Raw genomic sequence first — 54,940 nt, forward strand, 5'->3', positions numbered from 1 at the left:
CGTGGGGGCGCCCTTCCAGGGGCAGGCGGAGTCGGCGACGTACACGACGGACGGCGCGGCGATGATGTTCGGCTCCGAGGGGCTGAACAGCGGTGTCGTCCGGGTGGACCGGCCCGAGGCCGAACGCCCCTCGGAGAAGGCCCCCGGCGCGTCGCCGACGAAGGATTCGGGCGGCGCGACCGGCGGCACCCCCGAGGAGCGGGGGAACTTCACCCTCGGCGTGATCGTCCTGGGCACCGCGACCGCCCTGGTCATCGGCGGGAAGCGCCTCCTGCGCCGCCGCTGACGTCGTTGTCGCTGTTGTCGCCGTTGTCGCCGTTCGAGCGGCTGACCAGCGTCTCCAGGCCGTCGAGGAGGCGGTCGAGTCCGAACGTGAAGTGGTCGAACTCGCGGGCGAAGGTGTCGTCGGCGAGCGCCGCCATGTGCGGGTAGTCGCCCGAGGCCATCGCCCGCTCCAGGAAGGGCTGTTGCCCCGTCCAGAACTCCTCGTCGCTGACGCCCGTCTCCTTCGCCGCCTCGGCGGCCTGGATCTCCATCCGCGCGATGCCCGTGACATAGCTCTGCACGGTGATGATCACCCCGATCGTCTCGGGGTCGCTCAGCCCCATCCCGTGCGGTCCCTTCAGGCCCGAGAGGCAGAGTTCGAGACCGCGCACCGCGCTCGGGCCGAGGACCGAGCGGGCCTGGTTGACGCGGAGCAGCCAGGGGTGGGCCTGGTAGAGCTCGCGGTAGGAGCGTGCGAGCTGCGTGACCGTGTCGCGCCAGTGGGTGGGGACCTGCGGGTCGTCCTCGAATGACTCGCCCTGCACGCGGTCGAGCATCAGGTCGAGCAGCTCGGTCTTGCCGGGGACGTACCGGTAGAGCGACATCGTCCCGACGCCGAGCTCCGTCGCCACGCGTCGCATGGAGACGGCGTCGAGCCCCTCCGCGTCGGCGACGCCGACGGCGGCCGTGACGATCCGGTCGAGGGTGAGGCCCGGCTTGGGGCCGCGGCTGGGGCGTTCGCCCGTGCCCCAGAGGAGATCCAGGCTGCTGCTCGTCGTCGCGTCCTTCATGGGCTCACCTTAAAACTGAGTACACCGTACTCTGAATCGGGTACGGTGTACTCAGTTTCGCTGAGCGGAGGTTTCCATGTACGAACACGCGGTCCTCGTCGAGGGCCTGCGCAAGCGCTACGGCAAGGGCGCGAGCGGGAAGGGCGCGAGCGGGAAGGGCGCCAGCGGGAAGGGCGGAAGCGGGAAGGGCGCGAGCGGGAAGGGCGGAAGCGGCAGAGGCGGGAGCAGTGGCAGCCGCGGGAGTGGCAGCACCTTCGCCCTCGACGGCTTCGACCTCGCCGTCCGCCCCGGTACGGTCCACGGCCTCCTCGGGCCCAACGGAGCGGGGAAGACCACCGCCGTACGTGTCCTCGCCACGCTCCTGAAGGCGGACGGCGGCCGTGCCGAGGTCGCCGGGATCGACGTCGCCCGCGACCCGCGCGCCGTCCGTACCCGCATCGGTCTCGCCGGGCAGTACGCCGCCGTGGACGAGGGCATCAGCGGCCGGCAGAACCTGGAGCTGTTCGGCCGCCTCTTCCACCTGGGCGCCCGCCGGGCCCGGGCCCGCGCCGTCGAACTCCTCGACCGCTTCCAGCTCACCGAGGCCGCCGACCGGGACGCGAGCACCTACAGCGGCGGGATGCGCCGCCGCCTCGACCTGGCGGCCTCGATGATCCTCGCGCCCGACGTGCTCTTCCTGGACGAGCCGACCACGGGCCTCGACCCGCGCGGCCGGGGCGAGGTCTGGGACGCCGTCCGTGCCCTGGTCGCGGGCGGTACGACCGTGCTGCTCACCACCCAGTACCTGGACGAGGCCGACCGGCTCGCCTCCCGGATCACCGTCATGGACCGGGGCCGCGCGATCGCCGACGACACCCCCGACGGGCTGAAGGACCGGGTCGGCGGCGACCGGATCGAGGTCGTCGTCGCCGGGCCCGCCGACCTCGCCGCCGCCCGCGCGATCGTCGCCAGGGTCGCCGCCGGCACCCCGGCGGTGGACGAGGCCGAGCGCCGCGTCCACGCCCCGGTCACCGACCGGGTCGCGGCCCTGACCGAGGTCGCCAGGAGCCTCCAGGACGAACGGATCGCGGCCGATGACATCGGCCTGCGCCGCCCCAGCCTGGATGACGTGTTCCTGTCCCTGACGGGCCGCAGCACGGACCGCACCGACATCACCTCCGCGGCCGGCACCACCGACACCGCCCGCACCCCTCAAGGAGCTGCCGCATGACCGCCGTCGACATCTCCCTCGCGCCGCACCACGGGCGCGCGTACTGGGCCGTCGTCGACTCCTGGAGCGTCGTCCGCCGCACGCTGCTCCACTTCCGCCGCCACCCCGTCACCCTCGTCTGGATGCTCGGCTTCCCGATCGTCTCCGTCCTCCTCTACGGATTCGTCTTCGGCAACGCGATGCGGGTCCCGGGCCAGGGCGACTACCGGGAGTTCCTGATGCCCGGCATGTTCGCCACGACGATGGCCTTCGGCTTCATGAGCACCGCCACCGCCGTCGTCACCGACAGCGGCAAGGGCGTGGTGGACCGCTTCCGCTCCATGCCGATGGCGCCCTCGGCCGTCACCACCGGCCGGGCCGTCGCCGACCTCCTGGTCGCCACCGCCGAACTCACCATCCTCGCCGCGACCGCCCTCGCCATCGGCTGGACCTCCGACGGCGGCCTCGGACCGACCCTGGGCGGCTTCGGGCTGCTGCTGTTCCTGCGCTTCAGCCTGATCTGGGTGGGCGTGTGGTGCGGGCTCGTCCTCCCCAACACCGAGGCGGCGGGCGCGCTGTACGCCGTGATCTTCCCGCTCACCATGGTCTCCAGCGTCTACGTCGCCCCGACCCTGATGCCCTCGTGGCTGGCGCCGGTCGCCGCCTGGAACCCGATCTCCTCGACCGTCACCGCGACCCGCGAACTCTTCGGGAACCCGGGCGCGGGCGGCGCGAGCTGGGTGGAGCAGAACGCGGTCCTGATGGCGTTCGTCTGGCCGCTGGTCATCACGGCGGTCTTCCTGCCGCTGGCGGTCCGCAGGTTCCAGCGGCTCAGCAGGTGAGCCTCGCGTCCTGGGCCGAGACTGGAAGGAGGACCGGAAACGACGAGGCGTGGAGGGATCATGACGGGTTTCACCCGCGAGGGCACCCCCGTCGCCATGGAAGGCGGCGGCCTGGACTTCCGGATGCAGGAGGCAGGAGGGGACATGACCGTCGCCTTCATCCACCTCCCCAAGGGCACCGACATGGCGCCCGCGCTCAAGGGCCTGGAGGGCGATCTGTGCCAGTGCCCGCACTGGGGATACCTGCTCAAGGGCCGGATCAGGATGCGGACCGCGTCGGGTGAGGAGATCTACGAGGCCGGGCAGGCCTACTACTGGTCACCCGGGCACGCTCCCGAGGCCCTGGAGGACGTCGACGTCGTGGAGTTCTCGCCGACGGCCGAGTTCAACGCGGTGATCGACCACGTGAAGGCCCAGGCGGGGTGAGCGCGGAACGGGTGAGCGCGGAACGTTGAACGCGGAACGTACGAGGGCCCACCATCGACGAACGCGGAACGCACGAGGGCCCGGCATCGACCATGCCCGATGCCGGGCCCTCGTACGTAAGGCGAAAAGGCGTTACAGCTTCTCGATCACGTAGTCGACGCAGGCCGTCAGGGCCCGCACGTCCGCCGGGTCGATCGCCGGGAACATCGCGATCCGCAGCTGGTTGCGGCCCAGCTTGCGGTACGGCTCGGTGTCCACGATGCCGTTGGCGCGCAGCACCTTGGCGACCGCCGCCGCGTCGATCTCGTCCGCGAAGTCGATCGTGCCGATGACCTGCGAGCGCTTCGCCGCGTCCGTCACGAACGGCGTCGCGTACTTGGACTCCTCGGCCCAGGTGTACAGCGCCTGCGAGGACTCCTTCGTCCGCGCCACGGCCCAGTCCAGACCGCCCTGGCCGTTGATCCACTTCAGCTGCTCGTTGAGCAGGAAGAGGGTGGAGAGCGCCGGGGTGTTGTACGTCTGGTTCTTCAGCGAGTTGTCGATCGCCGTCGGGAGCGAGAAGAACTCCGGGATGTGCCGGCCGGACGCGTGGATGCGGGCCGCGCGCTCCAGGGCCGCCGGGGAGAAGGCGGCCAGCCACAGGCCACCTTCGGCGGCGAAGGACTTCTGCGGGGCGAAGTAGTAGACGTCGGACTCGGCGATGTCGACCGGCAGGCCGCCCGCGCCGGAGGTCGCGTCGACCAGGACGAGCGCGCCCTCGTCGGCGCCCGCGACCCGCTTGACCGGGGCCGCGACACCCGTGGAGGTCTCGTTGTGCGTGTACGCGTACACGTCGACGCCCGCCTCGGCCACCGGCTCCGGGTGGGTGCCCGGGTCGGAGGAGATCACGGTCGGCTCGGCCAGCCACGGGGCCAGCTTCGCGGCCTTCGCGAACTTGGAGGAGAACTCGCCGAACGTCAGGTGCTGCGACTTCGACTCGATGAGCCCGTGGGTCGCGATGTCCCAGAAGGCGGTGGAGCCGCCGTTGCCCAGGATCACCTCGTAGCCCTCGGGCAGCGAGAAGAGGTCGCGCACGCCGGCCCGTACCTCGCCGACCAGGTTCTTGACCGGAGCCTGGCGGTGGGACGTGCCGAGCAGGGAGGTGCCGGTGGCGGCCAGGGCGTCCAGCGCCTCCGTACGCACCTTGGAGGGGCCCGCGCCGAAACGGCCGTCGGCGGGCTTGATGTCAGCGGGAATCTGGATCTCAGCCACGGGCGGAGCGTATCGGGTCGGACAGCACACGGCTGACGATGTCCGCCGGATGAGACGCCTGGTGAGACATCCTGACCTTGTGCGAAAACACCACGAGCGGTCCGAGCTTGAGGCGGCGCTGCGCGCGGCCGTGGCGGGAGACGTCGACTTCGGCGCCACGGCGAGGGCCCTGACGACGATGGACGCGTCCAACTACCGCCGGGTGCCGACGGGTGTGGTCGCACCCAGGGACGCGGCCGACGTGGCGGCGGCGCTCGCCGTCTGCCGGGCGCGGGGGGTTCCGGTCGTGGCGCGGGGCGGCGGCACGTCGATCGCGGGGCAGGCGACCGGGACGGGCGTCGTGCTCGACTTCACCCGCCACATGCGCGCGGTCGTCTCCCTCGACCACGAGGCGCGGACGGCGGTCGTGCAGCCGGGGCTCGTCCTGGACCGGCTGCGGGACGCGGTGCGCCCGTACGGGCTGACCTTCGGCCCCGATCCGTCCACGCACAGCCGCTGCACCCTCGGCGGCATGATCGGCAACAACGCGTGCGGCGCGCACTCGGTGGCGTGGGGCACGACGGCCGACAACGTGCTCGGTATGGACGTCCGGACGTACGGGGGCGAAGGGCTCCGTCTCGGGCGGGAGTGGCAGGGCGCGCCCGCGGGGCTGCGGGAGCTGGTGGACCGGAACCTGGCGCTGCTGCGGACCGGGTACCCGGAGGGGCTGCCGCGCCGGATCTCCGGCTACGCCCTGGACGCGCTGCTGCCGGAGCGCGGCGGGGACGTGGCCCGGCTGCTCTGCGGGAGCGAGGGGACGCTGGGGGTGGTGACGGAGGCGACCGTACGCCTCGTGCCGCTGCCCGCGGCGCCGGTGCTGGTGGTGCTCGGGTACGCGGACGAGAGCGCGGCGGCCGACGCGGTGGCGGGGCTGCTGCCGCGGGGGCCGCTGACGGTGGAGGGGATGGCGGCGGACCTCGTGCGGGGCGCGGACGCTTCGGGGCTGCCGCGCGGGGGCGCGTGGCTGTTCGTGGAGGTGGACGGGGAGGGCGCGGCGCGGGAGCTGGTGGGTGCGGCGGACGCGCTGGACGCGTCGGTCGTGGAGGATCCGGCCGGGCAACGGGCGCTGTGGCGGATCAGGGAGGACGCGGCGGGGACGGCGACGCGGATGCCGGACGGGGTGGAGGCCTGGCCCGGGTGGGAGGACTGCGCGGTGCCGCCGGCGCGGCTGGGTTCGTACCTGCGCGGGTTCCGCGCGCTGTTGACGGAGTACGGCCTGCGGGGGACTCCGTACGGCCACTTCGGCGACGGCTGCGTGCACGTCCGTATCGACTTCGACCTCTACTCGGCGGCGGGGGTGGGGCGTTTCCGGGAGTTCTCGGAGGCGGTGGCGGAGCTGGTGGTGGCGCACGGGGGCTCGCTGTCGGGGGAGCACGGGGACGGGCAGGCGCGGGCGGAGCTGCTGCCGAGGATGTACGGCTCCGAGCTTGTGGGTCTTTTCGGCGAGGTGAAGGACCTGTGGGACCCGGAGGGGGGCCTGAACCCGGGGATGCTGGTGCGGCCGAGGCCGCTGGACGAGGGCTTGCGGTTCACGAACCTGCCGGTGGAGGCGCGGGAGGTCGCCCGCTGTGTCGGGGTGGCGAAGTGCCGGGTGGAGGGGCCGACGTCGGGGCCCGGGGTGATGTGTCCTTCGTACCGGGCGACGGGGGAGGAGCAGCACTCGACGCGGGGGCGGGCGCGGCTGCTGCACGAGATGGCGCTCGGTGAGGTGATCACGGACGGCTGGCGCTCGGAGGAGGTACGGGAGGCGCTCGACCTGTGCCTTTCGTGCAAGGGGTGCCGGAGCGACTGTCCGGTGGGCGTGGACATGGCCACGTACAAGGCGCACTTCCTTGACCGGCACTACGCGGGGCGGCGGCGGCCGTGGTCGCACGTGACGATGGGGCGCCTGCCGGAGTGGCTGCGGCTGTTCGGCCCGGCGCTGAACCTGGCGAGGGTCTTCCCTTCCCGTTTCGCGGGGGTCGCTCCGGAGCGGGAGCTGCCGATGGTGGCGTCGCGGACGTTCGTGTCGTGGTTCGGGACGCGGCTCGAGACGGCGTCGGACGTGTGGCTGTGGCCGGACACGTTCACGAACCACCTGGCGCCGCAGGTGGGCCGGTCGGCGGTGCGGGTCCTTGAGGCGGCGGGGGTACGGGTGGGGCTGCCGCCGGGGCGGGTGTGCTGCGGGCTCACGTATGTGTCGACGGGGCAGTTGGACCGGGCGCGGAAGGTGATGCGCGGGACGCTGGACGTGCTGGAGTCGGCGCCGGAGCATCCGGTGGTGGTCCTGGAGCCCTCGTGCGCGGCGACGTTGCGGACGGACCTGCCGGAGCTGCTGCCGGACGATCCGAGGGCGGCGCGCGTGGCGGCCTCGGTCCGGACGTTCGCGCAGGCCCTGGAGGAGTTCGCCCCGGCGTGGGAGCCGCCGCGCCTGGACCACCCGGTGGCCGGCCAGACCCACTGCCACCAGCACGCGGTCCTCGGTGACGAGGCCGAACGCCGCCTGCGCGAACGCGCGGGCCTGACGGGCGACCTGAGCGGCGGCTGCTGCGGCCTCGCGGGCAACTTCGGCTTCGAACCGGGCCACTACGAGGTCTCGGTGGCCTGCGCGGAGGACCAGCTTCTGCCGTCCCTCCGGGCGGCCGACGACACGGCGGTCCTCCTGGCGGACGGCTTCTCCTGCCGCACCCAGATCAGCCACCTCGCGGGGCGGGATGCCCGGCATGTGGCGGAGGTCCTGGCGGAGGCGCTGGCGGAGGGGCAGGGGGAGGAGGTTGTCGGCTAGGTACTGGAGGAACTGAACGTACTGAACGTACTGAAGGTACGGCGGTAGGTGCGGGGCGGGACGCCACGGCGGCGGACGAACTGCTCGCGCAGGACGGCGGCGCTGCCGTAGCCGACGAGACGGGCGATCTCCTCGACCGGGAGGTCGGTCGTCTCCAGGAGCTCCTCCGCCCGGCCGAGCCGCAGGCCGAGGACCCAGGCGTGCGGAGTGGTCCCGGTGGCGGCGGCGAAACGGCGGGCGAAGGAGCGGCGGCTCATCAGGGCGCGGCGGGCCAACTCGGCGACGGGCAGCGGCTCGTGGAGGTGCTCGCGGGCCCAGGCGAGGACGCCGGCGAGGCGTTCGTCCTCGCCGTCCTCGGGGACGGGGGCGGTGACGTACTGGGCTTGGCCGCCGTCGCGGTGCGGCGGCAGGACGAGGTCGCGGGCGAGCGTGTTCGCGGCGGCGGCCCCGTACTCGCGGCGCAGCAGGTGCATGCAGAGGTCGAAGCCGGCGGCGGCGCCGGCACCCGTGAGGATCCGGCCCTCGTCGACGTAGAGGGCGTCCGCTTCGACGGTGACGGACGGGTGGCGGCGGGCGAGGAGCTCGGCGAACCGCCAGTGGGTGGTGGCCCGCAGCCCGTCGAGCAGCCCGGCCGCGGCGAGCGCGAACGTACCGACGCAGTGCGCCCCGACGAGCGCGCCGCGCGCGTGGGCGGCGCGGAGCGCGTCGAGGACGGGGGCGGGCGGCGGGGTGCGGAAGTCCGCCCAGGGGAGGGCGAGTACGAGATCGGCGGTGGCGAGCCGGTCGAGCCCGTGGGCGACGGTCAGCGGGACGCCGAGGTCGGTGGGGACCTGCCCGGGGCGGTCGGCGCAGAGCGCGAAGTCGAAGCGGGGGAGCCCGGCGGGGGGAGCGCCGAAGACCTCGGAGACGACACCGACGGCGAGCATGCCGACGCGGGGCGGGGTGTAGGCGGCGACGCTCAGGAACGGCGGCATGCGGGGAGTGTGGCACGTGGGCGGGGCGTGACGGTCGGCGGTGTGGCACAAAACCCGCGATAGGTGGCAGTACGGCCACTCGTCGGGATCATGTCCCCCGGCGAAGCTGAGGGCATGACAGACCAGCCGCGCGGCACCACCGCCACCTTCACCGTCCTGACCACCGGTTACACCCTCTCCACGGGCCCGGGGGTCGCGGCCACCGTCTCGTACGTCTCCGACGGCGACCGGCACGTGATCGTCGACCCGGGGATGGTGGCGAGCCGCGACCGTATCCTCGGCCCGCTCGCCGAACTGGGCCTGGGCCCGGACGACATCACCGATGTCGTGCTCAGCCACCACCACCCGGACAACACCATGAACGTGGGCCTGTTCGGCCGGGCGCGCGTCCACGACCACAAGGCGGAGTACCTCGACGACCAGTGGACCGACCGGGACGCGGAGGGGTATGAACTCACCCCGTCCCTGCGGCTGATCCGCACCCCGGGTCACAGCCCGGAGGACATCACGCTCCTCGCGGGCACGGCGGACGGCGTCGTCGCCTTCGTCGGCGACCTGTGGTGGCGCCCGGACGGCCCGATCGAGGACCCGGTGGCCCCGGACCGCGCCACCCACGTCACCTCCCGCCTCCGCGTCCTGGCAGCCTCGGACGTCATCGTCCCGGGCCACGGCAGGCCGTTCCCGGCGGGGGAGGAGGCGGTCGTCTAGGCCGCCCCCCGCCGGGGCGTCGTCCCCTGCCGAGCGACGGTCACGCCTCCGGCGTGAACAGCTCCTCGACGTGGGCGGCGGTGACGGCGCGGTCCAGCCACTGGTCGAGCGTCTCGGAGTCGGTGCACTCCAGGACGCGCCCGGCGGTGGCCTCGGGGACCTCGACGCCACGGGCGGCAAGCACCCGCAGCACGGACTCGGCTGAGTGACGGTGTCAGTCCGTGGTGGCGATTTCTCTTGCCAGGGTCACCAGGAGGGCCGTTGCCGGGTGGGGGGACGTGTCGCGCCAGGCCAGGAGGACCGGGACCTGGGGGGCGTCGGGGAGGGGGCGGTAGGTGACGCCCGGGTGGGGGTGCATGGCTGCCGTGGAGGCCGAGGAGACGCCGACGCCCCGGCCCGCCGCGATCGCCGTGAGCCAGTCGTCGGTGTTGCCGACCGTCAGGGTCGTGGCCGGGCGGAGGGGTGCGGGCCAGAGGGACGGGGTCGTCGTGCCCGAGACCGTGTTGAGGACGATCGTCTCGCTCGCGAGGTCCGCCAGGGTCAGGGACGTACGGGACGCCAGCGCGCTGTCCGTCGCCACGGCGGCCACCCGGTCCTCCGTGGCCAGTTCCGCCGTCGCCAGGCCCGGTGCGTCCACAGGTCCCCGCAGCAGCGCCGCGTCCACCTCGCCCCGGACCAGGCCCGCCGTGCGGTCGTCGATGCGGAGGAGTTCGAGCGGGGTCTCGGGGTGCTCGCGCTGCCAGCGCCGTAGCAGCGGGGTGGTGTACGGGCCGAACGCCGACCACGCGTGCCCCAGCCGCAGCGGCCTGTGCCGCAACCGCGCCGGGTCGAGCGCCGCGTCGAACGCCGCGACGGCCGCCACCGCCCGGTCGTGGAAGGCACGGCCCTCGGCCGTGAGCGCGAGGTGGTGCGTGGAGCGGTCCACGAGCCGGACGCCGAGGTGTTTCTCCAGCGCGGCGAGCGTGCGGGACATCGCGGGCTGGGTGAGGTGGAGCCGGGCCGCCGCGCGCGTCACGTTCCCCTCCTCCGCGATGGCGAGAAAGCAGCGAAGGTGGCGGAGCTCGATGCCCGAGCGACTTCCTGGACTCATGCGTCCGGAGCATAACCGCAGCCCAATCGGCATTTCACGCGCCGCGCGCGGGCGTTTAGCGTGGGTGTGGGAGTTGGCTCCTAGCCCTCTTGACGGGTCTATTATTCTGGACTCGTAAGTTCAGCGTGATGAACCATCCTGCAGGGGAGTGAGCCGGTGGACAGCCCGGTCAAGGACACCGCCGCCGCCGTCGGCGCACCGGCCAGCGCGTCGGCCGCCACCGGCCCGGGCGCCACCGGCCCGGCCGCCACCGCGTCGGCCGCCGCCGGCCCGGGCGCCACCGGCCCGGCCGCCACGGCGCGCGCCACCCGTCTCGGGCCCGTCGCGCTCGTCGTCGCCGGTGGTCTCTCCGTGCAGTTCGGCTCCGCCGTCGCCGTCCTGCTCATGCCCCGCGCCGGCGCCCTCGGCGTCGTCACCCTGCGGCTCGTCCTCGCCGCCGCCGTCCTGCTGATCGTCTGCCGCCCCAAGGTCCGGGGCTACCACCGCGCCGACTGGGGCACCGTCGTCGCCTTCGGCACCGCCATGGCCGGGATGAACATCTTCATCTACCAGGCCGTCGAGCGGATCCCCCTCGGCGCCGCCGTGACCCTTGAGGTCCTCGGCCCGCTGCTCCTCTCCGTCATCGCCTCCCGCCGACTCTCGAACCTCATCTGGGCCGGGCTCGCCCTCGGCGGCGTCCTCCTGCTCAGCGGCATGCTCACCGGCGGCGGCTTCGACCGGCTCGACCCGGTCGGCGCCGGCTTCGCCCTCGCGGCGGGCGCGATGTGGGCGACCTACATCGTCTTCAGCGCCCGGACCGGCCGCCGCTTCCCGCAGGCGGACGGGCTCGCGCTCGCGATGGCCTTCGGCGCCGTCCTGAGCCTGCCCTTCGGCATCGTCGAGGCGGGCGACAAGCTGATCGTCCCCTCGACGATCGCCCTCGGCCTCGCCGTCGCCCTGATGTCCTCGGTGCTGCCCTACACCCTCGAACTCCTCGCCCTGCGCCGCCTCCCCGCGCCCACCTTCGCCATCCTGATGAGCCTCGAACCGGCCATCGCCGCGGCCGCCGGCTTCCTCGTCCTGAGCCAGGGCCTCTCCCTCCTCGACGCCCTCGCCATCGCCCTCGTCATCGCGGCGAGCATGGGCGCCGTCCGCACCCAGGCGAAGCGCGCCCGCGTCGCCGTCCCGGAGGTATAGCCAAAAGGTGGGCCGGACCGGGGCCTCAGCGTCGTGCGTGGCGGACCTTCAGGCGGCCGTACCCCATGGCCCCGAAGATCCGGATCCTCGGCCCGTCCCCGGGGCCGGAGCTCTTGCGGGGCTTGTAGTCCGAGGGCTTCCAGCCCGCGTGCAGATCCTCGATGTCGACGATCGCGTCACGCGGCACCGTGATCTTGGCCTTGCCCGTGCCGAGTTGCAGCTCGATGTCGACCACCGGGTGCTCGAAGACGGCCCGGGACAGGTCGAGGGACACCTTCCCGAACGCGGACTCGACCTTCAGCGTCCGCGGCACCCCCCACGGTCCGCGCCGCTTGATCCGCCCGGCGGCCGCGGAGATCGTGGACGCGGTGGCCGCCTTCTCGGCGGGGAGCGAGGCCAGGACCGGTACGAGCTCGCGTCGCGTCCTGGCGGCGAGCACCTGGTCGAGGCCTTCGTCCATCTCCTCGTGCGAGATGTGCCCTTCGGTGTACGCCTCCTGCAGGCGCTGTACGGCCGAGTCGCGAGCGTCTTCGCCGATCCGCGACGACAGGTCTTCCGGCGGAGAGGTCACCCGCCTCACCCTAGGGCCATGGCGACATCAGCCCGCCAAAGTCCTTGGCCAGTAAGGCGATTCGGTCTGGACCGGCCGCCCTGGGAGGGATTTTTCGGTCGGTACAAGCAAGCATGCTTGATTGTTTCTTCCGCCGCTGCCATGCTCCTCGGCACACGCCCGTGTCCCGAGGGGAGCGCACCGTGTCCGACCCCGCCGTCGTCCTCGACGATCTACGCGGTGAGAGCGAGGAAGTCGACCGGCTCGTCCGTGACTTGAGCGACGAGAGATGGGCCGCGCCCACCCCCGCCGCCGGCTGGACCATCGCCCACCAGGTCGCCCACCTCACCTGGACCGACCGCGCCGCCCTCCTCGCCGTCACCGACGCCGAGGGCTTCGGAGCGGAGGCCGAGAAGGCCCTCGCCGCGCCCGAGTCGTTCGTCGACGACGGAGCGGCCGAAGGCGCCGCGCTGTCGCCCGCCGAACTCCTCGGGCGCTGGCGCGTCGGCCGCGAGCGGCTGTGGACGGCCCTGAGCGCCGCCCCGCCGGGCGCCCGGTTCCCCTGGTACGGGCCGCCCATGAGCGCCACCTCGATGGCGACCGCCCGCCTGATGGAGACCTGGGCGCACGGTCAGGACATCGCCGACGCCCTCGGGGTCGTCCGCCCGCCCACCGCCCGGCTGCGGCACGTCGCCTGGATCGGCCTCCGCGCCCGCGACTACGCCTATCTCGTGCGCGGGATCACCCCGCCCGCCGAGCCCTTCCGGGTCGAACTGACCGGCCCCGACGGCGACGTGTGGGCGTACGGGCCCGAGGACACCGCCCAGCGGATCACCGGCCCCGCCCTCGACTTCTGCCTCCTCGTCACCCAGCGCGTCCACCGCGACGACACCGCGCTCCGAGCTGAGGGCGCCGACGCCGCGCACTGGCTCACGATCGCCCAGGCCTTCGCGGGACCCGCCGGCACCGGCCGCGATCCGCAGGGGTCCTAGTGGACGTCCTGCGCATCGGCAACGCCTCCGGCTTCTACGGCGACCGCTTCGACGCCGTCCGCGAGATGCTCACCGGCGGCGACCCGGCCACTCCCGACCCGGCCACTCCCGACCCGGCCGCCTCCGCCTCCGCCTCCGCCTCCGGCTCCGGCTCCGAGTCCGGCTCCCCCAACCCCCGCCCCCTCGACGTCCTCACCGGCGACTACCTCGCCGAGCTCACCATGCTCATCCTCGGCCGGGACCTCCTGAAGGACCCGAAGGGCGGCTACGCCAAAACGTTCCTGCGGCAGATGGAGGAGGGCCTCGGCCTCGCCCACGAGCGTGGTGTCCGCATCGTCACCAACGCGGGCGGCCTCAACCCCGCCGGGCTCGCCGAAGCACTCGACCGACTCGCCGACCGGCTCGGCCTGCCCATCCGTGTCGCGTACGTCGAGGGCGACCGTCTCCCGCCCCGCGACGGAGTCCTGACCGCCAACGCCTACCTCGGCGGCGCCGGCATCGCCGCCTGCCTGACCGCCGGCGCCGACGTCGTCGTCACCGGCCGTGTCACCGACGCCGCCCTCGTCACAGGGCCGGCGCAGTGGCGGTTCGGCTGGGGCCCTGAGGAGTACGACCGGCTGGCCGGTGCGGTCGTCGCGGGCCACGTCCTGGAGTGCGGCACCCAGGCCACCGGCGGCAACTACGCCTTCTTCGCCCGCCACGACCGGCGCTCGCTCCGCCGCCCCGGCTTCCCGCTCGCCGAGCTCCACGCCGACGGCACCGCCGTCATCACCAAGCACCCCGGCACCGGCGGCCTCGTCGACGTCGGCACCGTCACCGCCCAGCTCCTGTACGAGACGGGCGGCGCCCGGTACGCGGGACCCGACGTGACCGCCCGGCTCGACACCGTACGGCTCACCCAGGAGGGCCCCGACCGGGTCAGGATCGACGGCGTACGGGGGGAGGCCCCGCCGCCCACCCTCAAGGCCGGGCTCACCCGGATCGGCGGTCACCGCAACGAGGTCGTCTTCGTCCTCACCGGCCTCGACGTCGAGGCCAAGGCCCAGCTCGTGCGGGACCAGGTCGAGGACGCCTTCGACCGCTCCAAGTCCCGCCCCGCCGACGTCCGTTGGGAGTTGGCCCGGACGGACCGGAGCGATGCCGACACCGAGGAGACCGCGAGCGCGCTCCTCCGGCTCGTCGTCCGCGACCCCGCCCCCGAACCCGTCGGCCGTGCACTCAGCGGCGCCGCGATCGAACTCGCCCTCGCGAGCTACCCCGGCTTCCACGTCACCGCCCCGCCCGGCAAGGGCGCGCCCTACGGCGTCTTCGAGGCCGTGTACGTCCCCGCCGCCGAGGTCCCGCACATCGCCGTCCTGCCCGACGGGGACCGGGTCCACCTCCCCGTACCCGTACACACGCGGGAACTGGAGCCGGTCGCCGAGCCGCCGCTGCCCGAGCCGCTCCCGGACGGGCCGCTCCCGGACGGGCCGCTCCCGGACGGGCCGCCACCGGAGGCGCCGTCCGTCCGCACCCGGACCCGCCGCGTGCCCCTCGGCCACGTCGCCGGGGCCCGCTCCGGCGACAAGGGCGGCGACGCGAACATCGGCGTCTGGGTGCGGACGGACAGGGCCTGGCGCTGGCTCGTGCACACCCTCACCGTGGACACGTTCAAGGAACTCCTGCCGGAGACCGCCGATCTGGCCGTCGTACGGCACGTCCTGCCGAACCTGCGCGCGGTGAACTTCGTCGTCACCGGGATCCTCGGCGAAGGCGTCGCCTCCCAGGCCCGCTTCGACCCCCAGGCCAAGGCCCTCGGCGAGTGGCTCCGCGCCCGCGAACTCGACGTCCCGGTGGACATTCTGGAGGAACTGCTGTGACCGTCCTCGCCTCCGCGCTCGACACGGGCGGCCCCGACCACGCGGCCCACCGCGCCGCCATGCTGGAGAAGCTCGCCGCCCTCGACGCCGAGCACGCCAAGGCGCTCGCGGGCGGCGGCGAGAAGTACGTCCAACGGCACAAGAAGCGCGGGAAGTTGCTCGCGCGCGAGCGGATCGAGCTGCTCGTCGACCCCGACTCGCCCTTCCTGGAGCTCTCCCCGCTCGCCGCCTGGGGCAGCGACTATCCGGTCGGCGCGTCCATCGTCACCGGCATCGGCGTGGTCGAGGGCGTCGAGTGCCTGATCACCGCCAACGACCCGACCGTGCGGGGCGGCGCCTCCAACCCGTGGACCCTGAAGAAGGCCCTGCGGGCGAACGAGATCGCGTACGCCAACCGGCTCCCGGTCATCTCCCTCGTCGAGTCGGGCGGCGCCGATCTGCCCTCGCAGAAGGAGATCTTCATCCCCGGCGGCGCGCTCTTCCGCGACCTCACCCGGCTCTCCGCCGCCGGCATTCCCACCGTCGCGGTCGTCTTCGGCAACTCGACGGCAGGCGGGGCGTACGTCCCCGGGATGTCCGACCACACCGTGATGATCAAGGAGCGGTCGAAGGTCTTCCTCGGCGGTCCGCCGCTGGTCAAGATGGCGACGGGGGAGGAGAGCGACGACGAGTCGCTCGGCGGGGCCGAGATGCACGCCCGTACGTCCGGCCTCGCCGACCACTACGCCGTGGACGAGGTCGACGCGCTGCGCCAGGCCCGCCGGATCGTCGCCCGCCTCAACCACCGCAAGGCGCACCCCGATCCGGCCCTCGCCGAACCCCCGAAGTACGACGAGGACGAGCTGCTGGGGATCGTGCCGGGGGACCTGAAGACCCCCTTCGACCCGCGCGAGGTGATCGCCCGGATCGTCGACGGCTCGGACTTCGACGAGTTCAAGCCGCTGTACGGGCCGAGCCTGGTGACGGGCTGGGCCGAGCTGCACGGCTACCCGGTCGGGATCCTGGCCAACGCCCAGGGCGTGCTGTTCAGTGCGGAGTCCCAGAAGGCGGCGCAGTTCATCCAGTTGGCGAACCAGCGCGACATCCCGCTGCTCTTCCTGCACAACACCACCGGCTACATGGTCGGCAAGGAGTACGAACAGGGCGGGATCATCAAGCACGGCGCGATGATGATCAACGCGGTGTCGAACAGCCGGGTGCCGCATCTGAGCGTGCTGATGGGAGCGTCGTACGGCGCCGGGCACTACGGCATGTGCGGCCGGGCCTACGACCCGCGCTTCCTCTTCGCCTGGCCGAGCGCCAAATCGGCCGTCATGGGCCCGCAGCAGCTCGCGGGCGTGCTCTCCATCGTGGCGCGGGCGAGCGCCGCCGCGAAGGGGCAGCCGTACGACGACGAGGCGGACGCGGGGCTGCGCGCGATGGTCGAGGCGCAGATCGAGTCGGAGTCGCTGCCGATGTTCCTTTCGGGACGGCTGTACGACGACGGCGTCATCGACCCCCGCGACACCCGCACGGTCCTCGGGCTGTGCCTGTCCGCGATCCACACGGCACCGGTCGAGGGCGCGCGCGGCGGCTTCGGCGTCTTCCGAATGTGAGGCGTGATCCCATGATCTCCACTGTCCTCGTCGCCAACCGGGGCGAGATCGCCTGCCGGGTCTTCCGGACCTGCCGTGAGCTGGGCATCGAGACGGTCGCGGTGTACTCGGACGCGGACGCCGGCGCCCTCCACGTACGGGAGGCGGACGCTGCCGTACGACTGCCGGGGGCGGCGCCTTCGGAGACGTACCTGCGCGGCGATCTGGTGGTGAAGGCGGCGCTCGCGGCGGGCGCGGACGCGGTGCACCCGGGGTACGGCTTCCTGTCGGAGAACGCGGAGTTCGCGCGGGCGGTGCTCGACGCGGGCCTCGTGTGGATCGGGCCGCCGCCGGAGGCGATCGAGGCGATGGCCTCGAAGACGCGGGCGAAGGAACTCCTCGGGATCGCCCCGCTGGCGGCCGCCGACGTCACGGAGGCGGACCTGCCGGTCCTGGTGAAGGCGGCGGCGGGCGGCGGCGGGCGCGGGATGCGCATCGTCCGCGAACTGGCGTCCCTGGAGCCTGAGATGGCGGCCGCCTCGGCGGAGGCGGCGAGTGCGTTCGGGGACGGCGAGGTGTTCGTCGAGCCGTACGTGGAGAACGGCCGCCATGTGGAGGTTCAGGTCCTGGCGGACGTGCACGGCACGGTCTGGGCGCTCGGCACCCGCGACTGCTCGCTCCAGCGCCGCCACCAGAAGGTGATCGAGGAGTGCCCGGCGCCGGGGCTGGCGCCGTCGCTGCTCGCGGAGCTGTACGACCGTTCGGTGGCGGCCGCGAAGGCGGTCGGCTACGTCGGCGCGGGCACGGTCGAGTTCCTGGTCGCGGACGTCCCCCGAACTCTCGGCTCCGCTCGAGCAGGGGGGACCCCCAAGGCGCACTTCCTGGAGATGAACACGCGGCTTCAGGTGGAGCATCCGGTGACGGAGGAGGTGCACGGGGTGGACCTCGTGGGCCTCCAGATCGCGGTCGCGGAGGGCGGGTCCCTGCCCTCGGAGCCCCCCGCCGCCCAGGGCCACGCGATCGAGGCGCGCCTCTACGCGGAGGACCCGGCCGCGGGCTGGACGCCGCAGGCGGGCACGCTGCACGCCCTCGACTTCCCTCCGGGGCTCCGCGTCGACACCGGCTACGCCTCCGGCGACGTCATCGGCGTCCACTACGACGCCATGCTCGCCAAGGTCGTCGTCCACGCGCCCACCCGCGCCGAGGCCGTCCGCAAGCTCGCGCACACGCTGGCGGCGGCCCGGATCCACGGGACCGTCACCAACCGGGACCTGCTCGTCGCCTCGCTCCGGCATCCCGAGTTCCAGGACCCCGCGCGGCTCGACACCGGGTTCTACGAGCGGAACCTCGACGCGCTCACCCAGGCCCCGCCCGGCGAGGCGTACGCCGCCGTCGCCGCCGCGCTCGCGGACGCGGCCGCCCGCCAGGGCCGGTTCGGCGGCTGGCGGAACCTCGTCTCGCAGGACCAGGTCACGGCGTACGGCGACCACGAGGTCCGGTACCGGCCCACCCGGGACGGCTCGTACACCGTCGCCGCCCCCGAAGGGGTCCGTGTCGTCTCCGCCGACCCCGATCGCGTACGCCTCGAAGTCGACGGTGTCGTACGGGGCTTCGAGGTCGCCCGGCACGGCGACGTCGTCCACGTCGGCCCCCACCGGCTCACCGCGCGCCCCCGTTTCCCCGACCCCACCGAGCAGCGTGAGCCCGGCTCGCTGCTCGCGCCCATGCCCGGCACCGTCGTCCGGGTCGCGGACGGCCTCGCCGTCGGCGGCCGGGTCGCCGCCGGGCAGCCGCTCCTCTGGCTGGAGGCCATGAAGATGGAGCACCGCGTCGTCGCCCCCGCCTCCGGCACGCTCACCGCGCTCCACGCCGCCCCCGGCCGCCAGGTCGAGGTCGGCGCCCTGCTCGCCGTCGTACAGACCGAAGCCCAGGAGGACCCCGCATGAGTTCCGTCGTCGAATCCGCCGAGCACACCGCCCTCCGTTCCGCCGTCTCCGCCCTCGGCCACCGTCACGGCGGTACCGGCGCCGAAGCCCACGACGCCCTCTGGGCCGAGGCCGGCAAGCTCGGCTACCTCGGCGTGAACCTCCCCGAGAGCCACGGCGGCGGGGGCGGCGGCATGGCGGAACTCTCCATCGTCCTGGAGGAGTTGGGCGCGGCCGGGGCGCCGCTCCTGATGATGGTCGTCTCGCCCGCCATCTGCGGCACCGTCATCGCCCGCTTCGGCACCGAAGGCCAGAAGCGGGCCTGGCTGCCCGGTCTCGCCGACGGCTCCCGCACGATGGCCTTCGGCATCACCGAGCCCGACGCCGGTTCCAACTCCCACCGCATCACCACCACGGCCACGAAGACCGAGGAGGGCTGGGTCCTCAACGGCCGCAAGGTCTTCGTCTCGGGCGTCGACATCGCCGACGCGACCCTCGTCGTGGGCCGGACCTCCGACGCCCGCACCGGCAACCTCAAGCCGTGTCTCTTCGTCGTCCCCCGCGACACCCCGGGCTTCGGCCGTCGCCGGATCGACATGGAACTCGACGCGTACGAGAAGCAGTTCGAGCTGACCCTCGACGACGTCCACCTGCCGGCCGACGCCCTGGTCGGCGACGAGGACGCGGGGCTGCTCCAGCTCTTCGCCGGGCTCAACCCGGAGCGGATCATGACCGCCGCCTTCGCGATCGGCATGGGCCGGTACGCCCTCGCCAAGGCCGTCGCCTACGCCAAGGAGCGCCAGGTCTGGAAGTCCCCGATCGGCGCCCACCAGGCCATCGCCCACCCCCTCGCCCAGGCCCACATCGAACTGGAGCTGGCCCGGCTGATGATGCAGAAGGCCGCCCACCTCTACGACGCCGGCGACGACATCGGCGCGGGCGAGGCCGCCAACATGGCCAAGTACGCGGCCGGCGAGGCCTGCGTGAAGGCCGTCGACCAGTCCGTGCACACCCTCGGCGGCAACGGCCTCACCCGCGAGTTCGGCCTCGCCCGGCTCATCACCGCCTCCCGCGTGGCCCGTATCGCACCCGTCAGCCGGGAAATGATCCTCAACTACGTGTCCCACCAGTCCCTGGGTCTCCCCAAGTCGTACTGATCCGGTCCATCCTGTCGCCACCGTTCTGTCGTCACCGTCCGACACCCAAGGGGCACGCATGGTGTTTCACAGCGAGTACGCGGATGTTCCGGCCGTCTCCCTCCCCATCCACGAAGCCGTCCTCGGCCGGGCCGCCGAGTTCGGCGACACCCCGGCCCTGATCGACGGGGCGGGCGGTGGGACGAGCCTCACGTACGCCCAGGTCGACGCGTTCCACCGGCGCGTCGCCGCCGGGCTCGCCGAGGCCGGGGTACGCAAGGGGGACGTCCTCGCCCTGCACAGCCCCAACACCGTCCTGTACCCCGTCGCCTTCTACGCGGCCACCCGCGCCGGCGCGTCCGTCACCACCGTGCATCCGCTGTCCACGCCGGAGGAGTTCGCCAAGCAGCTCCGGGACTCCTCCGCGCGCTGGATCGTCACCGTCTCCCCGCTCCTCGCACCGGCCCGCCGGGCGGCCGAACTCGCGGGCGGCATCGAGGAGATATTCGTCTGCGACCAGGCGCCGGAGGCGGAGGCGGAGGGGATCCGCTCCCTGCAGTCGATGCTCGCCACGACCGCCCCCGAGCCGTCCCTGGAGTTCGACCCCGACGAGGACGTCGCCGCCCTCCCGTACTCCTCCGGCACCACAGGGGTCCCCAAGGGCGTGATGCTCACCCACACGTCGATAGCGACCAACCTGGCGCAGCTGTACCCGCTGATGCCGATGCGCCAGGGTGACCGAATCCTCGCGGTCCTGCCGTTCTTCCACATCTACGGGCTCACGGCCCTGATGAACGCGCCGCTGCGGCACGGTGCCACCGTCGTCGTCCTGCCGCGCTTCGATCTCGACACCTTCCTCGCCGCCATCCAGACCCACCGCATCAACGGCCTGTACGTCGCCCCGCCCATCGTCCTCGCGCTCGCCAAGCACCCGGCGGTCGCCGAGTACGACCTGTCGTCCCTGGAGTACATCGTCAGCGCCGCCGCCCCGCTGGACGCCTCCCTCGCCGAGGCGTGTTCGGCGCGGCTCAAGCTGCCGCCGGTCCGGCAGGCGTACGGGATGACGGAGCTGTCCCCGGGCACGCACGTCGTCCCCCTCGCCGCGCAGAACCCTCCGCCCGGCGCCGTCGGGCAGCTGCTGCCCTCCACCGAGATGCGGATCCTGTCCCTGGACGACCCGTCGAAGGACGCCGAGCCGGGCGCGGAGGGCGAGGTCGCCATCCGGGGGCCGCAGGTCATGAAGGGATACCTCGGCCGCCCCGACGCCACCGCCGCGATGATCGACGCCGACGGCTGGGTGCACACCGGCGACATCGGCCGCGTCGACGAGAACGGCTGGCTCTTCGTCGTCGACCGGGTCAAGGAACTCATCAAGTACAAGGGCTTCCAGGTCGCCCCCGCCGAACTCGAAGCCCTGCTCCTCACCCACGCGTCCATCGCCGACGCGGCGGTCATCGGCGTGACCGACGAGGAGGGAAACGAGATCCCCAAGGCGTACGTCGTCCGCCAGGCGGCCGCGGCCGATCTCACCGCCGACGAGGTGATGACGTACGTGGCGGGGAAGGTCTCCCCGTACAAGAAGATCAGGCGGGTGGAGTTCATCGACGGGGTGCCGCGCGCCGCGTCGGGGAAGATCCTCCGCCGTGAGCTGCGGGATCGGCAATGACATCGACCATGAAGGTGGACTCGTGAAGTTGGACCGAGGCATCGCCACGCTGACGCTCGACTCCCCGGAGAACCGCAACGCCCTCTCGGCGGCCCTGGTCGCCGAGTTGGCGGCGGCGCTCACGGAGTGCGGGCAGGACCCGGCGGTACGGGCGGTGGTCCTCACGCACACCGGCTCGACGTTCAGCGCGGGCGCCGACCTGAAGGCGCCGCCGAGCCCGTACGCCTTCGTGGACCTGCTCCGGCAGATCGTGGAGCTGCCGAAGCCGGTGGTGGGCGTCGTGGACGGCCACGTACGGGCGGGCGGGCTCGGGCTGCTCGGGGCCTGCGACATCGTGGTCGCGTCGGAGGCCTCCGACTTCGCGCTGACCGAGGCGCGGATCGGGGTCGCGCCCGCCGTCGTCTCGCTGACGCTGCTGCCGAAGCTGGAGCCGCGGGCGGCGGCGCGCTACTACGTGACGGGGGAGCGCTTCGGCACGGCGGAGGCGCTCGCGATGGGCCTCGTCACCGCCACGGGGGACGCCCTGGAGCCGATCCTCGACGGGCTGCGCAAGGGCTCCCCGCAGGGGCTGGCCGAGTCGAAGCGGCTGGTCACGGCTAGAGTCCTGGAAACCTTCGAGCGTCACGCGGAGGACCTGGTGCAGAGGTCGGCCTCGCTCTTCGCCTCCGCCGAGGCGCGCGAAGGGATGACGGCCTTCCTCGAACGACGGGACCCCGAATGGCGGTTGTGACCGGCCCCAGGCAGGGGCCTCAGCAGGACAGGAGCCGCGCCACCCGGCAGCGGCTCCTGGAAGCGGCGGTGTCCTGCCTGGCCGAACACGGCTGGGCGGGCTCCACCGTCGCGGCGGTCGCCGAGCGGGCGGGCGTCTCGCGGGGCGCGGCGCAGCACCACTTCCCGACCCGCGAGGACCTGTTCACCGCGGCCGTCGAGTACGTCGCCGAGGAACGCTCGCAGGCCCTGCGCACCCTCCCGGCCCGAGACCGCCGCGAGGCCGTCGCCGCCCTGGTCGACCTGTTCACCGGGCCGCTCTTCCGCGCCGCCCTCCACCTCTGGGTGGCGGCCTCCCACGAGCCCCAACTACACGCCCGTGTCACGGAGTTGGAGGCCCGCGTCGGCCGCGAGTCCCACCGGATGGCGGTGATCCTGCTGGCGGCGGACGAGTCCGTGCCCGGGGTACGGGAGACGGTCCAGGGCCTCCTGGACATGGCGCGGGGCCTCGGCCTCGCGACCCTCCTGACGGACGACCGCGCGCGCCGCGAGCGGGTGGTGGCGCAGTGGTCGGCCCTCCTGGACGAGGCGCTGGGCTCCGGCGAGGCGCTCGGCTCTCAGGGCGTCGGTACGGAGAGCGCCGCGAGGTAGCCGGTGAGCGCGGCCGCGGTGCCGGCGAGCGGGAAGCGGGCGCCGAGCTGCCCGTCGGGGCGCACGAGGAACCCGGTCGGTCCTTCGGGGCGGTAGATCCGGGCGAACTCCCCGGCCGCGTCCCGGTACGCGGGCACCTCTCCTCCCACCTCTCCTCGTACGTCCCCGGCCTCGCGCGCGAGCACGGCGACGGTCGACGGGCGGTCCCCGCCGACCGCCGTGGCGACCACCGCGCCCGCCTCCGCGGCCCTCACGAGATCGGCGGGCTTGTCCGCGTACAGCAGCAGCACGTGCCCGGTGCGGCCGCGCAGGACGTCGAGCAGGCGCAGCGGGTAGGCGGCGATGGGCGCCGTCAGCCCGGCGCAGTCCGGGGCCCGGTCGCCGGGCTGGGGCGCGTCGTCCGGCCCGTAGGGGTGGCCCCCGAGCGGCCCGTCCCGGTAGGCGACCAGGAGTTGGGCCTCGCGCAGGATCAGGGTCGCGGGGTCCTCGGGGTCGGCCTCCACGCCCTGGGTCGCGTGCCGGACGGTCCGGCCCACGACCTCCTCGCCGACCGGGCGGCGTTCGGCGTCGTAGCCGGCGAGCAGCGCGGGCCCGGCCTCCCCGCGCACGACGAGCGCCAGCTTCCAGGCCAGGTTGCAGGCGTCCTGGATGCCGGTGTTCATGCCCTGGGCGCCGGTGGGCGGGTGGATGTGGGCGGCGTCGCCCGCGACGAAGACCCGGCCGTCGCCGTAGCGGTCGACGATCCGGTGGCTGATGCGGAACACGGAGGACCAGCGCAGGTGGGTCAGGCGGGTGGGAACGGGGGCCAGCCGGTCGACGACCGCCTGGATGTGCGACAGCTCCGGCGCCCGGTCGCCTTCGAGCCCGTGCGCCACGCCGTCGCCCTGAGGGGGCCCCTGGGAGGAGAGCTCCGGCGGGACCGTCATCGACATGCGGTAGCGGCCCGTCCCCGGCAGCGGGATGCAAGACCAGCAGGTCGTCGGTCGAGCCGTCGTCGGCGCGGTGCATGGACCGCAGGCCGTACCCGTACGGCAGGTCCCAGTCGGCCTCGACGTCACCGAGCATGTACTCCTCGGGGAAGGCCCCGCCCTCGAAACCGAGGCCGAGGCCCTTGCGGACGGTGCTGTGCGCGCCGTCGCAGCCGATCAGATAGCCGACGCGCAGCTCTTCTCCGGTGCCGGAGTCGGCGCCGGAGTCTGTGCCGGAGTCCGTGCCGGTGGCGGTACGCAGCCGGGCCGTCACCCCGTCCGCGTCCTGGGCGAACGACACCAGCTCGGTGCCGCGCTCGATGGTCGTGCCCAGGCCGGCGACGTACTCCTCCAGGAGGCGTTCCGTCTCGTACTGCGGCAGCGCGGCGAAGCCGTACGGCACCTCCGGCGGCAGTTCGAGGTCGATCCGCGCCACCTCCCGGCCGTTGACGTGGATCAGCTGGCCGAGCATGGGGACCGAGGCCTCCAGGACGGTGCGGGCCAGACCCATGCGGTCCCAGATCTCCAGGGTGCGCGGCTGGATGCCGACCGCCTTGGCGTACGGGAGACGGGCCGGCAGCCGGTCGACGAGGCGGCACGCCACCCCGCGGCGGCGGAGTTCGGCGGCCGCGCTGAGGCCCACGGGGCCGGCGCCCACGATCAGTACGTCGGTCGAACGGGTGCGTCCCACGGGTGCCTCCTCGTCCACGCGGCCGGCCCCCGGACCGGTCGGCAAACACCATGGTCACCCGGTGGCGTGACCCGCGCCACATACGTCCCGGCCGTCCCGCAGTACGCTGGTCGCATGCTTTCGCTCGTACGCCGCCGCCACGTGGACTTCGTCCGCGTCACGAGCATGGGCTGTCGGCGCTCCGCCTGACCTCGAAGCCCCTCCCCGGCCTTCGGCCGGGGGACCCCCTCCCTTTCAGGCACCCGCGCCCCCCGCCCACCCCTGGCGGCGCGCCCGGGCCCCGTACACCCCGCGGACGCACACCATGACGCACTCGTCGCACACCCGGCCCTACAGCTCCCAGCTCCCGATCGTCGACCTCTCGGCCGCCGACCGCGGTCCCCAGGCCCGGCGCCTCCTCCACGCCCAGCTGCACTCCGCAGCCCACGACGTCGGCTTCTTCCAGCTCGTCGGGCACGGTGTCTCCGAGGCCGAGACCACGGCCCTGACCTCGGCGATGAAGGCCTTCTTCGCCCTCCCGGAGGCCGACCGGCTCGCGCTCGACACGACCAACTCGCCGCACTTCCGCGGGTACACCCGCATCGGCGACGAACGCACCGGCGGCTCCCGCGACTGGCGCGACCAGCTCGACATCGGCGCCGAACGCCCCGCGCACGTCCCCGGCCCCGGCGAGGCCCCGTACTGGTGGCTCCAGGGCCCCAACCAGTGGCCCGCCGCCCTCCCCGAGCTGCGCCTCGCCGCGCTGAACTGGGTCGAGCGACTCAGCGGCGTCGCCGAGCGGCTGTTGCACGAGCTGCTCGCCTCCATCGGCGCGCCCGCCGACTTCTACGACGACGTGTTCGGCGACCGGGCCCACCCGCACCTCAAGCTGGTGCGGTACCCGGGGAGCTCGGGCGACGGCGCCGACCAGGGCGTGGGCGCCCACAAGGACTACGGCTTCCTGACGCTGCTCCTCCAGGACCACGTCGGCGGCCTTCAGGTGGAGCGTGAGGACGGCCTCTTCCACGACGTGCCCCCGCTGCCGGGCGCGTTCGTCGTCAACCTGGGCGAGCTGCTCGAAGTGGCGACGAACGGCTACCTGCTCGCCACCAACCACCGGGTGGTCTCTCCGCCCGGGGCGACGGAACGCTTCTCCGTCCCGTTCTTCTACAACCCGCGGCTCGACGCCCGGATCGCCCCGCTGTCGTTCCCGTACGCCTCGACGGCGCCCGGGGTCACGACCGACCCGGCGAACCCGCTGTTCGCCGAGTACGGCCGTAACGAACTGAAGGGCAAGCTGCGCGCCCACCCGCTGGCGGCGGCCCGCCACCACGCGGACCTGCTGCTCACGGACGCGCGCCCGCTCACCGCCGCCTGATCAGGGCCGCCCGATCGGAGCGGCTCCCCGCCCCGGGACGGGCTCTCAGCCCGCGAACGACGCCAGGTCGGCGTAGCCCGCGATCTCGCGCGGGTCGCGCTGGCCCGGGCCCGTGTAGCGCGCCGAGGGCCGGACGAGGCGGCCGGTGCGCTTCTGCTCCAGGATGTGCGCCGACCAGCCGGCGGTACGGGCGCAGCTGAACATGGACGTGAACATGTGCGCCGGGACCTCGGCGAAGTCCAGGACGATCGCCGCCCAGAACTCGACGTTCGTCGCGAGGACGCGGTCGGGGCGGCGGTTGTGCAGCTCTTCGAGAGCCGCCTTCTCCAGCGCCTCGGCGACCTCGAAGCGCGGCGCGGCCAGCTCCCTCGCCGTACGGCGCAGGACACGGGCGCGCGGGTCCTCGGCGCGGTAGACGCGGTGGCCGAAGCCCATCAGCCGCTCGCCCTGGTCCAGGGCCTTCTTCACGTACGCGGTGGCGTCGCCGGTCCGCTCGATCTCCTCGATCATGCCGAGGACGCGGGACGGGGCGCCGCCGTGCAGCGGCCCGGACATGGCGCCCACGGCGCCGGAGAGCGCGGCGGCCACGTCGGCGCCGGTGGAGGCGATGACGCGGGCGGTGAACGTGGAGGCGTTCATGCCGTGTTCGGCGGCCGAGGTCCAGTACGCGTCGACGGCCTTGACGTGCTTCGGGTCGGGCTCGCCGCGCCAGCGGATCATGAACCGCTCGACGACGGACTGCGCCTTGTCGATCTCGCTCTGCGGCACCATCGGCAGGCCCTGGCCGCGCGCGGACTGGGCGACGTACGACAGCGCCATGACGGCGGCGCGGGCGAGGTCCTCGCGGGCCTGCTCGGCGTCGATGTCCAGGAGCGGTTTGAGGCCCCAGACCGGGGCGAGCATGGCGAGCGCGGACTGCACGTCGACGCGGATGTCACCGGAGTGCACCGGGATCGGGAACGGCTCGGCCGGCGGCAGACCGGGGTCGAACGCACCGTCGACCAGCAGGCCCCAGACGTTTCCGAACGAGACGTGACCGACCAGATCCTCGATGTCGACGCCGCGGTACCGGAGAGCGCCGCCCTCCTTGTCGGGTTCGGCGATCTCCGTCTCGAACGCGACGACTCCCTCGAGCCCGGGTACGAAGTCGGACATCAGGCGGCTCCTCTATCGATGATCAATCATCCAGTGGTGGGCGGGACCTGTCGGTCAGGACCTTCGGGGGACCTTGGGGGACCTTTGGTCGGGAATCAACAGTCATCCAGCGGAAGAGTCTGTACGGTTCCGATGATGCGGGGAAGCGTGACATCCGGCACACTCCGCCGATCCGGCGACGGAGGATTAGCGGCACGCGATGCCGGGCAAACTGCGCCTCTGCGGCAGGATGAACCCTGTGACCGACGCCCTCGATCCCGCCGACATGCGCGAGCAGTACCGCACCACGGAGCTGACTGTGGCCGACCTCGCCCCCGAACCGATCGAACAGTTCACCCGCTGGTTCAAGGCCGTCGCGAACAGCCCGGCGATCCACGAGCCGAACGCCATGGTCGTGTCGACGGCGACGGCCGACGGCCGCCCGTCCTCCCGCACGGTGCTCCTGAAGCACTACGACGAGGCGGGCTTCGTCTTCTACACGAACTACTCCTCCCGCAAGGGCGGCGAGCTCGCGGCCAATCCCTACATCTCGCTGCTGTTCCCGTGGCACCCGCTGGCCCGCCAGGTCATCGTCACCGGCCGGGCGGTCCGCACCGGGCGCGACGAGACCGTCGCGTACTTCCGCACCCGCCCGCACGGCTCCCAGCTGGGCGCCTGGGCCAGCCACCAGTCCTCGGTGATCCCGTCCCGCGAGGAGCTGCTCGCCCGGTACGAGGAGCTGGCGGCGCGCTACCCGGAGGACGAGCAGGTGCCGGTGCCGCCGGAGTGGGGCGGCTTCCGGGTCGTGCCGGACACGGTGGAGTTCTGGCAGGGCCACGAGAACCGGCTGCACGACCGGCTGCGGTACGTGCGCGTCGAGGAGGACGGCGAGGACGCCGAGGGTGGCGGAGAGGGCGCGTGGCGGGTGGAGCGCCTCTCGCCCTGACCGGGGCCTGCACGGGGGCCTGACCGGGCCAGGGGCCCTGACCGGGTCACCCCGAGAGTCGTGACGCCTCGCTCAGCGCCGTCTCGACGGCGTGCGGGATGTCGGTGACCGGGAACTGGGTGTGCCGTACGGTCCGCTCCCGGTCGAGGACCAGGACCGCGCGCTTGAGCCGGAGCGCCTGACCGGCGCGGAAGGTCGGCAGCCGGAGCGCCGCCGCGAGCCGGGCGTCCATGTCGGAGAGCAGCGGGAAGGGGATGTCCTCGGCGGCGGCGAAGGCCCGCTGTTCGTCGGGGCGCTGGGTCGAGACGCCGTGGACGGCGATCCCGGCGGCCGTGAACTGCCCGTACGCGTCCCTGAAGAGCCGGTTCTCCAGCGTGCAGCCGACCGTGCCGGGGATGTCGTTCCACCCCTCGGGCAGCGGGCTCGGCCGCCCGGTCGCGGGGTAGCAGAAGAGCACGGTGGCGGCGGCGTCCGGGTCCACCGGGTCGCGCTCGTCGCCGGTGTGCGCGGGCAGGGTCAGGCGGGGCAGCCGGGTGCCGGGCAGCTCGTGGACGCGGAGGGCCTCGGCGCTGTGCTCGTCGGCGGAGGCGGTGAGGCTCCCGTCGCCGAGCAGCCAGCGGTCGGACCAGTCCTGCATGGCGACCAGGACGGGGAGCAGGGCGCGCCCGGCCGGGCTGAGCCGGTACTCGTACCGCACGGGCCCCTCCTGGTACGGCACGCGGTCGAGCACGCCGCTGTCGACGAGGTGGCCGAGGCGCTCGGTGAGGACCTTGCGGGAGATGCCGAGCTCGGCCTGGAGCTCGTCGAAGCGGTGCCGGCCGCGCGCGGTCTCCCGGACGAGCAGCAGGCTCCACCAGTCGCCGACGACGGCGGCGGCCTGGGCGATCGCGCAGGCGGCGTCGCGCTCGGGCACGGCTCGCACCATGCGCTCCTCCTTCTTCGGACTTCGCCGCATTCGTCCGCGGTCGGTTCGTCGTCCGTTCGTCGGTCCATCTTGCGCCACCGAGTGAGTTCCCGATAGAAACTCATTGTAAGTTCCGAAAAGAGACTCACTGATGGGCGGGCGTACGAGCCGTGATCGGTGGTTCTCGGGGAGGGGAACCCGCATGTCCACAGCCTGGGCGACCGCCTGGCGCACCTGGCAGACGACCCGTCGCGCCTATCCATGGACCTACGCCGTCGGCACGGTCCTGCCCGCCGCGCTCGCCATCGGGCTCGCGTACCTCGGCTACCACGCCATCGGCGGCGGGGCCGTCGCCGAGGACTTCACCGCGAGCAGCGGAACCACCGCCTACCTCGCGTACATCGTCGTCGGCGCGACGGCCTTCCAGTTCACCGTCCGGCTCATCCTCTGGTCCGCGAAGGCGCTGATCACCGAGCAGCGGCAGGGCACCCTCGGCGCCCTCCTGGTCGCCCCCGCGCGCCGCTTCCCGTACCTCGCGGGCTTCACCGCCTTCGCCGTCCTCAGCAGCCTGGTCGAGTTCCTCGCCCTCGGTGTCGTCGTCGCCCTGCTCGGCATCGCCGTCCCCGTGGCCTCCGCCGCCGGCCTGCTGCTCGGGGCCCTCGCGCTCGTCTTCGCCGTCTTCGCGCTCTCGGTCGGGCTCGGCGGGCTGATGATCGCCGCAGGCGAGGCGCACATCTCGCAGAACACCGTCTTCATCGTCCTCGGTCTGGTCGGCGGCTTCACCTTCCCGCGCGCCTATCTGCCGGAGCCGCTCCAGTGGTTCGCCGAACTGCTCCCGACGACCGCGGCCACGGACGTCCTGCACGCGTCGACCACGGGCGGGGGCTCGCTCTCCGAGCTGCTCCCGCGCCTGGCGGTGTGCGGGCTGCTGAGCGCCGCGTACCTGCTCCTCGGCCTGAAATACCTGCCGTGGGCCGAGGCCCGCGCCGTAGAACGGAGTTACTGACATGACGGGCATTCAGGTCCGGTCCCTGCGCAAGGACTTCCCCGTGCGGAACAAGGGGATCTTCGGCGCCAGGGACGTCAAGCGGGCGGTCGACGGGCTCGACCTCGACATACCGCGCGGCCGGATCACCGGCCTCCTCGGCCTCAACGGCGCGGGCAAGACCACCACCATCAAGATCCTCGCCACCCTGCTGCGCCCCACCTCCGGATCGGTCACGATCGACGGCCTCGACTCCGTCGCGGGCGCCCGCGAGGTGCGCCGCCGCATCAACCTCATCGCGGGCGGCGAGCGCATGGTCTACACCCGGATGACCGGCCGGGAGAACCTCTGGTACTTCGGCCAGCTCTACGACGTCCCGAAGCGCGAACTGCGCCCGCGCATCGACGAGTTGCTGAGCATGGTCGGTCTGACGGAGGCGGCGGACACCATGGTCGAGCGGTACTCCCGGGGCATGACCCAGCGCCTCGCCATCGCCCGCGGCCTGATCAACCGACCCGCGTACCTCCTCCTCGACGAGCCCACCCTCGGCCTCGACGCCCCGATCGCCCGCGACCTGCGCCGCGTCGTCGCCCGGCTCGCGGAGGAGGGCACCGGGGTCCTCCTGACCTCCCACTACCTCGCCGAGGTCGAGGAGCTCTGCGGCCACGTGTACGTGATCTCCGCAGGCCGCCACCTCGCCGAGGGCAGCCCGGCGGAACTGAAGGCGGCCACCGGCAGCCACCGCACGATCCGCCTGACGGTGACGAACCCGGGGGAGGCCACGGAGGCGGTGGCGGCCCGCTTCGGCGCGACCTCCGAACTCCTCCCCGGGGGCGGCGCGTTGCTCACGCTCCGCCACCCGGACGACGTGGCGGGCCCGCTTGCGGCGGCGATCGTCGAGGCGGGCGGCTCGATCGGCGGCCTGGAGATCGCGGAGGCGAGCCTGGAGGACGCGATCCTGGCGCTGGCGGAGACGGGCGAGGAGGCCCTCGTATGAACCGCGCACGCAGCCGGACGGCGCCCGACGCACTGCGTCACGCGGCGAGGGTCTTCGCGGCGGAGACCCTGAAGCAGCACCGCCGACTCTTCGGGCAGCCACTTGTGGTCTTCTCGATGCTGGTCTGGCCGGTGCTCCAACTGGCCACGACGTACTACACGTTGCGTCCCGTGGCGACCGCGTCCCCGGCCGCCGCGAACTGGCCCCTGGCCGCCGACCCCGAGCGACTCCTCGCGTTCCTGGCCACCGGGACGCTCGCGTACGCCTTCTTCTTCTCGCTCGTCCAGAGCGCTTGGCACCTCTCCTTCGAGCGCTCCACCGGCACCCTGGAGCTCCTCTTCCTCTCCCCGGCCGGCCGCCTCACCCTCATGATCGCCAACGGCGCGGGCGCCCTCCTCCAGAACGCCTGGCTGCTCACCTGCTTCACCGTCGCCGCGCTCACCGGCTTCGGCACGCTGTCGGTGTCGGCCTGGTGGATGTACGGGATCGTCTTCCTGGCGCTGCTGGTCCCGGCGGTCGCGTGGGGCGCGTTCCTCAACAGCCTGCTGGTCTTCTCACGCGACTCGGCGTTCCTCTACACGATCCTCGACGAGCCGCTCTGGTTCGTCTCGGGCGTCCGCCTCCCGCACTTCGCCCTGCCGGCGGCGGTCCAGGTGGTGGGCGCGGTCTTCCCGCTCACGGGCAGCCTCATCGCGGTCCGCGGCGCCCTCCTGGAACACCGCACCCTGACCGACCTCGCCCCGACGCTCCTCGGCCTGACCGCCCTGAGCGCCGTACTGCTCGCCGCGGCGTCGGTGATCCTCCGCGTGGGCGAGGCCCGCGCCCAGCGCACGGGCAAACTGTCCCTGGCCTAGGGCCTGTCCGGCGGATCAGGGCCGGATCAGGACACGAGTTCCGTGAGCCGTGCCATGGCCTTCTCCAGCTCGCGGCGCGCCCCGAACGGCACGAGGGCGGGGCGGCCGGGCACGCGTACGCCGCCGGTGAGCGCGACCCTCGTCCGGCCCTCGCCCGCCGCCTCCGCGGCCATCCCGACGACCAGGAACCGGCTCTGCAGCCAGCACCAGCCGGGCCGCAGGACCCCGTCGAAGCGCGCGCGCAGTCCGTACCGGCTGCGTGCCAGGGCCTCGACGCGGTCGCCGTCGACACGGAGGACGCGGACGGACCGCATGTCGGGCTGGAACTCCCCGAAGCCCCCTTCGAGGTCCCGCATCACGGCCCACACCTCGTCGAACGGAGCGGGCAGCACCCGCTCGACGACGTACGCCCCCCGGACCCCGGCGCCCATGACGCGCAGCCGTCCCACGGTGCTCTGGGTCATCCGTTCCACGCCCTTCGGAAACTCTGCCGGGCCCGGTGCAGCCGGGACTTCGCGGTGCCGGCCGGAACGCCGAGCACGGCCGCCGCGGACTCCTCGTCGAGCCCTTCGACGTCGCGCAGCACCAGGACGGCCCGGTGCTGCGGGGAGAGCCGGGACAGCACGTCACCGACGTCGGCGGCCAGCTGCGGATCGCCCCGCTCGGGTACGTCGGCCAGCTCGGCCGGCCGGTCGCGGGCCGCCCGCCCGGCGACCCGGACCGCCTCGCGTACGGCGATGGTCCGCACCCATCCGTAGAGCGCCTCGGGCTCCCGCAGGGACCTGAGCCGGGTGAACACGGCGATCAGGGCCTCCTGCGTGGCGTCCGGACCGTCGTCGAGCGCGATCGGGCGGCAGATGCGGGTGATGTACGGGGTGAGGTGATCGAGGAGGTCGTGCAGCGCGAGCGTGTCCCCGCGCCTGGCGGCCCGCACGAGCGCCACGGCGCGCTCCCGCTCCCGCTGCCGTTCGCGTTCCCGCTCCCGCTGTCGCTCAGCGCCGGAGATCACGGAGCACCGCCAGACCGAGCCCCAGGCAGAGGGGCGTGTACACGAGCGCGTTCAGCCAGGGGAACACCGCTCCGGAACCGTCCTTGCCGAAGACCGCCCAGAAGACCCCGACGGTCCCGCGCAGCAGCAGCCCGGCGGCGAAGGCGCCGGTGACGAGCCGCGCGAGCCTCCTGCGCGGGTCGCGCACGTACGCGTACACCCCGGCGCTCGCGACCCCCTCAAGGACGGCGAGCGGCAGTGTGACGGCGGGCCCGAAGGACACGACACTCCCGAGCACGGCGAGCGAGAGCCCCCGCTCGTCGGCGGCGGGCCAGGTGGCGCCACAGGCCCAGTAGACGTGCACCGCCGCGAGTACGGCGAGCACCACGGCACCCGCACGGGCTCCACCGACAACCATGACTGTCCCCCTCCGTCACGACATCCGACACCCACAGGAGGCGGAGCGAAGGGCAGACGTTCCCTGTGACCCCCGTCACGCCACCGGCGGTCCGGCGGGACCGGGCGGCCCGGAGACGCAGACGACCCGTGGGCCTTGGTCCCGTCCGCTCGAGTTCGGACGGGAGCCGGCCGGACTTACCGGCGGCCCACGGGTCGGGTGACTGCGTGGTTTTCGGCAGGCGACCTGCCGAGGTGCACAGAGTGCGACGGCAGGCCGTTAGCCCGCAGTCACCTCACGAATCCGAAAAGAAACCATGTTCTCGGATCACCTCCTTTCAGCGTGTGCCTCCACACTAGGAAGCCTTCCGCGAAGCCTCAAGCTATTTATTCGCTGCCTCTGGGCGGACGGTCAGCCCTTGAGCCCAGTCACGAAGACCGACCAGACGGAGGGTGTGAAGACCAGGGCGGGACCCGCGAGGGTCTTGGAGTCGCGGACGGGGACGCCGGCGGGGTGGTGGTCGATCACCTCGACGCAGCTCCCCGACTCGTTGCCGCTGTAGGTCGACTTGCGCCAGCCGCTCAGGGTGGAGGCGTCGGGAATGGTGACCTCACTCATCGCGTCCGTACTCCTTCGCCGTAGCTCGCAGCAGAGCCAGGGACTCGCGCTGGGGCAGTGCATCACCCAGCGCGAGATCGTACTTGTTCTGCAGCCGCTCGACCGTGGCCGGGGAGTCGTGCACCCTGCCGATCGACGTACCTTCGCTGTAGGCAGCCGGAGGTTGGTCCTCGAACGACATCAACGTCAGCATTCCCTGCATCAGCGGGTACAAGCCCATTCCGAAGGGCAGCACATGCGCGCGAACTCGCCCGCACTCGACCAGCTGGACGAGGTGCAGGAGCTGTTCCTCCATGATGTCCCGGCTGCCCGCCGGGCGCCGTAGGACGGCTTCATCGAGCAGCGCCCACACGACGGGTGTCACTGGATCAGCAAGGATCTGGGAGCGTTTGAGTCGCGCGGCCACGTGCCTCTCGTTCTCCTCCTCGCTCCGAGGCGGGAAAGCTGTGGACAGCACCGCACGCGCGTACCGGGATGTCTGGAGGATGCCCGGAACGTACGACAGTGCGAACTCGCGGATCATCGTGGCCTGTTGTTCAAGCAGCCGGGCGGCCTCGAAGTAGTCGGCGATCACGCCGCCGTCGTCCTGTGGCCGGAACTTGCTCAACACATCCGTGTTCAGCGCCCTGTCCAGCCGCTTCGCGTCCTCCTCGGACGGAACGCGTCGCCCCGCCTCGATGTGCGCGATGTGCGTGCGGCTCATGATCGCGGCATCCGCCAACTCCTGCTGTGTGAGCCCCGCCGCCTCGCGCCGTTCCCTGAGCCATTTCCCGTACGTACTGGCCATGCCCCACTCCCGTGCCTCAACGCCTGGACCTGGTCTACCCACGCTCCGCGTCAGGGCATTCGGTACGCCCCCCGTTTCCCCGAACAGGCTGCGTGGGGCCGGTCCTTCCGGTAAAAGGCGCCCCGCCTGTTCGTTTCCGGGACGCAACGTTTTCATTGAACCGGGTGTGTTCTGCGTCACGTTCGAGTTGAATGATCGGAGGCGTGCGGATGCACGCGCGTACACCGTCCTGCAGGGGGTGCCGGGATGAGTGCTGCCAGGGGTGGGACCACGTCTGTGCCGGGGGCTGATCTGCTCGCCGCGCTCCTGGACGGGATGGACGCGGCGCTCTGTGCCTTCGACGCCGACGGGACCGTCACGCACTGGAACAAGGAGGCCGAGCGGATCCTCGGCTGGTCGGCGGGGGAGGCCGTCGGGCGGCGCGGGTTCGAGGGGTGGGCCGCGCGGCCCGCCGACGCCGCCGAGGCGCTCACGCGCCTGATGGCCGCGATGGACGCGCCGGGCCGGCTGGTGCACGAGTTCGCGCTCGTACGGAAGGACGGCGGTCGCGTTCTCGTACGGACGCAGTCCGCCGGGGTGCGCGGCGCGGACGGCAAGGGCGCCGGGGTGTACTGCGCCTTCAGTGAGGTGCACGCCCAGATCGACCTGGAGCGTTCGATCGCGCTGAGCGAGGCGCTCTTCGAGGACGCCTCCTGGGGTGTCGTCCTCGTCGACGTGGACCTGCGCCCGGCCGTCGTCAACGGGTACGCGGCCCGGGCGATGGGCGCAGGCCGGACGACGCTGCTCGGACGGCCGCTCGGGGAAGTCGTCGCACAGGGCCTGGAGGAGCTGGAGTCCGCCCTTGAGCACGTCCTCGCGGAGGGCGCGCCGAAGGCGCCCGCCGAGGTGTGGGTGACGCTGCGGACGCCGGACGGCGAGCGGCGCCGGTGCTGGCGCAGCGGGTTCGTGCGGCTGGCGTCGCCGCTCGCGGAGGAGCCGGTGCCGCTGGGCGTCGGGTGGCTGTTCCAGGACGTCACCGAGGACCGGCTGGCCGAACAGGAGGCGGACCGGCTGCGGTTCCGGTACAGCCAGCTGCACCGGGCGGGCGCGGTCGCCGCCGAGTGCGAGGACCCGAGGGAGGCGGCGACGGTCCTCCTCGACTTCGCCCTCGCGGGCTTCGCCGACCACGCCCTGGTCGACATAGCGGCGGGAGAGCGGCGACTCGTGCGGGTGGCGACGACACCGGCGGGCGAGCCGGGCCCCGTCGTGCCGGTCGCGGGCGGAGGCATCCCGCTGCGCTACCCCTCGGGCCACCCCGTGCACCAGGCCCTCTCCCGTACGGGCCCGGTGCGGGCGTCCGCGACCGCCGCCGCCGGTTCCCAGGCCGCCGAGGACTGGGCGACCGAGCGCCTCTGGCCGCGCGACGCCGTGCACGCGCTCTGCCTGCCGCTGCGCAGCCGGGGCCGGACGGTGGGTGCGGTGACCTTCCTCCGTTCCGCCTCCCGCACCCCCTTCGAACGCCCGGACGCGGTCTTCGCGGAGGCGATCGCGGTACGGGTCGCGGCCTCGCTGGACCTGGCGGCCCTGTGCGCGGGCGCGGGTACGGGCACGGGCACGGGCGTGAGCCCGTCCTGACCGGACGGGCGATCGAGCGACCAGGGGCGGGGCTTTCGGGCCCCCTGACGTCCTCGCCCCTAGCCGCTCCCGCCCCTGGTCCCCGCCGCTCGGGGTCCTACGCCTGCAGCGCCAGCGTCGGTGACAGTCTCGACGCCCGCACCGCCGGGTACAGGCCCGCCACCGTGCCGATCACCAGCGTCGCGCCGAAGCCGCCGCCCACCGCCCACGGCGGCACCACCCACGGCAGCCCGCCCGTGTACGCGTACACGCCCGTCGCCGCGCCGCCGAGGGCCACGCCCGCCAGGCCGCCGAGGCCCGACAGCATCAGGGACTCCGTCACGAACTGGATCCTGATCTGGCCCCTGGTCGCGCCCAGGGAGCGGCGCAGGCCGATCTCGTGGCGGCGTTCGAGCACCGAGATGATCATGGTGTTGGCGACGCCGACACCGCCCACGAGCAGGGCGATCCCGCCGAGCCCGAGCAGCAGCGTGGAGAAGGCCCCCTCGGTCGCCGCCTTCGCCTGGAGCGCCGCCGACGGGTCGCCGACCGACACGTTCTGCGGGTTCTCCGGGTCGATCGTCGGGGCGAGCAGCTGCTGGACGGTCCGTACGGACGCGTCGGTGGACCGCTCGTACACCGCCGTCGGATGCCCGTCGAAGCCGAGAAGTTTCTGCGCGCCCTCCCAGCCGACCAGCGCCGCGCGTTCGATCTCGGGCGCGAGCGGCAGCGGGTCGAGGATGCCGACGACGGTGAAGTACCGGTCGTCGATCCAGACCTGCCGGCCGGGCTCGTGGATGCCGAGCCGTTCGGCGGCGACATGGCCCAACACCACGGACGGGTAGCGGCCGTTGGCTCCGTTCAGCCAGGTGCCGGAGGCCGTCCCGCCGCGCAGGACGGCGAGCAGCCGTTCCGTGGCGGCCTTGACGGCGATGCCGCCCGTCTCGCCCTCGGGGATCTTCTCGGAGCGCCGGACCGTGCGGTCGAGGTCGGCGGTCGCGCCGACCTCCTCGACACCGTCGATCCGGCCGACCATGCCCACCGCGTCCTTGGGCAGCTTGACCTCCTGGCCGCTGAACATCCCCTCGCCCGGCTTGGCCACCAGCATGTTCGTGCCGAGCGCGTCGAGCTGCCGCATCAACTGGGCCTGGCTGGAGGCGGATATGCCCACCACCGCGATCATGGTGGCGATCCCGATGGCGATGCCCAGGGCCGAGAGCACCACCCGCACGGGCCGACTGCGCAGCCCGGCCGAGCCCACGTGCAGCACGTCCCTGGGCCCGAGCCGCGCGGCCTTCAACGCCCGGCGCGCACTCCGCCCACCGCGCGCACCTCGCGCATCTCCCGCACCTCGCGCATCTCCCGCATCTCCCGCATCTCCCGCATCTCCCGCGCCTCCCGCACCGCCTGCGCCTCCCGTACCGTCCGTGCCGTCCGCACCCCGCCCCGGACCCGCCCTCACGCCGCGACCTTTCCGCGCGCCGTGTCCGCCACGACCCGCCCGTCGCGGATCCGGACCTGGCGCGGCAGGCGCCCGGCCGTCTCCGTGTCGTGGGTGATGACCGCGATCGTCGCGCCTTGCTCGTTGAGGGCCTGCAGCAGGTCCATGACCGCCTCGCCCGACGCCGAGTCGAGCGCGCCCGTCGGCTCGTCGGCCAGCAGCAGGTCGGGTTCGCCGACCACCGCGCGGGCGATGGCCACGCGCTGCTTCTGCCCGCCGGACAGCTCGTGCGGGCGGTGCTTCATCCGGTCGGCGAGCCCGACGCGGGCGAGCGCCTCCGCCGCCATCGCCCGCCGCCGCGCCCGGGGGAGCCCCGAGTACAGCAGCCCCTCGGCGACGTTCTCCAGGGCGCCGACCCCGGGCACCAGGTGGAAGGCCTGGAACACGAAGCCGATGTGGCGCGAGCGCAGGGCGGAGAGCCGGCGGTCCGCGAGGGCGGCCACGTCGTGGCCCGCGATCTCCACCGTCCCGGCGCTCGGCCGGTCCAGGGTGCCGACGATGTGCAGCAGGGTGGACTTGCCGGACCCGGACGGGCCGACGATGCCGAGCAGTTCGCCCGCGTCGACCGTGAGGTCCACGCCGTCGAGGGCCCGGACGCCGCCCGCGTACTCCTTGGTGACCCCGGAGAGCCTGACGACCGTGCTCGTGCTCGCACCCGTACGCGGACTCGCACTCGTACGCGTACTCATACGGACGGCACCCCGACCTTCATGCCCTCGCGCAGCCCGCCGCCGCTGATCTCCACCCGGCCCTGGCCGAACATCCCGAGCTCGACCCGGACGTCCCGTGTCCGGCCGTTCTCGACGACCTGGACGCCGAAGCCGCCGCCGGGCAGGGCGAGCAACGCGTTGACGGGTACGGAGAGCACGTCCTTCCTCGTCTCGCCGGCGAGGTCGACGGTGACCGGTGACTGGTCCACGCCCGTGACCTTGCCCGGCGCGTCGAAGGAGACCGTGATGTCGATCTTCGGGGTCCGGTCCTGCGGGTCGTCGCCCGACGAGGCCGTCTTCCCCACCGACGAGACCTTCCCCGGCGCAGAGGTCCCGTCCGGCAGCTGGACGGTGACCCGGGTCCCGGTCTTCGCCGAACCGGCGTCCGAGACCGGCACCTTGAACCGTACGACCCGCTCGGAGCCGGTCACGGTCAGCACCGGCCGGCCGGGCCCCACCTGGTCGCCGGTCGCGGCGCCCGCCTCCTTGACGCGGACGGCGCTTCCGGCGAAGGCGATCGCGTCGGGGCCGACGGTGCCCGTCTGCTTCTGGTCGTGCGACTTCTGCCAGCGCTTGACGGCGGCGGCGGTCTTCGCCGAGTACTCCTCGTCGACCGTGAAGCCGACGTAGCCGAGGGCGGCGAGGTTCTCCTCCAGTTGCCGGACGTCGTTGCCCTTGTCGCCGGTCTTAAGGGTCCGGTACATGGGCTCGGCCCCGTACATCAGGCGGACGGGCCTGCCGTCGACCTCGTACAGCCGCTCATCGCGCGCGACGGTGGAGCCGGTCGGGGCGATCCGGGTGAGGATGCCGGAAGGACCCCCGTTGATCTTCCGCTCGCCGAGGTACCCGAGCGTGCCGTCCTGCTGGGAGCTGTCGCTGAGGTCGCCCCGGGTGATCGGGGCCGTGGCGGGCGGCCGCCCCGAGTCCGCGACGGGCTCCCGTTCCTCGGGGGCGGCGAGCGCGGTCACCGCCACCCCGGCGCCGGCGACGACGACGATCGTCGCGAGGGCGACGACGAGCTTGCGCCGACTCATCGCGACACGCTCTCGCAGGCCTTGTTGGCCTTCTCGAACTTCTTGGCCTCCTCGCCCTGCGGGATCGGCCGCGCGGCCGTCATCCCGCCGCCGCCGAAGGTCGGGTCGGGCATGTCGAAGCCGTTCTTGCGCATGCACTGGGCGTACTTGATCATCTTGTCCTTCTCGGCCTGGGTCGGCTCCTTGCCCATGCCCGCGCCGCCCTTGCCCTGACAGGCCTTGAACGCCTTCTCCATCTTCTCCTTCGACATGCCGTCGCCGCCGATGGTCAGCCCGACGCCCTCCTCGCCAGGCTTGGGCTCGGGCACGTCCAGGCCCTGCTCGCGCAGGCACTTGCGGTGCTCCAGGGCCTGGTCGGCCTTCTTGCCCTCGTCGCTCACGCTCTCGCTCCCCGCCCCGTCCGCCTTGCCGTTGTCGGCGGTGCACGCGGTGGTCAGGAGGCAGAGCGCGGCGAGCGAGGCCGCGGCGGCCAGCTGGAAGGTCTCTCGGGTCCGTGTACGTCCGGTGATCGTCATGGGCGTGAGCCTGCGCGCAGGAGGGGTTTCGTTTCTCTCAGCGGATCGGTTTACGGAGACGAAAGCCCCGGTCGGATAGACAGGGGCCATGCGCGTACTGGTGGTGGAGGACGAGGCGTTTCTCGCCGAGATGATCGCCGAGGGGCTGCGCCGCGACGCGCTCGCCGTGGACGTCGCGGGCGACGGCCTCGAAGCCCTGCGGAAGCTCCAGTTCGGGGAGTACGACGTCATGGTCCTCGACCGCGACCTGCCCGGGATGCACGGCGACGACGTCTGCCGCCGCGTGGTCGAGCAGCGCCTCATGACCCGGGTCCTGATGCTGACGGCCGCCGGGACGGTACGGGACCGGGTCGAGGGCCTCGGCCTCGGCGCCGACGACTACCTGGCCAAGCCCTTCGCGTACGACGAGCTCCTCGCCCGCGTCCTCGCCCTGGGCCGCCGCGCCCGGCCCGCGCTGCCGCCCGTCCTCGAACGGGCCGGGATCGTCCTGGACACCGCGCGCCGTCAGGCGAGCCGCGACGGGCGGCACCTGCACCTGTCGCGGAAGGAGTTCGCGGTCCTGGAATCGCTGCTGCGCGCCGAGGGGGCCGTCGTGAGCGGCGAGGACCTGATCGAGCAGGTGTGGGAGGAGCACACCAGCTACCGCACGAACGCGGTACGGGTGACCCTGAGCAAGCTCCGCGCGAAGCTCGGTGAGCCCCCGGTGGTGGAGACGGTGCCGGGCGCGGGCTACCGGATCGCGTCATGAGGGCGGGCGAGAGGGCGGACGGGAGGACGGGCGCGCGGACGGGCGCGCGGACGGGTGTGGCGGCGAGGGCGGTGAGGGCGGCGGGCGTGCGGGCAGCAGGACTGAGGGCAGCGGGACTCAGGGCTTCCGCACGGCGCGTCATGGGCGGCGAACGGGCCCGTCTGACATCGCTGTACGGCGGACTGCTTCTCCTCGCGGGCGCGCTGCTCACGGGAGTCGTGTACTTCCTGGTGAAGGAGGGTCTGTACTCGTCGATCAGCGTGGCGATGACGACGGCCGTGCCCGCGCAGCGCCTCGAGGACCTGCCCGCCGCCACCACGACCAACCCCCTGTGGGCTCAGACCGTGCCCGCGAGCCCGGGACCGGTGGCGCCGGGCACGACGGTCCCGGCCCGAGGCCTGGCCGTCGCCCGGACGCTGAGCGACGCCGCCGAGAGCGCCGCCCTCGAACGCCTCCTCACGGTCTCCCTGCTCGTCCTCGCCGCGTACGCCGTCGTCTCGATCGTGCTCGCCTGGTGGATGGCGGGCCGGGTGCTGCGCCCGGTCGCCGTGATCACCGAGACGGCCCGCAGGCTCTCCGGGGAGAACCTGCACGAGAGGATCGCCCTGGACGCGCCGCCGGGGGAGCTGAAGCGCCTCGCGGACACCTTCGACGGGATGCTCGGGCGCATGGAACGGCTCGTGTCGGCGCAGCAGCGGTTCGCGGCGAACGCGGCGCACGAGCTGCGGACCCCGGTCGCCGTGCAGCGGGCGGCCGCCGAGATCGGCCTCGCGGGGGATCCGGGACCCGAGCGGGTCGCCCGGATCAGGGAGAAGCTGATCGAGGTCGCCGACGCCAGCGAACGGACCATCGAGGGCCTGCTGTTGCTCGCCTCCTGCGACCAGGGGCTGCAGGAGCGGCGGCCGGTGGCGCTGCACGAGGTCGCGGGGCGGGCGGTGGAGGCCCTCGCGGCCGAGGCGGCCGAGCGCGGGGTCGACGTCGTGACCGACGCCCGGCCCCTGACGGTGCTCGGCGACGCCGTGCTCCTGGACCGGCTGGCGCACAACCTGGTCGCGAACGCGGTGCGGCACAACGTCCCGGGCGGGCGCGTCGAGGTCCGTACAGGGCCCCAGGGCATCGCGGTCACGAACACAGGGCCCGTGGTCCCCGCCGACACCGTGCCGCTGCTCTTCGAGCCCTTCCGCCGCCTCTCCGCACGCACCCAGGCCCCCGGTGAGGGCGTGGGCCTCGGCCTGTCGATCGTCGAGTCCATCGCCCGCGCCCACGACGCGACGGCGACGGCGACCGCCAACGCGGAGGGCGGCGGCCTGACGGTCCGGGTGTGCTTCACCCCGTGAGACGGGCGCGGGTACGGGGAGGGGGCCGGGCCGCCCACGGCGACCCGGCCCCTCCTCGTACCCGCACTCGTACGCGTACCGGCGTGACTACCAGTCGCCGAGGACGAGCCGTCCGCCGACCCGCCCCAGGTCGTAGGAGCCGCCGGTGAACCAGATGCCGTCGGAGTTGTTGCCGTTCAGGAAGGTGTAGAGGCCCCAGGTTCCGTCGGTGTACTGGTACGCCATGACGATGTCGTCCTTGCCGTCCCCGTTGGTGTCGCCCGCGGCCATGCGGTCGCCGACGTTGCTGAGGTGGAAGGAGCCGGAGTCGAAGTCGGAGGCGCGTTCGAACTTGCTGCCGGTGGAGGTCCAGCGGTAGATGCGCATGCTGCCGTCGCCCTGGTCGTACGCCGTGGCCGGTTCGGCCTTGCCGTCGCCGTTCCAGTCGCCGAGGACGAGCCGTCCGCCGACGCGGGCCAGGTCGTAGGAGCCGCCGGTGAACCAGATCCCGTCGGAGTCGACGCCCTTGAGGAAGGTGTAGAGGCCCCAGGTGCCGTCGGTGTACTGGTAGCCCATCACGATGTCGTCCTTGCCGTCACCGTCGACGTCCCCTGCGGCCATGCGGTCGCGGACGTTGCTCAGCTGGAAGGATCCGGAGTCGAAGTCGGTGGCGCGTTCGAACTTGCTGCCGGTGGAGGTCCAGCGGTAGATGCGCATGGTCCCGTCGCCCTGGTCGTACGCGACCGCCGGCTCGTCCTTGCCGTCGCCGTTCCAGTCGCCGAGGACGAGACGCCCACCCACGCGGGCGAGGTCGAACTGGCCCCCGGTGAACCAGATCCCGTCGGAGTTGTTGCCGTTCAGGAAGGTGTAGAGGCCCCACGTGCCGTCGGTGTACTGGTACGCCATGACGACGTCGTCCTTGCCGTCACCGTCGACATCGCCCGAGGCCATCCGGTCGCCGACGTTGCTGAGGTGGAAGGAGCCGGAGTCGTAGTCGGAGGCGCGCTCGAACTTGCTGCCGGTGGAGGCCCAGCGGTAGATGCGCATCGTGCCGTCGCCCTGGTCGTACGCGGTCGCGGGCTCGGCCTTCCCGCGCGGCGGGGTCGTGGTGGCCTTGTCGTACCGCAGGCCCTTGAAGCCGTTGTTCGCGTAGGACGACTTGGTCTTGGTGGTGTGGCGGCCCGCGTCGCCGGTGCTGTACTCCTCGTAGACCCACATCGACGTCTTGCTGGAGTCGGTCCACTTGTCGAAGAGGGCGACATGGCCGTCGCCGAGGATGGCGTCGCCGGGCTGCAGGCTGTCCAGGGAGACGGTGGTGGTGTCCCCGAAGGCGTCGAGGTCACGGGTGTTGCGGTCCCAGCCGTCGCTCTTCTTGGGGAGCCGCCAGGCCATCGACACGAAGCCGGAGCAGTCCGGGCGGTACTTCTCGCCGGTGACCGAGGCCTTGGCGTCGTTCTGGTCCTGGCTGTAGATCACGCCGTAGGTGTCGATCCACCACTTGGCGCGGGCGAGTATCTCGGTCCGGCTGATGGCGCCGCCGACCGACGAGGCGGCGCCGACCGTCGACGTGGCCTCGACCGACGACGCTTCGGCGGCGTGGGCCGTGGTCGGTGCCGCGACCTCGGAGATCACGGTGGTGCCGACGGCCAGGCCGGTCAGGGCCGCGAGGGATGTCAGGGCCGCGGTGACCCGTCTGAGGGGCGTACGCATCGGAGTACGTATCGGAGTACGCATGGAGGCTGTCCTTCTCGCTGGAGGCGGTGTCTGCCGTTGCTGTCGAGAAGGCTCCGCCCCGCCGCTTCAACTCCGCTTCAACACCGCTGCAGGCGCCCTTGAAGCGGCCGCGAGGGTGCCCGTGATCTCCGCGTACTCCCGCGCGCCGTGCTCCCGGAACACCACCAGCGCGTGCGTACGCGCCGCAAGGGCCGCATCCTTCTCGCCGCGCGCCTCGTGCACCAGGGACAGGTCGTACTCCGTACGCGCCCGCCAGAGCGGGGTGTCCATGGCGTCCCACAGGGCCATGGCCTCCTCCAGGCGGCCCTGCGCCGGGTCGAGGCGCCCGTCGGCCAGGTGCAGTTGGCCGATGACCCGCAGGGTGACCGCCTGCCCGAAGCGGTCGTGGCAGGCGCGGACGGTGTCGAGCGCCCCTTCGAGCCGGGGCAGCGCCTCGGCCCGGCGCCCGAGCCGCATCAGCGCCTTGGCGTGGGCACGGACCGCGTACGAGTGCAGGAACACGTCGCCGAGCTCGGCGAAGATCGCCGCCGACTCGGCGCAGACGCCCAGCGCAGCCTCGTAGTCGCCCACCGCCCGGTGGTACAGCCCCAGGGACCGCAGGGTCAGCGCGAGGCCCCGGCGGCTGCCGCCCCTGCGGAACGCGTCGAGCGCCGTGTCGAGATCGGCGCGGGCGGCACCGTACTCCCCTTGTTCGAGCCGCACCGACGCCCTGGTCCGCAGCACGTGGCCGACGCCACGGTGGTCGTCGCCACGGTGGTCGTCGGTCGCGTGCAGCAGCGCCGCCGCCTGGTCGAGGAAGTGGACCGCCTCGGCCAGGTGTCCGGGCTCCCGGCACGTGATGCCGAGACCGGCCAGGGCGAAGGCCTGCCCCCGTACGTCTCCCAGGGCGCGGAACCTGCTGAGCGCCTCGCCGAAGTGACAGCGCGCCTCGACGAACCGGTCCTGGTCGTAGCGGAGCTGGGCCAGCTCCGCCAGCATGGCGGCCTCGCGGGGCTGGTCCTCCACGCGCTGCGCGGCGGCGAGAGCGGTGCCGGTGATCCGGGCCCGGAACTCGAAGTGGTTGGTACGCAGTTCCACGGCGTTGTACGCCGAGACGAGATCGCACACGAGCGGCTCAAGGCCGATCGCGGCGGCCCGCTCGACGGCCACGGTCAGCGCGGCCTGGTCCCCGTCGAACCAGCCGAAGGCGTCGCCGAGGACAAGCTCGCGCAGTACGCGGTCACCGAACTCGTCGGGCGGACTCGCGGTCGTCGCGGGAGGCGGTCCCGGCGCCTGGGCCACGGGGGTGGCCGGCCGCCAGGTGATCTGGGGGGACGGGCTGCTCGCGGCGAGCCGGTGCAACAGGGAGGTCCAGCTGCGCAGGACGCGGGCGACGGCCTCGACCAACGTGTCGGCGGGCTCGGCGACTTCGGCCTCCTCGCGGGCGAAGAGCCGTACGAGGTCGTGGAGGCGGTAGCGCAGGACGCCCGTCCGGTCCACACCCGTGAACGTGACGAGCTGGGTGTCCACGAGCAGTTCGAGCAGCCGCTGCGCCTCCGTCTCCGGGACGTCGAGCAGCCGGCCGACGAGCCAGGGGGAGAACTCCGGCAGACCGAAGTGGCCCATGCGCTCCAGGGCCGTCCTCGGCAGGCGGTCCAAGGCGTGGAAGCTGAGCCCGATCGTGCTGCGCACCGCGAGGTCGCCCACGGCCAGCTCGTCGAGCAGCCGGCGCTCGTCGGCCAGCCGGTCGGCGAGGACCTTCAACGGCAGCCGGCTCCGGGTGGCGAGGCGCGCGCCCGCGATCCGGATCGCCAGGGGCAGGTTGCCGCAGGAGGCGAGGATGCGGGCGGCGGCGAGCGGCTCGGCCTCGGTCCGCTCGGGGCCGACGATCCGGGTGAGCAGTTCCAGCGCCTCGGCCGGTGCCAGGACGTCCAGTTCGGTCAGTCTCGCCCCGGCGAGGCCGCCCAGCCGGTCGCGGGAGGTGATGAGGACGGCGCAGCCCCGGCCGCCCGGGAGCAGGGGCCGGACCTGCCGCTCGTCGGCGGCGTCGTCGAGCACGATCAGCAGGCGGCGGTCGGCGAGCAGGGTGCGGTAGAGCTCCACGCGCTCCTGCAGGCTGTCCGGCAGCCGCTCCGCGTCCACACCGAGGGCGCGCAGCAGCCTTCCCAGGACGTCGGCGGGCTGGGCGGGGCTGTCGGAGAGGCCCCGGAGTTCGGCGTGCAGCTGCCCGTCGGGGAAGGAGGCGGCGATCCGGTGCGCGGCCTCCGCCGCCAGGGTGGACTTGCCGCTGCCGCCAGGGCCCGCCACCACATGGACCGGACCGGAGCCCCCGCCGGAGCCCCCGCCGGGGCCCCCGCCGGACTCGACGCGGGCCAGCGCCTCGGTCAGCGTGGCCAGTTCCTCGCCGCGCCCGGTGAAGTCACCGGGCGCGGGCGGCAGATGGGCGGGCGCGGGCGTGCCCCCACCGATACCCCCGCTTCCGCCGGTACCGCTGCCGGTACCGCCGCCCCCGCCGATACCCGCGCCCCCACCCGTACCGCTTCCGGTCCTGGCCGGGGCCCCGGCCCTCGCGTCCCCGCGCAGGATGGCGTCGTGCAGGCCGCTGAGTTCCGGTCCGGGTTCGACGCCGAGCTCCTCGACGAGCAGGGACCGGCCCTCCCGGTAGCAGGCGAGCGCGTCGGCCTGTCGCCCCAGCCGGTACAGCGTCGTCATCAGCCGGCCGCGCAGACGTTCGTCGGCCGGGTGCCGTGCGACGAGGCCGGTCAGCTCGGCGAGGTGGTCGAGCCTGCCCAACGCCAGCTCCACGCCGAACCGTTCCTCCAGTGCCGTGACCCGGAGTTCGTCGAGCCGTCCGGCCTCCCCTGCGAGCAGGGACCCTTCGAGGCCGGAGAGGGCGGGCCCGCGCCACAGCGCGGCCGCGTCGAGCAGCAGCGCGGCGGCCGGGTCGGGCCGGTGGGCGGCGACGTGCTGCTTGGCCTCGGCCAGGAGCCGGGTGAAGACGGTTGCGTCGACGGTCGCCGCCTCGGTCCTGAGCGCGTAGCCGGGCGTCCTGGTGGCGATCACGTCGGGGCAGCCGGCGTCGGAGAAGGAACGGCGCAGGGTCGAGACGTACGTCTGGATCAGCGCGCGGGCGCTGTCCGGAGGGTCGTGCGGCCAGACGACGTCGACGAGCCGCTCGGTGGAGATCACCCGGCCGTGTTCCAACGCCAGGGCCGCGAGCAGCGCCCGTGGCTTGCCGCCGCCCAGGGGGATCCGTCGGTCCCCCGCGAGGGCCTCGACCGGACCGAGCAGTCTGATCTCCAGCACGTCGCCCCCCACAACAAGGGCGGTACGGAGCGGCGGCTCAGCGGGTCAGGCCGGGCCGTACCGTGCGTACCGCGCTCCGCTCGAACGGGCCCAGTAGGGGTCTCCGTACGACCAATGCCACCAAGCCGCAGGGTAGTTGACGAGTCCGGCGCCGGTCATGGCGTTGCCGAGGTGTCGGCGTGTCTCGGCGGCGACGGGGTCGAGCCCGGGCGCCGAGAGCCGCCGGAACGGCGACCGCGCGTCCCCGGGGGCCGACCCCGTCCACAGCGGGGCGCCCTCGACCGTGCAGAGCGTGAGGTCGACGGCGGCACCGGTCGCGTGCGGGCCGTCCGGCGGGCCGGGAAGGTGGCCCTGGATCACGAGGAGGCGCAGCCCGGCGGGGAGCAGGGTCTGCGCGGTGACCAGGCGGTCGACGACACCGAGCCGCAGCCGGGCGGGCCGCCGGCCGAGGCGCAGGACGGCGACGCCACGCAGATCGACCAGCGGCTCGCCGCACTCCCGCACCTCGACCGTCGCCGCACCTCGCACCACGGGAGGGTGTCGCCGCCCGCTTCAGCTTTCCTTCAAGAGCGGGTGCGAGGCGGCCGTCATGCCAGTACGGCAGCCCGGCAGTGCGTCAGTCCGGCAGTGCGTCAGTGCCGGAAGAAGATCCGGTCGGCGTACTCCGCCATCACACGGCCGTTCCACTCGTGGCCGCCGTCGACGTTCCCCGAGCGCAGCAGCGGCGGCTCGATGCCCAGGCGGACCATCTCCTCGGCCGCCGCGGCCATGGTGGCCTGCATCAGGGCGCTGGTGACGACGGTCGAGGCGGGGGCGAACGGCGCCTCGATGCCCTCGTGCGTCAGCTCGGCGTCACCGATCGCGATCCGCGAGTCGAGGACGATGTCGCAGTGGTCCTTCAGGTACGTCCCCGAGACGTGCCGGGACTTCGTCTCCGTCGCGTACGCCACCGAGGTGACGCCGATCACCGTCAGGCCCAGGGCGCGGGCGTTCATCGCCATCTCGACGGGCAGGGCGTTGCGGCCGGAGAGGGAGATGATGATCAGGACGTCGCCGGCCTTGGCGGGCGAGGAGTCCAGAACCGCGCCCGCGAGCCCGTCCACGCGCTCCAGGGCCGAGCCGAGCGTCGCGGGCATGACGTCGACGCCGACGACCCCGGGGACGGCCAGCAGGTTCATGAGGGCGAGGCCGCCCGCCCGGTAGACGACGTCCTGGGCGGCCAGCGAGGAGTGGCCGGCGCCGAACGCGAAGAGCCGACCGCCGGCGGCGACGGCCTCGGCGATCACGGTTCCGGCGGCGGCGATCTCCTCGGAGTCCTGGTCGCGGACCTGCTGCAGCAGGCCGATCGCGGCATCGAAGAACTGCCCTGCCAGCTTGGACTCGCGCGCGCTGTCGCCCATTGCGGAAGCTCCTTGTCGTCGTGTCGCGGATCACCGTGCGGTCTGGACCATTGCTCTGTCAATACCGTCTTTGCCCGGCGTTTCCCCCGCGCGGCACGGTTGTCGGCGGGATGCGTCAGAATTGGTGCAGGGCCAGCGCACGACTCATCGAGGGGCACGTATGTCCGGACTGATCGACACCACGGAGATGTATCTCCGCACCATCCTCGAACTGGAAGAGGAAGGTGTGGTCCCCATGCGCGCCCGGATCGCGGAGCGGCTCGATCAGAGCGGCCCCACGGTCAGCCAGACGGTCGCCCGTATGGAGCGGGACGGTCTGGTGGCGGTCGCAAGCGACCGGCACCTGGAGCTGACGGACGAGGGCCGCCGCCTGGCGACGCGCGTGATGCGCAAGCACCGCCTCGCCGAGTGTCTCCTCGTGGACGTGATCGGCCTGGAGTGGGAGCAGGTCCACGCGGAGGCCTGTCGCTGGGAGCACGTGATGAGCGAGGCCGTGGAGCGGCGCGTTCTGGAGCTGCTGCGGCACCCGACGGAGTCGCCGTACGGCAACCCGATCCCGGGCCTCGAGGAGCTGGGCGAGAAGGCCGAGGCGGAGTCCTTCCTGGACGACTCCATGGTCTCCCTCGCCGACCTGGACGCGGGCCCTGACGGCAAGACGGTGATCGTGCGCCGGATCGGCGAGCCGATCCAGACGGACGCCCAGCTGATGTACACGCTGCGTCGGGCGGGTGTGCAGCCCGGTTCCGTGGTGAGCGTGACGGAGTCGGCGGGCGGCATCCTGGTCGGCAGCAGCGGCGAGGCGGCGGAGCTGGACTCCGAGGTCGCGGCCCACGTCTTCGTGGCGAAGCGCTAGGTCGCGTCCGGAAAGTCTGGCCTGGCTCGCGACGCCCGGCACGCACGCTCGCCGCGTTGCCGAAATGCCCACGTAGCTCCGCTACGAGAGCATCCCGGCGCCTTGCGATCGCACGCACCGGACGCCGCGAGCCCCGCCCTCCGGGCGGACGACCATACTTTCCGGACACTCCCTAGGGCCTCTCGCGGCGACCGCCGGCGGGCGACCGGACCGGTAGCGGGCGACCGCACCGCTGTCGGGCACGCGGCCGTACCCCGCCCCCCGGGCCGTCCCCCCGCCCCGGGGGTCGAGTGCGCCCGCCGCCGGGCCGTCCCCCCGGCCTCCCGGTGGCTGAGTGCGCCCCCGAAGTGCGCCCCGGCCCGTTTTACGGCGGAATCGCCACGCCCGCACCCCTCGGCGTGCCACGCTGGGTTCGGTTCGTACGGCCGGGGAGGGGTGGGTGCGATGGAGTCGTCGGCGGCGGTGCGCCATCAGACAGAGGGCCCCGGCGCCCATGGGCGCCGGGGCCTGTCCTCCCCTGTGCTGACCCGGAGCCCCGAGCTCCCAGGGTCATTCCCCTCGGACCGTTTTCCCCGAGCGGTCCGCCTCCCGTTGAAGATCTCCCCTCGGCGGCGCGCGTCAATCCTTGAGCGCGGTCACTCGAACGAGGGGTGTTACGTGGCAGAACCCCATTTTCGAATATGGGTTCGATAGTCTGACGGGGCTCGACACGCTCGATGGAAAGAGGGGGTGCCAGGGAACATGGTGCGACGACTCGACATCACCGGGGCCGACGGCGTACGCCTGGCTGCCTGGGAGTTCACGGAGGAGCAGACACCGCCGGCCAGGACGTCCGGTTCCGGGGTCTTACTGCTGCACGGCCTGATGGGGAGCGCCTCGCACTGGGCCCCCACCGCCCGCTGGCTGGCCGAGCGCCATCGCGTCGTCGCCCTGGACCAGCGCGGTCACGGCCGCAGCGAAAAGCCCGCCGGGGGACCTTTCACGCGTGAGGCGTACGTCGCCGACGCGGCGGCCGCCGTCGAGCAGCTGGGCCTCGGCCCCGTCACCCTCGTCGGACACTCCATGGGCGCCCTCACCGCCTGGCAGCTCGCCGCCGAGCATCCCGACCTCGTCCGCGCGCTGGTCATCTGCGACATGCGGGCATCGGCCCTCGGGGCCGCCTCGCAGCGCGAGTGGACGGACTGGTTCCGCCGCTGGCCCGTGCCCTTCCCCTCGCTCGACGGCGTGCGGCAGTGGTTCGGCGAGGAGGACCCCTGGGTCGAGCGGTCGAACCCGGCGCGCGGCGAGTTCTTCGCCGAGGTGATGACCGAGCGCCCCGACGGCTGGTACCCGCTCTTCGACCCGGCGCAGATGCTGACCTCCCGCGAGACCTGGGTCCACGACGCCCACTGGGACTCGCTCGCCCAGGTCCGCTGCCCCACGCTCGTGGTCCGCGGCCTGGACGGCGAGCTGGGCCGCGCCGAGGCCCAGGAGATGGTCCGCGTCCTCCCGCGCGGGGCGTACGCGGAGATCCCGGACGCCGGCCACCTCCTGCACTACGACCACCCGGACGCCTGGCGCACGGCGATCGAGCCGTTCCTGGAAGGCGTCCTCACCTCATAGGGCCGCGTAGGCCCAGGGCCTCGTAGGCCGGCCTCGTAGGCCCCACCCTCACCTCGAAGGCCCCGCCTCGCGCGGCGGGACAGGCCGGTCGTAGATGTTGTTCGGGGTCACGATCTGGGTGATCGCCCGGGCGACCGGCGAGCTCGGCTCCACGCCCTGGGTCGTGATGTCGGTGTTGAGCATCAGCACCAGCGTGGCCTTCTGCGAGGGCAGGTAGACGGTCACGGTCTCGTACCCCGGGATGGAGCCGTTGTGCCCGATCCAGCCGCCGCTGTTCATGATGCCGAGGCCGTAGCCGGTGCCGGGGAAACCGGTCGGCAGGAACTTCAGCCGCTGGGCCTGGGTCTCCGGGCTGAGCAGCTCACCGGTCGCGACGATCTTCGCCCAGCGGCGCAGGTCCTCCAGGTCCGAGATCATCGCCCCGGCCGCCCAGGCCCAGCTGGGGTTCCAGTCCGTGGAGTCGGTGACCTGGCCGGTCAGCGTCTGGTTGGTGTAGCCGCGCGGGTGCGGCTCGGGGAACTCGGGGCCGTCCGGCAGCAGCGTGTGGTCCAGCTTGGCCGGGCGGAACACCCGCTTCTCCAGGACGTCGACCAGACGGTGCCCGCTGACCTTCTCGACCACGAGGCCGAGCAGGACCAGGTTGCTGTTGGAGTACTGGAACTGCGCCCCCGGGTCGAAGGTGTTCTTGTGCTTGTAGCCGTACGCGAGCACTTCGTGCGGGGTGAAGAAGCGGCTCGGGTCGCTGAGCAGGTCGTGCTGGAAGTCCGCGTCGTCGGTGTACGGGAAGAGTCCGCTGCGCATCTCGGCGAGGTGGCGCAGGGTGATGTTCTGGCCGTTCGGGACTCCGGCGATGTACTTCGAGATCGGGTCGTCGAGGCCGATCTTGCCGTCGTCGACGAGCTTCAGGAGCGCGGTGACCGTGAAGGTCTTGGTCTCGCTGCCGATCCGTACGAAGCCGTCGGTGGTCATCGGCTCGCCGGTGACCTTGTCGGCGACGCCGGTCGCGCGGACGTAGCGCCCCTTGCCGGGCATCCACAGCCCGACGACGAGGCCGGGAATACCGGCCTGCTTCCGGACGTCCTCGATGGCCTTGTCCAGCCGAGCGGTCAGCTCGGGCCCGAAGCCGTCGGGCGGGCAGTCCTCCCCGCCGTGGTCGAACCCCACGTGAGGGGCGGTGGGGGTTGAGGGGACGGCCGTGGCGGGAGCGGTGGCCACCGGGGCGAGGACGGACGCCACGAGCAGTGCTGCGGCGAACAGTCGGCGTCGACGGGCGGGGGTACGGCGCATGGCGGGCGTCTCTTCCAGTTCAGGATTCGGGAGGCAGGATCCGGAACGCCAACCTGACCCCCGCGCCCGCGCCCGTACCCCTTCCTCGCCCCGCCGCCCCGGTGAGTCCACTCTTTCGGTCCCCGTCGGATCGCAGCCGGACACCCCGCCACCGGCCGCCTGACCGCCCGGGGTCCCGGGCGGTCACCTCGCGATCCTCACCGTCCGTCAGCAGCGGTTGGGGACACCGCCGGTGCTGTCGCCGCTGAGGGCGATCGCCGAGACGTAGCCGTTCTGCCGGGGCCAGGTCCGGTCGATGAGCACCCACTTGCTGCTCGTGTATCCGGCGAGGGTCACGTTCTCGCCGTAGGTCCAGCAGATCGCGCTGTAGGTGTTGCCGGGGGAGACGTAGCTGAGGATCTCGCTGCCGGTGTTCGGCTCCGCCCGGACGTTGGCCTGCAGCCACGCGTGGACCTGGGTGTTCAGGACCTTCGGCGGCGCCGCCGGGGCCGCCGCACTCTCCGTCTCTGCGGCGTGGGCGGTGGTGCCGGTCAGGGCGAGCAGGGCGGCCGAACCGGCGACGGCCGCCGTCACTGTCCATCGGGTACGCATGGCTTTCCTCTCCGTGGTCACGGGACGGGAACGGGTACGGGAACGCGCTTCCGAATCCTCATCGGGGCGGCCGGTCCGCCGGTAGCCGATTCCCCGCCACTCCGGGACGTACGGGGTCCGCGTGACGCGCGATGGCCGGACTTCGCCCGGCAGGAGCGCCACCCGCCCGGCGGTACCCGGGATCCCGGACGGAACGGCCCCCGGAAAGTATGATCAAGCGATGTCTGACATGACCGAAACCACGCCCGGATGGCTGACCACGGACGAGCTGGACAGCGCTCGGGCGCGGATGCCGATCCTGTACGTCGAGGCCGTGCCCGTCCGCGTGGACGACAGCGGCGAAGTGACCAGCATCGGACTGCTGCTGCGCATCGGGGCTGACGGAACGATCAGCCGCACCCTGGTGTCCGGCCGCGTCATGCACCACGAGCGCGTCCGTGACGCGCTGCTCCGGCACCTGGAGAAGGACCTCGGGCCGGTGGCCCTCCCGCGCGTCCCCGCCTCCCTGCAGCCGTTCACGATCGCCGAGTACTTCCCCACGGCCGGTTTCACCCCGTACCACGACCCGCGCCAGCACGCCGTGGCTCTCGCGTACGTCGTCCCGGTGTCCGGCGACTGCCGTCCCCGGCAGGACGCCCTCGACCTGGTCTGGCTCACCCCCGAGGAAGCCGCGTCCCCGACCGTGCAGAACGAGATGCCGGGCGGCCAGGGACTCCTCCTGAAGCAGGCCCTGGCGTATGTCGGGTACGCGTACTAGGGGCTGTCCGACGGATCATGGCCGGGCAGCTCACGCAGCAGTAGCCACCACGGCCCTCCGTACGCACTCCGCCAGCCGGGCGGCGATCGTGCCGGCCGGGTCGAGGCGGGGGTTGAAGATCGTGACGTCGAGGCCGACGGCACGGTCGTCGGTCAGCGCCGTGGCGAGCACGTCCTCCAGCTCCGACCAGCTGAGACCGCCGGCCTGGCGGTAGTCGACGGCCGGCATGACCGCGTCGTCGAGGACGTCGACGTCCAGGTGCACCCAGAACCCGGCCGTCCCGCCGCCGGTGAGCCGGTCGACCGCGCCCCGCGCCGCCCCGGCGGCCCCGGCCGCGCGGACGTCGTCCAGGTCGAGCGCGTACAGCCCCGGCGGCAGCGGCTGCATCCCGGCGGCGGCGGACTCGTCGGCGTCGCGGAACCCGAAGACGACGACGTCCTCGTCCGGGACCAGCGGCCCCCGGCCCTCCCACTCGGTCAGCAGCCGGGGGCCACGGCCCGTGACGAGGGCCAGTTCCATCGAGGCCGCCTCGCCGGTCGGCTCGGCCGACGGCTGGTAGAAGTCCGTGTGCCCGTCCAGGAACAGCAGCCCGTACCGGCCCCGGCGGCGTAGCGCGAGCATGTTCCCCAGCAGGATGCTGCAGTCCCCGCCAAGGACGAGCGGGAAGCGCCCGCCGTCGAGGACCTCGCCCACCGCGTCGGCGAGGAGCACGGAGTACCGGGCGATGGAGACCGGGTTCAGGACCCCGGTCGCGGCGTCCCGCCTCGGGTCGTACGCCGGAGCCTCCACCCTGCCCGCGCGTACCGCCCCCGGAATCCCGTCGGCAAGCCCCGCGCCGAGCAGCGCCTCGGGCAGCTCCTGCACACCGGAGGGCCGCAGGCCGAGCACGGACGGCGCCTCGACGATCGCCACCTCACCGGGCGTACGCGTACGCATACGTCCATGGTCCCGCCGTACGCGTACGTCAGCATTCCGTCCGCATTCCGCCCCGTCCCCGGCGGGCGCGACCGTGAAGCCGGCCTCCCGGCAGACGGCCGACGATCACCCGCGCGGTGGAGTGACGGTGGCCTGCTGTACGGTCCCCCTCGGCGGCGCGTCGAGGATCTCTCCGTGCCGCATCAGGGAGGGAAAAGACAATGCGCACAACCTGGGGAAGACGCCTGGCCACGGCGGTCACCGCTCTGGGGCTCACCTCGCTCGGGCTCCTGGGCGCGAGCACGCCCGCGCAGGCCGCGATCAAGGACTGCCCGAAGGGCTACTTCTGCGCCTGGCAGGCCGACAACGGCGCGGGCACGATGTTCAAGACGAACGTCGACAAGGCGACGCTCGGGTCCTGGGACAACAAGTTCTACTCCGTCGTCAACCACACGTCCCTGTACGCCTGCCTGTACAGCGACCCGAACTACAACGGCGCCAACGGCACCGACGTCTGGGATCCCGATCCCGCCGGTACCGAATGGGGCTACGCGCAGCCGAAGCTCGTCAGCTCGCTGAAGCTCGTCCCCACGCTGCGGGAGTGCGACGGGGCTCCGTACCCGGAGTGGCACTCCGCCGTGGCGCCCACGGCGTCCGGCTTCGGTGACATGAACGGTGACCGGCGGGCGGACGTGCTCGTCCGGGACGAGGCGGGCCGACTGTGGTTCCTGCCCGGTGACATGTCCGGCCGGATGGTCGGTTCGGGCGGGTGGAACGTGATGAACGCGCTCACCCGGCACGGCGACTTCAGCGGTGACGGCCGTGAGGACGTGATCGCGCGCGAGGCCTCGACCGGGAAGCTGTGGCTGTACCCGGGCACGGGTTCCGGGGCTCTGGG

General features: G+C 73.0%; 52 protein-coding genes and 1 pseudogene (2 of these 53 cut by a window edge). 27 read left to right on the forward strand and 26 right to left on the reverse strand.

Features of this window, described 5'->3' with window-relative positions:
* Positions 1 to 286, forward strand: the final stretch of a protein-coding gene (locus ACGFYP_RS16330; RefSeq protein WP_393493081.1) for a WD40 repeat domain-containing protein. It extends 701 nt beyond the left edge of the window; the window shows 286 of its 987 coding nt (coding positions 702-987); its start codon lies off the left edge, out of view; the stop codon is at positions 284 to 286.
* Here the strand turns inward: ACGFYP_RS16330 and ACGFYP_RS16335 are convergent.
* A complete protein-coding gene (locus tag ACGFYP_RS16335; protein ID WP_393493084.1) occupies positions 252 to 1,055 on the reverse strand; it encodes a TetR/AcrR family transcriptional regulator in 804 nt (267 codons plus the stop codon). The two genes, ACGFYP_RS16330 and ACGFYP_RS16335, sit on opposite strands and share 35 nt — an antisense overlap.
* A 76-nt stretch (positions 1,056 to 1,131) precedes the next feature.
* Here ACGFYP_RS16335 and ACGFYP_RS16340 point away from each other — a divergent pair, with 76 nt between their 5' ends.
* Genes ACGFYP_RS16340 through ACGFYP_RS16350 form a run of 3 tightly spaced genes read left to right on the forward strand, consistent with a single transcriptional unit; the run spans position 1,132 to position 3,512 of the window.
* A complete protein-coding gene (locus ACGFYP_RS16340; protein WP_393493088.1) occupies positions 1,132 to 2,265 on the forward strand; it encodes an ATP-binding cassette domain-containing protein in 1,134 nt (377 codons plus the stop codon).
* Complete coding sequence (locus tag ACGFYP_RS16345; protein ID WP_393493092.1) at positions 2,262 to 3,086, forward strand: ABC transporter permease; 825 nt, start codon at positions 2,262 to 2,264, stop codon at positions 3,084 to 3,086. Before ACGFYP_RS16340 ends, ACGFYP_RS16345 begins: the two co-directional genes overlap by 4 nt.
* 60 nt (positions 3,087 to 3,146) lie before the next feature.
* Positions 3,147 to 3,512 carry a hypothetical protein gene (locus tag ACGFYP_RS16350; protein ID WP_393493095.1) on the forward strand — a complete coding sequence of 122 codons (366 nt, stop codon included), beginning with the start codon at positions 3,147 to 3,149 and terminating at the stop codon, positions 3,510 to 3,512.
* Between the two features lie 132 nt (positions 3,513 to 3,644).
* Here the strand turns inward: ACGFYP_RS16350 and serC are convergent, their stop codons facing one another.
* Positions 3,645 to 4,763, reverse strand: a complete 1,119-nt coding sequence (gene serC / locus ACGFYP_RS16355) for a phosphoserine transaminase (RefSeq protein WP_393493098.1) — start codon at positions 4,761 to 4,763, stop codon at positions 3,645 to 3,647.
* Positions 4,764 to 4,812: 49 nt separating this feature from the next.
* Between serC and ACGFYP_RS16360 the strand changes: the two genes are divergently transcribed.
* Positions 4,813 to 7,566: an FAD-binding and (Fe-S)-binding domain-containing protein gene (locus tag ACGFYP_RS16360; RefSeq protein WP_393493100.1), complete on the forward strand. Its 2,754-nt coding sequence runs from the start codon at positions 4,813 to 4,815 to the stop codon at positions 7,564 to 7,566.
* On the opposite strand, the gene ACGFYP_RS16365 is transcribed toward ACGFYP_RS16360, so the two are convergent.
* Positions 7,563 to 8,540 (reverse strand): GlxA family transcriptional regulator, encoded by a 978-nt coding sequence (locus tag ACGFYP_RS16365; RefSeq protein WP_393493103.1) that lies wholly within the window; start codon positions 8,538 to 8,540, stop codon positions 7,563 to 7,565. The two genes, ACGFYP_RS16360 and ACGFYP_RS16365, sit on opposite strands and share 4 nt — an antisense overlap.
* 114 nt (positions 8,541 to 8,654) lie before the next feature.
* Here ACGFYP_RS16365 and ACGFYP_RS16370 point away from each other — a divergent pair, with 114 nt between their 5' ends.
* Positions 8,655 to 9,248 carry an MBL fold metallo-hydrolase gene (locus ACGFYP_RS16370; RefSeq protein ID WP_361960738.1) on the forward strand — a complete coding sequence of 198 codons (594 nt, stop codon included), beginning with the start codon at positions 8,655 to 8,657 and terminating at the stop codon, positions 9,246 to 9,248.
* Between the two features lie 40 nt (positions 9,249 to 9,288).
* Here the strand turns inward: ACGFYP_RS16370 and ACGFYP_RS16375 are convergent, their stop codons facing one another.
* A complete protein-coding gene (locus ACGFYP_RS16375) occupies positions 9,289 to 9,432 on the reverse strand; it encodes a hypothetical protein (RefSeq protein WP_393493107.1) in 144 nt (47 codons plus the stop codon).
* Between the two features lie 30 nt (positions 9,433 to 9,462).
* On the reverse strand, positions 9,463 to 10,338 hold the full coding sequence (locus ACGFYP_RS16380; RefSeq protein ID WP_361960742.1) for a LysR family transcriptional regulator: 876 nt from the start codon (positions 10,336 to 10,338) through the stop codon (positions 9,463 to 9,465).
* A gap of 156 nt (positions 10,339 to 10,494) precedes the next feature.
* Between ACGFYP_RS16380 and ACGFYP_RS16385 the strand changes: the two genes are divergently transcribed.
* Complete coding sequence (locus ACGFYP_RS16385; RefSeq protein WP_393493110.1) at positions 10,495 to 11,514, forward strand: DMT family transporter; 1,020 nt, start codon at positions 10,495 to 10,497, stop codon at positions 11,512 to 11,514.
* Positions 11,515 to 11,539: 25 nt separating this feature from the next.
* Here ACGFYP_RS16385 and ACGFYP_RS16390 read toward each other — a convergent pair whose 3' ends face one another.
* Positions 11,540 to 12,085 (reverse strand): DUF1707 domain-containing protein, encoded by a 546-nt coding sequence (locus ACGFYP_RS16390; protein ID WP_393493113.1) that lies wholly within the window; start codon positions 12,083 to 12,085, stop codon positions 11,540 to 11,542.
* A 182-nt stretch (positions 12,086 to 12,267) separates the two neighbouring features.
* Between ACGFYP_RS16390 and ACGFYP_RS16395 the strand changes: the two genes are divergently transcribed.
* Genes ACGFYP_RS16395 through ACGFYP_RS16430 form a run of 8 tightly spaced genes read left to right on the forward strand, consistent with a single transcriptional unit; the run spans position 12,268 to position 22,575 of the window.
* Positions 12,268 to 13,056, forward strand: a complete 789-nt coding sequence (locus tag ACGFYP_RS16395; RefSeq protein ID WP_393493116.1) for a TIGR03084 family metal-binding protein — start codon at positions 12,268 to 12,270, stop codon at positions 13,054 to 13,056.
* Complete coding sequence (locus ACGFYP_RS16400; protein WP_393493118.1) at positions 13,056 to 14,915, forward strand: acyclic terpene utilization AtuA family protein; 1,860 nt, start codon at positions 13,056 to 13,058, stop codon at positions 14,913 to 14,915. Before ACGFYP_RS16395 ends, ACGFYP_RS16400 begins: the two co-directional genes overlap by 1 nt.
* Positions 14,912 to 16,510 carry an acyl-CoA carboxylase subunit beta gene (locus ACGFYP_RS16405; RefSeq protein ID WP_393493121.1) on the forward strand — a complete coding sequence of 533 codons (1,599 nt, stop codon included), beginning with the start codon at positions 14,912 to 14,914 and terminating at the stop codon, positions 16,508 to 16,510. Before ACGFYP_RS16400 ends, ACGFYP_RS16405 begins: the two co-directional genes overlap by 4 nt.
* 11 nt (positions 16,511 to 16,521) lie before the next feature.
* Positions 16,522 to 18,435 carry an acetyl/propionyl/methylcrotonyl-CoA carboxylase subunit alpha gene (locus ACGFYP_RS16410; protein ID WP_393493124.1) on the forward strand — a complete coding sequence of 638 codons (1,914 nt, stop codon included), beginning with the start codon at positions 16,522 to 16,524 and terminating at the stop codon, positions 18,433 to 18,435.
* Complete coding sequence (locus ACGFYP_RS16415; protein ID WP_393493127.1) at positions 18,432 to 19,571, forward strand: acyl-CoA dehydrogenase family protein; 1,140 nt, start codon at positions 18,432 to 18,434, stop codon at positions 19,569 to 19,571. Before ACGFYP_RS16410 ends, ACGFYP_RS16415 begins: the two co-directional genes overlap by 4 nt.
* 58 nt (positions 19,572 to 19,629) lie before the next feature.
* The gene (locus ACGFYP_RS16420) at positions 19,630 to 21,216 is read left to right on the forward strand and encodes a 4-coumarate--CoA ligase family protein (protein WP_393493130.1); all 1,587 of its coding nucleotides are present in this window, start codon (positions 19,630 to 19,632) and stop codon (positions 21,214 to 21,216) included.
* Positions 21,217 to 21,238: 22 nt separating this feature from the next.
* Entirely contained in the window at positions 21,239 to 21,946 is a 708-nt protein-coding gene (locus ACGFYP_RS16425) for an enoyl-CoA hydratase family protein (RefSeq protein ID WP_393493133.1), read from the forward strand.
* Positions 21,934 to 22,575 carry a TetR/AcrR family transcriptional regulator gene (locus ACGFYP_RS16430; protein WP_393493136.1) on the forward strand — a complete coding sequence of 214 codons (642 nt, stop codon included), beginning with the start codon at positions 21,934 to 21,936 and terminating at the stop codon, positions 22,573 to 22,575. The genes ACGFYP_RS16425 and ACGFYP_RS16430 overlap by 13 nt, the downstream gene beginning before the upstream one ends.
* Here the strand turns inward: ACGFYP_RS16430 and ACGFYP_RS16435 are convergent.
* Positions 22,542 to 24,234: pseudogene (locus ACGFYP_RS16435) on the reverse strand (FAD-dependent monooxygenase). The gene ACGFYP_RS16430 and the pseudogene ACGFYP_RS16435 sit on opposite strands and share 34 nt — an antisense overlap.
* A 304-nt stretch (positions 24,235 to 24,538) precedes the next feature.
* On the opposite strand from ACGFYP_RS16435, the gene ACGFYP_RS16440 reads away from it, so the two are divergent.
* Positions 24,539 to 25,591: an isopenicillin N synthase family dioxygenase gene (locus ACGFYP_RS16440; protein ID WP_393493139.1), complete on the forward strand. Its 1,053-nt coding sequence runs from the start codon at positions 24,539 to 24,541 to the stop codon at positions 25,589 to 25,591.
* A gap of 45 nt (positions 25,592 to 25,636) precedes the next feature.
* Here the strand turns inward: ACGFYP_RS16440 and ACGFYP_RS16445 are convergent, their stop codons facing one another.
* A complete protein-coding gene (locus tag ACGFYP_RS16445; RefSeq protein WP_393493142.1) occupies positions 25,637 to 26,746 on the reverse strand; it encodes a citrate synthase 2 in 1,110 nt (369 codons plus the stop codon).
* Between the two features lie 265 nt (positions 26,747 to 27,011).
* Here ACGFYP_RS16445 and pdxH point away from each other — a divergent pair, with 265 nt between their 5' ends.
* Positions 27,012 to 27,671, forward strand: coding sequence for a pyridoxamine 5'-phosphate oxidase (gene pdxH, locus ACGFYP_RS16450; RefSeq protein ID WP_393493479.1), 660 nt, complete (start codon positions 27,012 to 27,014; stop codon positions 27,669 to 27,671).
* Between the two features lie 46 nt (positions 27,672 to 27,717).
* Here pdxH and ACGFYP_RS16455 read toward each other — a convergent pair whose 3' ends face one another.
* Positions 27,718 to 28,596 (reverse strand): winged helix-turn-helix transcriptional regulator, encoded by an 879-nt coding sequence (locus ACGFYP_RS16455; RefSeq protein ID WP_361960770.1) that lies wholly within the window; start codon positions 28,594 to 28,596, stop codon positions 27,718 to 27,720.
* Positions 28,597 to 28,777: 181 nt separating this feature from the next.
* Here ACGFYP_RS16455 and ACGFYP_RS16460 point away from each other — a divergent pair, with 181 nt between their 5' ends.
* From ACGFYP_RS16460 to ACGFYP_RS16470, 3 genes are read left to right on the forward strand one after another with little or no spacing between them, the layout of a single operon-like run.
* Entirely contained in the window at positions 28,778 to 29,581 is an 804-nt protein-coding gene (locus ACGFYP_RS16460; RefSeq protein WP_361960772.1) for an ABC transporter permease, read from the forward strand.
* Position 29,582: 1 nt separating this feature from the next.
* Complete coding sequence (locus tag ACGFYP_RS16465; RefSeq protein WP_393493148.1) at positions 29,583 to 30,557, forward strand: ABC transporter ATP-binding protein; 975 nt, start codon at positions 29,583 to 29,585, stop codon at positions 30,555 to 30,557.
* Positions 30,554 to 31,411, forward strand: a complete 858-nt coding sequence (locus ACGFYP_RS16470; RefSeq protein WP_393493152.1) for an ABC transporter permease — start codon at positions 30,554 to 30,556, stop codon at positions 31,409 to 31,411. Before ACGFYP_RS16465 ends, ACGFYP_RS16470 begins: the two co-directional genes overlap by 4 nt.
* A gap of 26 nt (positions 31,412 to 31,437) precedes the next feature.
* On the opposite strand, the gene ACGFYP_RS16475 is transcribed toward ACGFYP_RS16470, so the two are convergent.
* The 5 genes from ACGFYP_RS16475 to ACGFYP_RS16495 all read right to left on the reverse strand — a co-directional run bounded on the left by ACGFYP_RS16475 (position 31,438) and on the right by ACGFYP_RS16495 (position 34,201).
* Complete coding sequence (locus tag ACGFYP_RS16475) at positions 31,438 to 31,875, reverse strand: hypothetical protein (RefSeq protein WP_393493155.1); 438 nt, start codon at positions 31,873 to 31,875, stop codon at positions 31,438 to 31,440.
* Positions 31,872 to 32,420 carry an RNA polymerase sigma factor gene (locus ACGFYP_RS16480; protein WP_393493158.1) on the reverse strand — a complete coding sequence of 183 codons (549 nt, stop codon included), beginning with the start codon at positions 32,418 to 32,420 and terminating at the stop codon, positions 31,872 to 31,874. Before ACGFYP_RS16480 ends, ACGFYP_RS16475 begins: the two co-directional genes overlap by 4 nt.
* Positions 32,404 to 32,817 carry a DUF3995 domain-containing protein gene (locus ACGFYP_RS16485; protein WP_393493161.1) on the reverse strand — a complete coding sequence of 138 codons (414 nt, stop codon included), beginning with the start codon at positions 32,815 to 32,817 and terminating at the stop codon, positions 32,404 to 32,406. Before ACGFYP_RS16485 ends, ACGFYP_RS16480 begins: the two co-directional genes overlap by 17 nt.
* A 390-nt stretch (positions 32,818 to 33,207) precedes the next feature.
* On the reverse strand, positions 33,208 to 33,414 hold the full coding sequence (locus ACGFYP_RS16490; RefSeq protein ID WP_393493164.1) for a DUF397 domain-containing protein: 207 nt from the start codon (positions 33,412 to 33,414) through the stop codon (positions 33,208 to 33,210).
* Entirely contained in the window at positions 33,407 to 34,201 is a 795-nt protein-coding gene (locus ACGFYP_RS16495) for a Scr1 family TA system antitoxin-like transcriptional regulator (protein WP_393493167.1), read from the reverse strand. Before ACGFYP_RS16495 ends, ACGFYP_RS16490 begins: the two co-directional genes overlap by 8 nt.
* Before the next feature lie 246 nt (positions 34,202 to 34,447).
* On the opposite strand from ACGFYP_RS16495, the gene ACGFYP_RS16500 reads away from it, so the two are divergent.
* Entirely contained in the window at positions 34,448 to 35,815 is a 1,368-nt protein-coding gene (locus ACGFYP_RS16500) for a PAS domain-containing protein (RefSeq protein ID WP_393493170.1), read from the forward strand.
* 97 nt (positions 35,816 to 35,912) lie between these two features.
* Here the strand turns inward: ACGFYP_RS16500 and ACGFYP_RS16505 are convergent, their stop codons facing one another.
* The 5 genes from ACGFYP_RS16505 to ACGFYP_RS16525 are packed head-to-tail and all read right to left on the reverse strand — an operon-like array spanning position 35,913 to position 39,554.
* Positions 35,913 to 37,094, reverse strand: coding sequence for an ABC transporter permease (locus tag ACGFYP_RS16505; RefSeq protein WP_393493173.1), 1,182 nt, complete (start codon positions 37,092 to 37,094; stop codon positions 35,913 to 35,915).
* The gene (locus tag ACGFYP_RS16510) at positions 37,091 to 37,234 is read right to left on the reverse strand and encodes a hypothetical protein (RefSeq protein ID WP_393493176.1); all 144 of its coding nucleotides are present in this window, start codon (positions 37,232 to 37,234) and stop codon (positions 37,091 to 37,093) included. The genes ACGFYP_RS16505 and ACGFYP_RS16510 overlap by 4 nt, the downstream gene beginning before the upstream one ends.
* Positions 37,235 to 37,252: 18 nt before the next feature.
* Complete coding sequence (locus tag ACGFYP_RS16515; RefSeq protein WP_393493179.1) at positions 37,253 to 37,984, reverse strand: ABC transporter ATP-binding protein; 732 nt, start codon at positions 37,982 to 37,984, stop codon at positions 37,253 to 37,255.
* Positions 37,981 to 39,039, reverse strand: coding sequence for a peptidoglycan-binding protein (locus ACGFYP_RS16520; RefSeq protein WP_393493182.1), 1,059 nt, complete (start codon positions 39,037 to 39,039; stop codon positions 37,981 to 37,983). The genes ACGFYP_RS16515 and ACGFYP_RS16520 overlap by 4 nt, the downstream gene beginning before the upstream one ends.
* Positions 39,036 to 39,554 (reverse strand): hypothetical protein, encoded by a 519-nt coding sequence (locus ACGFYP_RS16525; protein WP_393493185.1) that lies wholly within the window; start codon positions 39,552 to 39,554, stop codon positions 39,036 to 39,038. The genes ACGFYP_RS16520 and ACGFYP_RS16525 overlap by 4 nt, the downstream gene beginning before the upstream one ends.
* A gap of 88 nt (positions 39,555 to 39,642) precedes the next feature.
* Here ACGFYP_RS16525 and ACGFYP_RS16530 point away from each other — a divergent pair, with 88 nt between their 5' ends.
* Both ACGFYP_RS16530 and ACGFYP_RS16535 read left to right on the forward strand, forming a co-directional pair.
* Positions 39,643 to 40,302 (forward strand): response regulator transcription factor, encoded by a 660-nt coding sequence (locus tag ACGFYP_RS16530; RefSeq protein WP_361960795.1) that lies wholly within the window; start codon positions 39,643 to 39,645, stop codon positions 40,300 to 40,302.
* Positions 40,303 to 40,442: 140 nt separating this feature from the next.
* Positions 40,443 to 41,639 (forward strand): ATP-binding protein, encoded by a 1,197-nt coding sequence (locus ACGFYP_RS16535; protein ID WP_393493189.1) that lies wholly within the window; start codon positions 40,443 to 40,445, stop codon positions 41,637 to 41,639.
* Positions 41,640 to 41,726: 87 nt separating this feature from the next.
* Here the strand turns inward: ACGFYP_RS16535 and ACGFYP_RS16540 are convergent, their stop codons facing one another.
* The 4 genes from ACGFYP_RS16540 to ACGFYP_RS16555 form a co-directional block, all read right to left on the reverse strand.
* The gene (locus ACGFYP_RS16540) at positions 41,727 to 43,352 is read right to left on the reverse strand and encodes an FG-GAP-like repeat-containing protein (RefSeq protein ID WP_393493192.1); all 1,626 of its coding nucleotides are present in this window, start codon (positions 43,350 to 43,352) and stop codon (positions 41,727 to 41,729) included.
* A 66-nt stretch (positions 43,353 to 43,418) separates the two neighbouring features.
* Positions 43,419 to 46,637, reverse strand: a complete 3,219-nt coding sequence (locus ACGFYP_RS16545; protein ID WP_393493195.1) for a BTAD domain-containing putative transcriptional regulator — start codon at positions 46,635 to 46,637, stop codon at positions 43,419 to 43,421.
* Between the two features lie 45 nt (positions 46,638 to 46,682).
* Positions 46,683 to 47,165: a M15 family metallopeptidase gene (locus tag ACGFYP_RS16550; RefSeq protein ID WP_393493198.1), complete on the reverse strand. Its 483-nt coding sequence runs from the start codon at positions 47,163 to 47,165 to the stop codon at positions 46,683 to 46,685.
* Positions 47,166 to 47,269: 104 nt separating this feature from the next.
* A complete protein-coding gene (locus ACGFYP_RS16555) occupies positions 47,270 to 48,037 on the reverse strand; it encodes an SIS domain-containing protein (RefSeq protein ID WP_361960797.1) in 768 nt (255 codons plus the stop codon).
* Positions 48,038 to 48,197: 160 nt separating this feature from the next.
* Here ACGFYP_RS16555 and ACGFYP_RS16560 point away from each other — a divergent pair, with 160 nt between their 5' ends.
* Entirely contained in the window at positions 48,198 to 48,890 is a 693-nt protein-coding gene (locus ACGFYP_RS16560) for a metal-dependent transcriptional regulator (RefSeq protein ID WP_361960799.1), read from the forward strand.
* Positions 48,891 to 49,631: 741 nt separating this feature from the next.
* Positions 49,632 to 50,492, forward strand: a complete 861-nt coding sequence (locus ACGFYP_RS16565; protein WP_393493203.1) for an alpha/beta fold hydrolase — start codon at positions 49,632 to 49,634, stop codon at positions 50,490 to 50,492.
* Between the two features lie 48 nt (positions 50,493 to 50,540).
* Here ACGFYP_RS16565 and ACGFYP_RS16570 read toward each other — a convergent pair whose 3' ends face one another.
* Both ACGFYP_RS16570 and ACGFYP_RS16575 read right to left on the reverse strand, forming a co-directional pair.
* A complete protein-coding gene (locus ACGFYP_RS16570) occupies positions 50,541 to 51,779 on the reverse strand; it encodes a serine hydrolase domain-containing protein (protein ID WP_393493206.1) in 1,239 nt (412 codons plus the stop codon).
* A 207-nt stretch (positions 51,780 to 51,986) separates the two neighbouring features.
* Complete coding sequence (locus ACGFYP_RS16575) at positions 51,987 to 52,370, reverse strand: hypothetical protein (RefSeq protein ID WP_393493209.1); 384 nt, start codon at positions 52,368 to 52,370, stop codon at positions 51,987 to 51,989.
* A gap of 229 nt (positions 52,371 to 52,599) precedes the next feature.
* Between ACGFYP_RS16575 and ACGFYP_RS16580 the strand changes: the two genes are divergently transcribed.
* Positions 52,600 to 53,127, forward strand: a complete 528-nt coding sequence (locus ACGFYP_RS16580; RefSeq protein ID WP_361960982.1) for an NUDIX hydrolase family protein — start codon at positions 52,600 to 52,602, stop codon at positions 53,125 to 53,127.
* Positions 53,128 to 53,157: 30 nt separating this feature from the next.
* On the opposite strand, the gene ACGFYP_RS16585 is transcribed toward ACGFYP_RS16580, so the two are convergent.
* On the reverse strand, positions 53,158 to 54,063 hold the full coding sequence (locus ACGFYP_RS16585; protein ID WP_393493212.1) for an arginase family protein: 906 nt from the start codon (positions 54,061 to 54,063) through the stop codon (positions 53,158 to 53,160).
* A 200-nt stretch (positions 54,064 to 54,263) separates the two neighbouring features.
* Here ACGFYP_RS16585 and ACGFYP_RS16590 point away from each other — a divergent pair, with 200 nt between their 5' ends.
* A protein-coding gene (locus tag ACGFYP_RS16590) for an FG-GAP-like repeat-containing protein (RefSeq protein ID WP_393493215.1) crosses the window boundary here: on the forward strand, positions 54,264 to 54,940 show its 5' portion. The gene runs 544 nt beyond the window's last position; only the first 677 of its 1,221 coding nucleotides appear in the window; it begins with the start codon at positions 54,264 to 54,266; the stop codon falls past the right edge of the window.

This window comes from Streptomyces sp. NPDC048370 (assembly GCF_043200825.1).
GTDB lineage: Bacteria > Actinomycetota > Actinomycetes > Streptomycetales > Streptomycetaceae > Streptomyces.

Excerpts from the sequence above, each read along its gene's own strand:
- ACGFYP_RS16520 (WP_393493182.1), bottom strand. The coding sequence starts at position 39,039 with ATGAGTCGGCGCAAGCTCGTCGTCGCCCTCGCGACGATCGTCGTCGTC.
- ACGFYP_RS16495 (WP_393493167.1), bottom strand. The coding sequence starts at position 34,201 with ATGGCCAGTACGTACGGGAAATGGCTCAGGGAACGGCGCGAGGCGGCG.
- pdxH (WP_393493479.1), top strand. The coding sequence starts at position 27,012 with ATGCGCGAGCAGTACCGCACCACGGAGCTGACTGTGGCCGACCTCGCC.
- ACGFYP_RS16415 (WP_393493127.1), top strand. The coding sequence starts at position 18,432 with ATGAGTTCCGTCGTCGAATCCGCCGAGCACACCGCCCTCCGTTCCGCC.
- ACGFYP_RS16365 (WP_393493103.1), bottom strand. The coding sequence starts at position 8,540 with ATGCCGCCGTTCCTGAGCGTCGCCGCCTACACCCCGCCCCGCGTCGGC.
- ACGFYP_RS16490 (WP_393493164.1), bottom strand. The coding sequence starts at position 33,414 with ATGAGTGAGGTCACCATTCCCGACGCCTCCACCCTGAGCGGCTGGCGC.
- ACGFYP_RS16500 (WP_393493170.1), top strand. The coding sequence starts at position 34,448 with ATGAGTGCTGCCAGGGGTGGGACCACGTCTGTGCCGGGGGCTGATCTG.
- ACGFYP_RS16380 (WP_361960742.1), bottom strand. The coding sequence starts at position 10,338 with ATGAGTCCAGGAAGTCGCTCGGGCATCGAGCTCCGCCACCTTCGCTGC.
- ACGFYP_RS16465 (WP_393493148.1), top strand. The coding sequence starts at position 29,583 with ATGACGGGCATTCAGGTCCGGTCCCTGCGCAAGGACTTCCCCGTGCGG.
- ACGFYP_RS16345 (WP_393493092.1), top strand. The coding sequence starts at position 2,262 with ATGACCGCCGTCGACATCTCCCTCGCGCCGCACCACGGGCGCGCGTAC.
- ACGFYP_RS16420 (WP_393493130.1), top strand. The coding sequence starts at position 19,630 with ATGGTGTTTCACAGCGAGTACGCGGATGTTCCGGCCGTCTCCCTCCCC.
- ACGFYP_RS16470 (WP_393493152.1), top strand. The coding sequence starts at position 30,554 with ATGAACCGCGCACGCAGCCGGACGGCGCCCGACGCACTGCGTCACGCG.
- ACGFYP_RS16460 (WP_361960772.1), top strand. The coding sequence starts at position 28,778 with ATGTCCACAGCCTGGGCGACCGCCTGGCGCACCTGGCAGACGACCCGT.
- ACGFYP_RS16580 (WP_361960982.1), top strand. The coding sequence starts at position 52,600 with ATGACCGAAACCACGCCCGGATGGCTGACCACGGACGAGCTGGACAGC.
- ACGFYP_RS16440 (WP_393493139.1), top strand. The coding sequence starts at position 24,539 with ATGACGCACTCGTCGCACACCCGGCCCTACAGCTCCCAGCTCCCGATC.
- ACGFYP_RS16430 (WP_393493136.1), top strand. The coding sequence starts at position 21,934 with ATGGCGGTTGTGACCGGCCCCAGGCAGGGGCCTCAGCAGGACAGGAGC.
- ACGFYP_RS16540 (WP_393493192.1), bottom strand. The coding sequence starts at position 43,352 with ATGCGTACTCCGATACGTACTCCGATGCGTACGCCCCTCAGACGGGTC.
- ACGFYP_RS16340 (WP_393493088.1), top strand. The coding sequence starts at position 1,132 with ATGTACGAACACGCGGTCCTCGTCGAGGGCCTGCGCAAGCGCTACGGC.
- ACGFYP_RS16445 (WP_393493142.1), bottom strand. The coding sequence starts at position 26,746 with ATGTCCGACTTCGTACCCGGGCTCGAGGGAGTCGTCGCGTTCGAGACG.
- ACGFYP_RS16515 (WP_393493179.1), bottom strand. The coding sequence starts at position 37,984 with ATGAGTACGCGTACGAGTGCGAGTCCGCGTACGGGTGCGAGCACGAGC.
- ACGFYP_RS16525 (WP_393493185.1), bottom strand. The coding sequence starts at position 39,554 with ATGACGATCACCGGACGTACACGGACCCGAGAGACCTTCCAGCTGGCC.
- ACGFYP_RS16585 (WP_393493212.1), bottom strand. The coding sequence starts at position 54,063 with ATGCGTACGCGTACGCCCGGTGAGGTGGCGATCGTCGAGGCGCCGTCC.
- ACGFYP_RS16335 (WP_393493084.1), bottom strand. The coding sequence starts at position 1,055 with ATGAAGGACGCGACGACGAGCAGCAGCCTGGATCTCCTCTGGGGCACG.
- ACGFYP_RS16360 (WP_393493100.1), top strand. The coding sequence starts at position 4,813 with ATGAGACGCCTGGTGAGACATCCTGACCTTGTGCGAAAACACCACGAG.
- ACGFYP_RS16410 (WP_393493124.1), top strand. The coding sequence starts at position 16,522 with ATGATCTCCACTGTCCTCGTCGCCAACCGGGGCGAGATCGCCTGCCGG.
- ACGFYP_RS16560 (WP_361960799.1), top strand. The coding sequence starts at position 48,198 with ATGTCCGGACTGATCGACACCACGGAGATGTATCTCCGCACCATCCTC.
- ACGFYP_RS16570 (WP_393493206.1), bottom strand. The coding sequence starts at position 51,779 with ATGCGCCGTACCCCCGCCCGTCGACGCCGACTGTTCGCCGCAGCACTG.
- ACGFYP_RS16530 (WP_361960795.1), top strand. The coding sequence starts at position 39,643 with ATGCGCGTACTGGTGGTGGAGGACGAGGCGTTTCTCGCCGAGATGATC.
- ACGFYP_RS16575 (WP_393493209.1), bottom strand. The coding sequence starts at position 52,370 with ATGCGTACCCGATGGACAGTGACGGCGGCCGTCGCCGGTTCGGCCGCC.
- ACGFYP_RS16370 (WP_361960738.1), top strand. The coding sequence starts at position 8,655 with ATGACAGACCAGCCGCGCGGCACCACCGCCACCTTCACCGTCCTGACC.
- ACGFYP_RS16555 (WP_361960797.1), bottom strand. The coding sequence starts at position 48,037 with ATGGGCGACAGCGCGCGCGAGTCCAAGCTGGCAGGGCAGTTCTTCGAT.
- ACGFYP_RS16350 (WP_393493095.1), top strand. The coding sequence starts at position 3,147 with ATGACGGGTTTCACCCGCGAGGGCACCCCCGTCGCCATGGAAGGCGGC.
- ACGFYP_RS16475 (WP_393493155.1), bottom strand. The coding sequence starts at position 31,875 with ATGACCCAGAGCACCGTGGGACGGCTGCGCGTCATGGGCGCCGGGGTC.
- ACGFYP_RS16485 (WP_393493161.1), bottom strand. The coding sequence starts at position 32,817 with ATGGTTGTCGGTGGAGCCCGTGCGGGTGCCGTGGTGCTCGCCGTACTC.
- ACGFYP_RS16455 (WP_361960770.1), bottom strand. The coding sequence starts at position 28,596 with ATGGTGCGAGCCGTGCCCGAGCGCGACGCCGCCTGCGCGATCGCCCAG.
- ACGFYP_RS16565 (WP_393493203.1), top strand. The coding sequence starts at position 49,632 with ATGGTGCGACGACTCGACATCACCGGGGCCGACGGCGTACGCCTGGCT.
- ACGFYP_RS16535 (WP_393493189.1), top strand. The coding sequence starts at position 40,443 with ATGGGCGGCGAACGGGCCCGTCTGACATCGCTGTACGGCGGACTGCTT.